This is a genomic window from Ideonella lacteola (assembly GCF_038066555.1).
GTDB classification, from domain to species: Bacteria; Pseudomonadota; Gammaproteobacteria; order Burkholderiales; family Burkholderiaceae_C; genus Ideonella; species Ideonella lacteola.
In genome coordinates this window covers 112,598-169,981 of sequence record NZ_JBBUTG010000007.1, presented here as the reverse complement: position 1 = coordinate 169,981, position 57,384 = coordinate 112,598, and the positions used below count along the sequence as shown (strand labels likewise).

The 57,384-nt window shown below is 66.8% G+C and carries 49 protein-coding genes and 1 tRNA gene (1 of these 50 running past the window's edge); 20 read left to right on the top strand and 30 right to left on the bottom strand.

Annotated features, from left to right (window positions below):
- Positions 1-495: the 5' portion of a glutamyl-tRNA reductase gene (gene hemA, locus AACH06_RS14130; protein WP_341426365.1), read on the bottom strand. It extends 822 nt beyond the left edge of the window; the window shows 495 of its 1,317 coding nt (coding positions 1-495); the start codon lies at positions 493-495; the stop codon falls past the left edge of the window.
- 132 nt (positions 496-627) lie between these two features.
- On the opposite strand from hemA, the gene AACH06_RS14125 reads away from it, so the two are divergent.
- The gene (locus AACH06_RS14125; RefSeq protein ID WP_341426363.1) at positions 628-900 is read left to right on the top strand and encodes a hypothetical protein; all 273 of its coding nucleotides are present in this window, start codon (positions 628-630) and stop codon (positions 898-900) included.
- A gap of 23 nt (positions 901-923) precedes the next feature.
- Here AACH06_RS14125 and miaB read toward each other — a convergent pair whose 3' ends face one another.
- From miaB to AACH06_RS14110, 3 genes are all read right to left on the bottom strand, one after another.
- Positions 924-2,288, bottom strand: a complete 1,365-nt coding sequence (gene miaB, locus AACH06_RS14120; RefSeq protein WP_341426417.1) for a tRNA (N6-isopentenyl adenosine(37)-C2)-methylthiotransferase MiaB — start codon at positions 2,286-2,288, stop codon at positions 924-926.
- Between the two features lie 62 nt (positions 2,289-2,350).
- Positions 2,351-2,779, bottom strand: coding sequence for a hypothetical protein (locus AACH06_RS14115; protein ID WP_341426360.1), 429 nt, complete (start codon positions 2,777-2,779; stop codon positions 2,351-2,353).
- 115 nt (positions 2,780-2,894) lie between these two features.
- Complete coding sequence (locus AACH06_RS14110) at positions 2,895-3,338, bottom strand: MarR family winged helix-turn-helix transcriptional regulator (protein ID WP_341426358.1); 444 nt, start codon at positions 3,336-3,338, stop codon at positions 2,895-2,897.
- A 77-nt stretch (positions 3,339-3,415) separates the two neighbouring features.
- Between AACH06_RS14110 and AACH06_RS14105 the strand changes: the two genes are divergently transcribed.
- Positions 3,416-4,150, top strand: coding sequence for a siderophore-interacting protein (locus AACH06_RS14105; protein ID WP_341426356.1), 735 nt, complete (start codon positions 3,416-3,418; stop codon positions 4,148-4,150).
- Between the two features lie 33 nt (positions 4,151-4,183).
- Here AACH06_RS14105 and AACH06_RS14100 read toward each other — a convergent pair whose 3' ends face one another.
- From AACH06_RS14100 to AACH06_RS14070, 7 genes are all read right to left on the bottom strand, one after another.
- The gene (locus AACH06_RS14100) at positions 4,184-4,720 is read right to left on the bottom strand and encodes a hypothetical protein (RefSeq protein ID WP_341426354.1); all 537 of its coding nucleotides are present in this window, start codon (positions 4,718-4,720) and stop codon (positions 4,184-4,186) included.
- A gap of 16 nt (positions 4,721-4,736) precedes the next feature.
- The gene (locus AACH06_RS14095; RefSeq protein ID WP_341426353.1) at positions 4,737-5,765 is read right to left on the bottom strand and encodes a M35 family metalloendopeptidase; all 1,029 of its coding nucleotides are present in this window, start codon (positions 5,763-5,765) and stop codon (positions 4,737-4,739) included.
- Positions 5,766-6,013: 248 nt separating this feature from the next.
- Entirely contained in the window at positions 6,014-7,045 is a 1,032-nt protein-coding gene (locus AACH06_RS14090) for a M35 family metalloendopeptidase (RefSeq protein ID WP_341426352.1), read from the bottom strand.
- Positions 7,046-7,263: 218 nt separating this feature from the next.
- On the bottom strand, positions 7,264-8,301 hold the full coding sequence (locus AACH06_RS14085) for a M35 family metalloendopeptidase (protein WP_341426351.1): 1,038 nt from the start codon (positions 8,299-8,301) through the stop codon (positions 7,264-7,266).
- Positions 8,302-8,473: 172 nt separating this feature from the next.
- Complete coding sequence (locus AACH06_RS14080; protein WP_341426350.1) at positions 8,474-9,250, bottom strand: ferredoxin--NADP reductase; 777 nt, start codon at positions 9,248-9,250, stop codon at positions 8,474-8,476.
- A 54-nt stretch (positions 9,251-9,304) separates the two neighbouring features.
- A complete protein-coding gene (locus AACH06_RS14075; RefSeq protein WP_341426349.1) occupies positions 9,305-10,387 on the bottom strand; it encodes a tartrate dehydrogenase in 1,083 nt (360 codons plus the stop codon).
- A gap of 303 nt (positions 10,388-10,690) precedes the next feature.
- A tRNA-Met gene (locus AACH06_RS14070) sits at positions 10,691-10,767 on the bottom strand.
- Between the two features lie 76 nt (positions 10,768-10,843).
- Between AACH06_RS14070 and ftsY the strand changes: the two genes are divergently transcribed.
- Positions 10,844-12,178 (top strand): signal recognition particle-docking protein FtsY, encoded by a 1,335-nt coding sequence (gene ftsY / locus AACH06_RS14065; RefSeq protein ID WP_341426348.1) that lies wholly within the window; start codon positions 10,844-10,846, stop codon positions 12,176-12,178.
- Between the two features lie 210 nt (positions 12,179-12,388).
- On the opposite strand, the gene AACH06_RS14060 is transcribed toward ftsY, so the two are convergent.
- The gene (locus AACH06_RS14060; RefSeq protein WP_341426347.1) at positions 12,389-13,075 is read right to left on the bottom strand and encodes a DUF2726 domain-containing protein; all 687 of its coding nucleotides are present in this window, start codon (positions 13,073-13,075) and stop codon (positions 12,389-12,391) included.
- A gap of 33 nt (positions 13,076-13,108) precedes the next feature.
- Positions 13,109-14,503, bottom strand: a complete 1,395-nt coding sequence (ffh, locus tag AACH06_RS14055; protein WP_341426346.1) for a signal recognition particle protein — start codon at positions 14,501-14,503, stop codon at positions 13,109-13,111.
- Positions 14,504-14,573: 70 nt separating this feature from the next.
- Here ffh and AACH06_RS14050 point away from each other — a divergent pair, with 70 nt between their 5' ends.
- From AACH06_RS14050 to AACH06_RS14010, 9 genes are all read left to right on the top strand, one after another.
- Positions 14,574-15,389, top strand: a complete 816-nt coding sequence (locus tag AACH06_RS14050; protein ID WP_341426345.1) for a cytochrome C assembly family protein — start codon at positions 14,574-14,576, stop codon at positions 15,387-15,389.
- Positions 15,386-15,631 carry a PP0621 family protein gene (locus tag AACH06_RS14045; protein WP_423222030.1) on the top strand — a complete coding sequence of 82 codons (246 nt, stop codon included), beginning with the start codon at positions 15,386-15,388 and terminating at the stop codon, positions 15,629-15,631. Before AACH06_RS14050 ends, AACH06_RS14045 begins: the two co-directional genes overlap by 4 nt.
- Positions 15,632-15,641: 10 nt before the next feature.
- Complete coding sequence (locus AACH06_RS14040) at positions 15,642-17,522, top strand: sensor histidine kinase (RefSeq protein WP_341426344.1); 1,881 nt, start codon at positions 15,642-15,644, stop codon at positions 17,520-17,522.
- Positions 17,519-18,991: a sigma-54-dependent transcriptional regulator gene (locus AACH06_RS14035; protein WP_341426343.1), complete on the top strand. Its 1,473-nt coding sequence runs from the start codon at positions 17,519-17,521 to the stop codon at positions 18,989-18,991. The genes AACH06_RS14040 and AACH06_RS14035 overlap by 4 nt, the downstream gene beginning before the upstream one ends.
- A gap of 34 nt (positions 18,992-19,025) precedes the next feature.
- A complete protein-coding gene (ampD, locus tag AACH06_RS14030) occupies positions 19,026-19,595 on the top strand; it encodes a 1,6-anhydro-N-acetylmuramyl-L-alanine amidase AmpD (protein ID WP_341426342.1) in 570 nt (189 codons plus the stop codon).
- 537 nt (positions 19,596-20,132) lie between these two features.
- On the top strand, positions 20,133-23,063 hold the full coding sequence (locus AACH06_RS14025; RefSeq protein WP_341426341.1) for a ribonucleoside-diphosphate reductase subunit alpha: 2,931 nt from the start codon (positions 20,133-20,135) through the stop codon (positions 23,061-23,063).
- 232 nt (positions 23,064-23,295) lie between these two features.
- Positions 23,296-24,510, top strand: coding sequence for a ribonucleotide-diphosphate reductase subunit beta (locus AACH06_RS14020; RefSeq protein ID WP_341426340.1), 1,215 nt, complete (start codon positions 23,296-23,298; stop codon positions 24,508-24,510).
- A gap of 315 nt (positions 24,511-24,825) precedes the next feature.
- Positions 24,826-25,323: a histone H1-like DNA-binding protein gene (locus AACH06_RS14015; protein WP_341426339.1), complete on the top strand. Its 498-nt coding sequence runs from the start codon at positions 24,826-24,828 to the stop codon at positions 25,321-25,323.
- A gap of 146 nt (positions 25,324-25,469) precedes the next feature.
- Complete coding sequence (locus AACH06_RS14010; RefSeq protein WP_341426338.1) at positions 25,470-25,811, top strand: DUF167 domain-containing protein; 342 nt, start codon at positions 25,470-25,472, stop codon at positions 25,809-25,811.
- Positions 25,812-25,847: 36 nt separating this feature from the next.
- On the opposite strand, the gene AACH06_RS14005 is transcribed toward AACH06_RS14010, so the two are convergent.
- The 16 genes from AACH06_RS14005 to thiD all read right to left on the bottom strand — a co-directional run bounded on the left by AACH06_RS14005 (position 25,848) and on the right by thiD (position 42,902).
- Complete coding sequence (locus AACH06_RS14005; protein ID WP_341426337.1) at positions 25,848-26,756, bottom strand: carbohydrate kinase family protein; 909 nt, start codon at positions 26,754-26,756, stop codon at positions 25,848-25,850.
- 67 nt (positions 26,757-26,823) lie between these two features.
- On the bottom strand, positions 26,824-28,395 hold the full coding sequence (locus tag AACH06_RS14000) for a zinc-ribbon and DUF3426 domain-containing protein (protein WP_341426336.1): 1,572 nt from the start codon (positions 28,393-28,395) through the stop codon (positions 26,824-26,826).
- 87 nt (positions 28,396-28,482) lie between these two features.
- Positions 28,483-29,382 (bottom strand): 50S ribosomal protein L11 methyltransferase, encoded by a 900-nt coding sequence (prmA, locus tag AACH06_RS13995; RefSeq protein ID WP_341426415.1) that lies wholly within the window; start codon positions 29,380-29,382, stop codon positions 28,483-28,485.
- Positions 29,383-29,486: 104 nt separating this feature from the next.
- On the bottom strand, positions 29,487-30,836 hold the full coding sequence (gene accC / locus AACH06_RS13990) for an acetyl-CoA carboxylase biotin carboxylase subunit (RefSeq protein WP_341426335.1): 1,350 nt from the start codon (positions 30,834-30,836) through the stop codon (positions 29,487-29,489).
- A gap of 203 nt (positions 30,837-31,039) precedes the next feature.
- On the bottom strand, positions 31,040-31,501 hold the full coding sequence (gene accB / locus AACH06_RS13985) for an acetyl-CoA carboxylase biotin carboxyl carrier protein (protein WP_341426334.1): 462 nt from the start codon (positions 31,499-31,501) through the stop codon (positions 31,040-31,042).
- Between the two features lie 384 nt (positions 31,502-31,885).
- Positions 31,886-32,410: a TlpA disulfide reductase family protein gene (locus tag AACH06_RS13980; protein ID WP_341426333.1), complete on the bottom strand. Its 525-nt coding sequence runs from the start codon at positions 32,408-32,410 to the stop codon at positions 31,886-31,888.
- Complete coding sequence (locus AACH06_RS13975) at positions 32,407-33,024, bottom strand: hypothetical protein (protein WP_341426332.1); 618 nt, start codon at positions 33,022-33,024, stop codon at positions 32,407-32,409. The genes AACH06_RS13980 and AACH06_RS13975 overlap by 4 nt, the downstream gene beginning before the upstream one ends.
- A gap of 13 nt (positions 33,025-33,037) precedes the next feature.
- Positions 33,038-33,826, bottom strand: a complete 789-nt coding sequence (locus AACH06_RS13970) for a transglycosylase domain-containing protein (RefSeq protein WP_341426331.1) — start codon at positions 33,824-33,826, stop codon at positions 33,038-33,040.
- Entirely contained in the window at positions 33,826-34,716 is an 891-nt protein-coding gene (gene aroE / locus AACH06_RS13965) for a shikimate dehydrogenase (protein ID WP_341426330.1), read from the bottom strand. Before aroE ends, AACH06_RS13970 begins: the two co-directional genes overlap by 1 nt.
- Positions 34,717-34,754: 38 nt before the next feature.
- Positions 34,755-35,636: an energy transducer TonB family protein gene (locus tag AACH06_RS13960; RefSeq protein WP_341426329.1), complete on the bottom strand. Its 882-nt coding sequence runs from the start codon at positions 35,634-35,636 to the stop codon at positions 34,755-34,757.
- A 2-nt stretch (positions 35,637-35,638) separates the two neighbouring features.
- The gene (locus AACH06_RS13955) at positions 35,639-37,696 is read right to left on the bottom strand and encodes a ribonuclease catalytic domain-containing protein (RefSeq protein ID WP_341426327.1); all 2,058 of its coding nucleotides are present in this window, start codon (positions 37,694-37,696) and stop codon (positions 35,639-35,641) included.
- 158 nt (positions 37,697-37,854) lie between these two features.
- Positions 37,855-38,595 carry a 3-oxoacyl-ACP reductase FabG gene (gene fabG / locus AACH06_RS13950; protein ID WP_341426326.1) on the bottom strand — a complete coding sequence of 247 codons (741 nt, stop codon included), beginning with the start codon at positions 38,593-38,595 and terminating at the stop codon, positions 37,855-37,857.
- On the bottom strand, positions 38,592-39,185 hold the full coding sequence (locus AACH06_RS13945; RefSeq protein WP_341426325.1) for a YqiA/YcfP family alpha/beta fold hydrolase: 594 nt from the start codon (positions 39,183-39,185) through the stop codon (positions 38,592-38,594). The genes fabG and AACH06_RS13945 overlap by 4 nt, the downstream gene beginning before the upstream one ends.
- Positions 39,186-39,195: 10 nt before the next feature.
- Positions 39,196-40,569, bottom strand: a complete 1,374-nt coding sequence (gene mpl / locus AACH06_RS13940) for a UDP-N-acetylmuramate:L-alanyl-gamma-D-glutamyl-meso-diaminopimelate ligase (RefSeq protein ID WP_341426324.1) — start codon at positions 40,567-40,569, stop codon at positions 39,196-39,198.
- A 58-nt stretch (positions 40,570-40,627) separates the two neighbouring features.
- Positions 40,628-41,932, bottom strand: a complete 1,305-nt coding sequence (gene hemL, locus AACH06_RS13935; RefSeq protein ID WP_341426323.1) for a glutamate-1-semialdehyde 2,1-aminomutase — start codon at positions 41,930-41,932, stop codon at positions 40,628-40,630.
- Positions 41,922-42,902, bottom strand: a complete 981-nt coding sequence (gene thiD / locus AACH06_RS13930) for a bifunctional hydroxymethylpyrimidine kinase/phosphomethylpyrimidine kinase (protein ID WP_423222029.1) — start codon at positions 42,900-42,902, stop codon at positions 41,922-41,924. The genes hemL and thiD overlap by 11 nt, the downstream gene beginning before the upstream one ends.
- Positions 42,903-43,091: 189 nt before the next feature.
- Here thiD and AACH06_RS13925 point away from each other — a divergent pair, with 189 nt between their 5' ends.
- The 8 genes from AACH06_RS13925 (at position 43,092) to AACH06_RS13890 (ending at position 55,863) form a co-directional block, all read left to right on the top strand.
- The gene (locus AACH06_RS13925) at positions 43,092-43,244 is read left to right on the top strand and encodes a rubredoxin (protein ID WP_341426413.1); all 153 of its coding nucleotides are present in this window, start codon (positions 43,092-43,094) and stop codon (positions 43,242-43,244) included.
- Positions 43,245-43,323: 79 nt separating this feature from the next.
- The gene (locus AACH06_RS13920; RefSeq protein ID WP_341426322.1) at positions 43,324-43,728 is read left to right on the top strand and encodes a response regulator; all 405 of its coding nucleotides are present in this window, start codon (positions 43,324-43,326) and stop codon (positions 43,726-43,728) included.
- A 62-nt stretch (positions 43,729-43,790) separates the two neighbouring features.
- Positions 43,791-44,156 carry a response regulator gene (locus tag AACH06_RS13915; protein ID WP_341426321.1) on the top strand — a complete coding sequence of 122 codons (366 nt, stop codon included), beginning with the start codon at positions 43,791-43,793 and terminating at the stop codon, positions 44,154-44,156.
- Between the two features lie 33 nt (positions 44,157-44,189).
- Positions 44,190-44,717 carry a chemotaxis protein CheW gene (locus AACH06_RS13910; RefSeq protein WP_341426320.1) on the top strand — a complete coding sequence of 176 codons (528 nt, stop codon included), beginning with the start codon at positions 44,190-44,192 and terminating at the stop codon, positions 44,715-44,717.
- 62 nt (positions 44,718-44,779) lie between these two features.
- Positions 44,780-47,146, top strand: a complete 2,367-nt coding sequence (locus tag AACH06_RS13905; RefSeq protein ID WP_341426319.1) for a methyl-accepting chemotaxis protein — start codon at positions 44,780-44,782, stop codon at positions 47,144-47,146.
- A gap of 116 nt (positions 47,147-47,262) precedes the next feature.
- On the top strand, positions 47,263-53,745 hold the full coding sequence (locus AACH06_RS13900) for a hybrid sensor histidine kinase/response regulator (RefSeq protein WP_341426318.1): 6,483 nt from the start codon (positions 47,263-47,265) through the stop codon (positions 53,743-53,745).
- Between the two features lie 32 nt (positions 53,746-53,777).
- Positions 53,778-54,806, top strand: a complete 1,029-nt coding sequence (locus AACH06_RS13895; protein ID WP_341426317.1) for a GGDEF domain-containing protein — start codon at positions 53,778-53,780, stop codon at positions 54,804-54,806.
- 25 nt (positions 54,807-54,831) lie between these two features.
- Positions 54,832-55,863, top strand: a complete 1,032-nt coding sequence (locus tag AACH06_RS13890) for an alpha/beta hydrolase (protein WP_341426315.1) — start codon at positions 54,832-54,834, stop codon at positions 55,861-55,863.
- A gap of 22 nt (positions 55,864-55,885) precedes the next feature.
- Here the strand turns inward: AACH06_RS13890 and AACH06_RS13885 are convergent, their stop codons facing one another.
- Positions 55,886-57,376 (bottom strand): cryptochrome/photolyase family protein, encoded by a 1,491-nt coding sequence (locus tag AACH06_RS13885; RefSeq protein WP_341426314.1) that lies wholly within the window; start codon positions 57,374-57,376, stop codon positions 55,886-55,888.
- Between the last annotated feature and the right edge of the window lie 8 nt (positions 57,377-57,384).

Genomic DNA, 57,384 nt, shown 5'->3' with positions numbered 1-57,384 from the left:
GTGCGCGCCGATCTCGGTGGAACTGCGCACTTCCTTGGCCACCGAGAACGAGCGCTGGAACAGCTGATGCAACGTGGTGCCGAGCGTGCCGGCTTCGTCCGCACCTCGAACCGCCTGCTTCATCTGCCCCAGGATCTGCGGCTCACCCAGCACCATCGAATCCAGACCCGAGGCCACGCGGAAGGCGTGGCGGGCCGCCTCGCGCCCTTCGAGCACGTAGGTGTGGGCCTGCAACTTGTGGCCATCGACGCCACCTTGGGCGGCCAGCCAGTCGATCGCGGGCCGGATCAGCTCACGGCCGCGGTCGACGCCGCCGGCCACGTACAGCTCGGTGCGATTGCAGGTGGAGAGAATCGCTGCCTCCGGCTGCAGCCGCTGCCATTGCTCACGCAGGGCCCGCAGCGTCGGTGGAACCTGCTCCGGCGTGAACGCGAACCGGCCACGCAGGTCCAGCGGCGCGGTGGTGTGGTTCAAGCCGAGCGCGATGACACTCATTCCCAGATTATAAAATTTGACGATGCAATGGCGCCGTGGGGCCTCCCATCGTCCGTTGAACAGCGTCGTGCGGTTTGACGCAGCGCAAGTCGCCTTGCCCCCCGCATCCCACCAATATCACGAACCCGCACGATGGGCCTGCTGAACGCCTTCTGGCACCTTGCCAACTTCTTCGGCCCCGCCATCGGGGTGGGGCTGATCGCCGCCGGCTTGTGCAAGCTGGTGTGGTGGAAGTCGATGCGCTCGGTCGGGTTCATGTCGCTGGCCGCCTGGGCCATGGCCGCCGGGGCGGTGGCCCTGATCGGGGGCATCGTCTTGTTCGAGCGAGACGGCAAGATGGCCACGTACTTCCTGTTGACGGCGATGACCGCGCTGGCGCTGTGGTGGCGCGGCCACCTGAAGTAGCGCGCGCAGGCGTGTCGCCCGGGTCAGGCAGCGGCGGGTTCGCGCACCACCACCGCGCCGCGCAACGAGTGCGGCAGGGCCTCGGTGATCGTCACGTCCACCATCTGCCCGACCAGCCGGGCCGGGCCAGCGAAGTTCACGATGCGGTTGCACTCGGTGCGCCCCATCAACTCGGCCGCGTTCTTGCGTGACGGGCCCTCGACCAGGATGCGTTGCACCGTGCCTACGCGCTGTGCGCTGTAGCGCCGCACGTTGTCTTCCAGCTTGGCCTGCAGCGCCTGCAGGCGCGCCAGTTTCACGTCGTGCGGCGTGTCGTCTTGCAGGGCCGCTGCCGGCGTGCCCGGACGCGGGCTGTAGATGAAGCTGAACGAGGCGTCGTAGCCGATGTCGTCGATGAGCTTCATCGTCTTGGCGTGGTCTTCCTCGGTCTCGCCAGGGAAGCCGACGATGAAGTCCGAGCTCATGGCGATATCGGGCCGCACCGCGCGCAGCTTACGGATGGTGCTCTTGTATTCGAGCGCGGTGTAGCCCCGCTTCATCGCCATGAGGATGCGGTCTGAGCCGTGTTGCACCGGCAAATGAAGATGGTTCACCAGTTTCGGGATGCGGCCGTAGGCGTCGATCAGCCGCTGGGTGAACTCGTTCGGGTGGCTGGTCGTGTAGCGGATGCGCTCGATGCCAGGGATCTCGGCCACGTATTCCAGCAGCAGGGCGAAGTCGGCGATCTCGGCGGTGCCGCCCATCGTGCCGCGGTAAGCGTTCACGTTCTGGCCGAGCAGCGTCACTTCCTTCACGCCTTGGTCGGCCAGGCCGGCCACTTCGGTCAGCACATCCTCGAAGGGGCGCGAGACCTCTTCGCCGCGGGTGTACGGCACGACACAGTACGTGCAGTACTTCGAGCAGCCTTCCATGATGGAGACGAAGGCGCTGGCGCCCTCGACCTTGGCCGGCGGCAGGTTGTCGAACTTCTCGATTTCCGGGAAGCTGATGTCGACCTGAGGCCGGTGTTGCGCATGGCGCTGCTGGATCAGCTGTGGCAGGCGGTGCAGTGTCTGGGGGCCGAACACGATGTCGACATACGGCGCACGCTCGATGATCGCGGCGCCCTCCTGGCTGGCCACACAGCCGCCCACGCCGATCAGCACACCCTTCTTCTTCAGGTGCTTGATGCGGCCCAGGTCTGAGAAGACTTTCTCTGCGGCCTTCTCACGCACCGAGCAGGTGTTGTACAGCACGAGGTCGGCCTGCTCCACGTCCTGTGTGGGCTCGTACCCTTCGGCGGCGCGCAGCACGTCGGCCATCTTGTCCGAGTCGTACTCGTTCATCTGGCAGCCGAAGGTGCGGATGTAGACCTTCTTGGTGGCCTTGTCGTTGGCCAAGGGATCCATGGCTTGATCGATCTTCTCGGTGGGGGTGGCGCTCATCGTGGCATCTCCTTCGCCGGGCCGGCTCACGGGCGAGTCCAGGTTTGTGCGCCTTCGTCGAAGGCCCAGGTCTGGGCCTCAACGACCGTGCGCGGCCACGGCACCACGCGGATCTCTTCCGGGCGCAGAATCCAGACCTGCATCACCAGGCCCATGGGATCGACCGTGAAGTTGACGATGCACTTCTGATTCAGCAACGCGCCGGGCATGGCCACCGAGTTGTTCTGATCGCTGACGCGCGAGCCGGGCGCCAGGCGGGCCGGCTTGCCGTTGAGCAGGATCTCGGGGAACGCGCCGAAGACGATTTCGCCGCGCAGCGCCGTGCGAGGGAAGCGGCGACCCGGCATTTGAGACTGTGCCGGCAGCGCGCTGGCCAAGCAGGCCGCGGCCAGGGTGTGGAGGGCAAAACGACGAGTCGCGCCGGGGGAAGTGGCGCGCACGGCACAGCGGTGCATGGTGTAGACCCAGTGGCTGTGGAAGACATGGCCCGATCAACGGTTGGATTGACCTGGCCGGCGAAGGGGCGAATTTTAGCCGGCGGGCGCCAGATTGGGGGTGGTGCCAGCCCGCTCAGATCGGGCCGCTGAGGTTGTCGCGCAGGCGTTGCAGCAACGCGAGCAACTGTTCACGCTCATCGCGGCTCAGCCCGGCGACGGCTTGGGCGTGGACATGGCGGGTCTGTCGCTGCAGCGCCTTTAGCAAAGACAAACCATCGGCCGTCGGGGCGAGCCGCAGTTGGCGTCGATCGGCTTCATCGGGCACGGCACCGAGCAGGCCGCGCTCGCGCAGGCCCTTGATCAGCCGCGCCAACTGGGCTTTGTCTCGCCCGCTGTGCAGCGCCAGGTCGCTTTGAGTGGCGCCAGGCTGCCGTCCAAAGAACCCCAGCACCTTGCTCTCCATGTGCGTCAGGCTCAAGGGGCCATCGCGCAGGGCCTGGTACTGGAGTGAGCGCAACTGGTGCATCACGGTGTGCACCAACTCCACCACGTCGTCCCCTGGGGCGACTGGGGGCATTGCGGCGGGTTGGTTGACTTTGTCAATTGGTTTCACCATGATGGATGACATTGTCAATCATTGATCTTCGAGTTGCCATGAGCAGTGTCCTCGGCCGTGTCCAGCGTGTACGGCATGAACTGAAATTCCGAGAGCTGACGGTGGTGCGGGTGCGCGACGTGACGCCGCACCTGCGCGCCGTCACCTTCACCAGCGAGTCGCTCGCAGATTTCGCGAGCCCGTCGTTCGATGACCACGTCAAGCTCTTCATTGACACCGGTGCCGAAGAGCCGGCGCGGCGCGACTACACACCGCGCCATTTCGATCCGGCACGCCGCGAGCTGACCTTGGAGTTCGTTCTGCATGGGGATGGCCCGGCAGCGGGCTGGGCGGCGCAAGCCGCGCCGGGCCAACGGGTGCGAATCGGCGGGCCCCGAGGCTCGTTTCTCATCCCGATGGACTACGCCTGGCACCTTCTGGTGGGAGACGAGACGGCGCTCCCCGCCATCGCCCGCCGACTGGAGGAGCTGCCAGCCCAAACTCCGGTGACGGTGGTGCTGCAGATCGCCGAGGATGCGGATCGCCCGGCGCTGGCCAGCCAGGCCGCGGTGCAATGGCACTGGACGCGCGACAGCGCGCAGACCCTGTCACTGCTGCGCCAGTGGGCGCTGCCTGCTGGGGAGGGCTACGTGTGGGCGGCCGGCGAGGCCGCCGACATGGCCGAGCTGCGGCGCATCCTGGTCGACGAGAAGGGCCACGACAAGCGGGCCATTCGCGCGGCGGCGTACTGGAAGCGCGGGGCCTCTGCGCACCACGAAACTCTCGAGGGTTGATGACCCGTGTTCGGCGGGGCCGCGACGCCTCCGTCAGCGAGCGGTCAACTCGATCTCGACGGACGGGCAGGGCAGGTCAGAGCCGTGGTGCTCCGCGCGAGGCGGCGCGGTGGCGTGTCCTGAATCGACACGCACATCGAACAGCCTCAGCCGAGGCTCGATGCGGTAGTGCCCGGGGGCGGACAAGTCGAAGGGCAATGCCAGGTCCACCTCGGCCGTGATCGTCTGGCCGGGGGCGAATGCCACGTAGTCTTCGGCACGCGGTTCGGCCCGTTTGATCATCGGGCCCTGGAACGGAAGCTTGCGACCATCGCGCCGTACCTCGACGAACGGTGCGAACCAGGCGCCCTCCAGCGGGGTGTTCCAGCGCAGCACGCGCAGTGCGGCCGCGCCCTCGTTGCTGAACGAAAAGCGCAACATCACGGCCTGGCCTGCCACCGCCCGGGCTGGCGCTTCCAGCGTGCAGCGCAGGGCGGCGGCGGGCGTCGGGGCGGGGGGCCCCGACGCGGCGATCGACGATGAAGCGGCCATGGCGCCAATGAATGTGATCGCAGCCTGCTTCATCGTCATCTTCACCGGCCTTCGATCAGGGCAGGTACGGGGTGTTTTCGGAGAAGTACTCGTGGCTGTCGGCGTTGTCCACGGCCTTGGTCGGGTTGGACTTCGCGAGATTCGCCGCGGCCGTCTGTCCGTAAGCCCAGTCGTCCGTGCCTGCCACCACGGTGAAGTGCGACATCTCGTGCACCAGCGTGCCGCCCTTTGAATCGGTGCCGGTCATCGGGGCGCTCCAGAAGGCACCGCACAGGTAAATCTTGTACGGCTGATTCGGGTAGACGTAGGCGTAGGTGCCGCTGTCGTTGCACGAGCAGTCCAAGGTCAGCGGCTTGGTCTTGAAGGCGCTCTCGATGTTGGTGTAGTGGGAGTTCACCGTGTTCCAACGGCTCGTGGCGAACGTGCCGAACCACTTCACGTAGCGCTGCGTGGAGACAGGCGTGTTGAGGTAGCTGTTCGACGACGTGGCGTAGTTGGTGGCCGCGGTGACGGCCGAGGCCAGCGTGCTCTGCTCGGACGAGGTGCAGCCGCCGGTGTAGGTGATGCTGGCGGCCACGGCTTCGGCAGACTCGGTGACCGGCTTCGGCGCACTGCGGCCCGACGTCCACAAGCGAAGCGGCGACGACGAGGCGAGCTCGGCTTCCTGGCCGTGCCGGCCGCGGGCGATGTACTCGACGGTGTGCTGCCCGTTGCCCAACTCGTAGGCCCCGGTGAGCTCGACGCGGTACTTCAGCGTCGCGCCGGCTTCGATGCGCACGTAGTCTTCGGGGCGAGGTTTCACTCGCTTGGCCAGCGGGCCGACATAGGCGGCCGGCGTGCCGTCTTCCTTGATGATCCTGAACAAGGGGCTTTGCAGGCGCTCGCTGGGCAGTTGCCACTTGAGCACCTTGACGGCGCGACCGCTGGTGTTGGTCACGGCCACGTCGACAGCCACATCCACGTCTCCCTGCACCACCGGTTGGGCCGTGCTCAGCTGGACGTCGAGCTGGGCCGGGGCGGCAAATGCGCTGCTGCCAGCCAGGAGGACCAATGCGGGGGCTGTCCTTCTTGCAAATCGAATCATGGATTCTCCAGAAGAGGTTTGATCGTTGGACTCACTCACTGCCTTGGCCTTGTAAGCCGCGGCGGACGCAGTCTCGGAGTCCTCATCGATGACGGTGCATCGGGTGGACCCCTGCTCTTGATGAATCTTGATCTTGTTCTTCCAGAGAAAATGGCAAGCATGCTGCCATTCGGTGCCTTGCGCGCACCCCGACAAGGCAGCGGTGCCCCGCTGGCGTGCACACCACGCGGGCGGGGCGGCCGGCCCGCTCAGGGCAGGCTGGGGTTGTTTTCGGCGAAGTACTCGTGGCTGTCGGCGTTGTCGACCGCCTTGTCCGGATTGCTCTTGGCCAGGTTGGCCGCCGCCGCCTGCCCGTAGGCCCAGTCGCCGGTACCGGCCACCACGGTGAAGTGGGACATCTCGTGCACCAGCGTGCCGCCCTTCGAATCGGTGCCCTTCATCGGAGCGCTCCAGAACGCACCGCACAAGTAGATCTTGTAGGGCTGGTTGGCGTAGACGTAGGCGTAGACGCCTTTGTCGTTGCACGAGCAGTCGAGCGTCAGCGGCTTGGTCTTGAACGCGTTCTCTTCATTGGTGAAGTGCGTGTGGACCGTGTTCCAGCGGCTGGCGCTGAAAGCGCCGAACCACTTGACATAGCGCTGGGTGCCAGACGGCGTGCCGGCCAGGTAGGCGTTGGATTCGGTGGCGTAGTTGGTGGCGACGTTGACGGCCTTCACCAGCTTCTTCTTCTCGGTGGAGGTGCAGCCGCCGGTGTAGGTGATGTCCGCCGCTTCGGGTTGGGCGAGCGCGACGGTTTCTGCCGGCATGCTGCGGCCCGAAGTCCACAGTGCCAGTGGTGCTGACGACGTGAGCGTGGCCTCGTCGGCGTGGCGGTTGCGCGCCAGGTATTCGACTGTGTAGCGGCCGTTGCCCAGCTCGTAGTGGCGCGTCAGGTCGACGTGGTAGGTGAGTGCCGCGCCCGCTTCCAGGCGCACATAGTCTTCGGCTCGAGGCGCGGCGCGCTTGACCAGGGGGCCGATGTAAGGGGCCGGCGAGCCGTCTTCCTTGATGACCCGAAACAAAGGCCCCTGCAGATGCTGCGACGGCAACTGCGACTTCAGGATCTTGACGGCGCGGTCGGAGGTGTTCGTGACGGTCACCTCCACGCCGACGCTGACATCGCCCTGCAGCACCGGTTGGGCGGCGCTCAGCCGCACGTCGACGGGTTGGGGCGCCGCCAGGGCGCTGGTGGCGGCGTACAAGGCAAGCCAGGGGGCTGCCAACTTGGCGTGTCGAATCATGGTGTCTCCTCAATGCGGGGATGGCAAGGCTCGGCCCGCCGCGGCGCCCCGTCGCTGCGGCTGGATCGACGCGAAGGCACGCGTCATTCGTGCGGGAAGTGGGGGGCGAGGTGCGCGCGGCGCGTGGGCAGCGGCGCACGCGCCGGGGAGGGGCCGCAGGCCCGGCGCGCCCCAGCCTGAGGCCGATCGGCGCGGCAGGTGCCGCGCCGTCGGAAGCGTCAGGGCAGCTGCGGGTTGTTCTCGGCGAAGTACTCGTGGCTGTCCGCGTTCTCGGTGGCCGCCTTCGGGTTGTTGTCTGCCAATTGACGGCAGGCGGATTGGCCGTAGGCGTTGTCGTCAGTGCCTGCCACCACGGTGAAGTGCGACATTTCGTGGATCAGCGTGCCGCCCTTCGAATCGGTGCCCTTCATCGGGGCCGACCAGAAGGCGTTGCAGAGGTAGATCTTGTACGGCTGGTCCGGGTAGACGTAGGCGTAGGCCGAGCTGGTGCAAGAGCAGTCGAGCGTGAGCGGCTTGGTCTTGAACGCGGCGTCGATCTTGTTGAAATGCTTCTCGACCTTGTCCCAGCGTTTTTGCGTGAACTTGCCGAACCACTCGACATAGCGCTGCGTGCCCGAGGCCGTGCCGTTCAGGTAGCCCTTCGATGCGGTGGAGTACTCGATGGCGGCGTCCACGGCGCTGGTCAGCGTCGATTCTTCCGAGGCGGTGCAGCCCCCGGTGAAGCTGATGTTGGCCGCGGTGCCTTCGCTCGCGAACGCCGGCGCGGCGGCCCGCTCGCTGCGGCCCGACATCCACAGCGTGAGGGCGGACGAATCGGCGTAGGTGGCCTCCTCGTGACCGCTGCCTTGGCGGCCTACGAAGCGAACCTCGTGGCGACCGTTGCCCAACGCGTAGCGCTCCGACAGGTCGACCCGGTAGGTGTGCGTGGCACCGGCAGGCAGGCGAACGTAGTCGGCTTCAGTGGGCGTGCCCCACTTGGCCAGCGGGCCCACATAGCGAGCGGCGCTGCCGTCTTCCTTGGTGATCTTGAACAGCGGCGAGTGCAGCGCCTCGTCGGGCAGGTGGCGCTTGAGCACCTTCACCGCATGGCCGGACACGTTGGTGATCGTCACGTCGACCGCCACGCTGACATCGCCTTGCAGCACCGGGCTGGCGGCACTCAGCCGAACGTCAAGCCGGTCGAGCGGGCCGGCGGATGCGGCAGCGCAGACCAGCGCGGCCAAGGCGGGAACGGTCCACTTGAATGCTGGTGTCATGAGTCCTCCGAAAAGACAATGTCGTTGATGGATGCCGCACGGCAGAGCACGGTGCGGCATCGGCAATCTAAGAGCGGCGCGTGGTGGCCCTCAGCGGGTTCACCCTCGCAATGACGCTTTTTGACCGTTGTATTTGGAAGAGATTGAAAGGCCCCGTTACCAGGCGTGCGTGTCACCGCTCTACGAAGGCGCGTTCGAACACATAGTCGCCGGGCTCACCCAGCCGCGGTGAGACTTGCAGCCCGTACTCGTCGAGCAAGGCGCAGGTGTCCTTCAGCATGCTCGGGCTGCCGCAGATCATGGCGCGATCGGCCTCGCGGCTGAGCGGGGGCAAGTCGATGTCGTCGAACAGCTTGTTGCTGTGCATGAGGTCCGTCAAACGGCCCTGGTTGCGAAACGGCTCGCGGGTCACGGTCGGGTAGTAGATGAGCTTTTGCCGCACGTCTTCGCCGAAGAATTCATGGCCCGGCAGCTCTTCCTCGATCATCTGGGCGTACGCCAGTTCGCTCTTCGTGCGCACGCCGTGGATGAGCACGACCTTTTCGAAGCGCTCGTACACGAGCGGATCCTTGATCACGCTGAGGAAAGGGGCCAGCCCGGTGCCGGTGCCAAAGAGGTAGAGGTGCCGGCCCGGCAGCAGATCGTGCAGCAGCAAGGTGCCGTGGGCCTTTCGGCCGACCAGCACCGAGTCACCCTTGCGCAGGTGTTGCAGCCGGGAGGTGAGCGGGCCGTTGGGGACCTTGATGCTGAAGAACTCGAGGTGTTCTTCGTAGTGCGCGCTGGCCACGCTGTAAGCCCGCATCAGCGGCTTGTCGTCGACCATCAGGCCGATCATCACGAATTGACCGCTGTCGAAACGCAAGGCCGGATCGCGCGTGCACTGGAAGGTGAACAGCGACTCGTTCCAGTGGTGGACGTGGGTGACCTTCTCAGTGCTGTAGGCGCTCATGGCGTTTCGCCCGTCACGGGCGCGATGAAGAAATGAGGGGGTGGGGTCGCACGCTCACGCCACCAGGCGGGCGATGGCTTCGCCCATCTCGGTGGTGCTGGCCGTACCGCCAAGGTCGGGTGTGTGCGGCCCGGAAGCGAGCACCTGTTCGATGGCTTGCACGATGGCGTCGTGCGCCGCGCGCTGGCCGAGAAAGTCCAGCATCAACGCGCCTGACCAGATCATCGCCACGGGGTTGGCGATGTTGCGCCCATGGATGTCGGGTGCCGATCCGTGCACCGGTTCGAACAGCGACGGGAAGCGGCGCTCGGGATTCAGGTTGGCCGATGGCGCCAGGCCGATGGTGCCGGTGCAGGCAGGGCCCAGATCCGAGAGGATGTCACCAAAGAGGTTGCTGGCCACCACCACATCGAAGCGGTTGGGTTGCAGCACAAAGCGCGCCGTGAGGATGTCGATGTGCTGCTTGTCGAGGGAGACCTCGGGAAACTGGGCCTGCATCGCGTCGGCGCGAGCATCCCACCAGGGCATGCTGATGGCGATGCCGTTGCTCTTGGTGGCCAGCGTCACATGGCGGCGAGCGCGCCGTTGTGCCAACTCGAAGGCGTAGCGCAGCACCCGATCGGTGCCCAGCCGGGTGAAGACCGACTCCTGGATCACCAGCTCGCGGTCGGTGCCTTCGAACAGGATGCCTCCCAGCTTGGTGTACTCACCCTCGGTGTTCTCTCTGACCACGAGAAAGTCGATGTCTCCGGGCTGGCGTGGCTGGCCCCGTTGATCGACCAGAGGGCAGGGCACGCCCTTGAACAGGCGCACGGGGCGGAGGTTGATGTACTGGTCGAACTCGCGGCGGAACTTCAGCAGCGAGCCCCACAGCGAGATGTGGTCGGGCACGGTGGCGGGCCACCCCACGGCGCCGAAATACAGCGCGTCGAGGTCCGCCAGCTGCGTCTTCCAATCGGCCGGCATCATCGTGCCGTGCTGAAGGTAGTAGTCGCAGCTGGCCCATTCGATGGGCGTGATCTGGAGCTGGAACCCGAACCGGCGCGACGCCGCGTCGAGCACCCGCAAGCCCTCGGGCATCACCTCGCGGCCGATGCCGTCTCCGGGAATGGATGCAATTCTGAGGACGCCGCTCATCAGGTGGGGCCCTCCCCGACCCGGCTGTGGCCCAGCAGCGCGAGAAGAGGCGACGCCGCAGCTTCGTGCAGCCAGACGAGCCGCGCCTCAAGGCGAGCTTCTAGAGCGGGCGAGTGGTGGGGCATGAACGTTCCAGTGAGGGAGCTGCGGCATCAACCGGGACGGGCGGGGCCTCTGGCCATGCCGCGCAGCCCACGGTTGACCGGCCCGGGCGCCCGAAAAGGGCGTCGGCGCGGGTGCACACGCTACCAGCTGGAACGAAAAACCCCTTGCAAACCAGAGATCTGCAAGGGGTAGAAGATTTGGTGGCGCTTCAGGGATTCGAACCCCGGACCTGCGGATTATGATTCCGTCGCTCTAACCGACTGAGCTAAAGCGCCTCAAGCCCTCGATTATATACAGCGAATGCGATGCGGGCCAAGTACCCTCGTCGAAGTTGCTTCGCATTGCCCACGAATGTTCAGTTTCTTCAAGAAAAAAGCCGCACCGCCTCCGCCCGCACCGGGCGCCCCGGCGCCGGTGGACCTGCGCGATTTCTCCGCACCCACCCCGGTGGCCGCCCCTCCTGAGCCGGCGGTCGCCCCCACGCCGCCGGCGATCGAAGCGCCGGCGCCAACGGTGCTGGCACCGCCCAGCCCACCGGTGACCGCCGCGCCGGCTGCGGGCCCGGCCACTGTTGCTTCCGCGCCAGTGCCTGTCCCAACAGCCCCGGCAACCCCGGCTGCGCCTGCAGCGCCGCCGGCGGCTAGCGCAGTCGGTGCGCCCGTGCCCATCGCGGCGGCGCCGGCGCCCGCGGTGTCAGCGCCTGCCGCGGCGCCGGTTCGGACGCCCGCCCCGGCGCCGCTGGCGGCTCAGGCGGCCCCCGCGGCACCTGCACCAGCACCCGCGCCTGAGCGCGCAGGTTGGCTCAGCCGTTTGCGCCAGGGGCTGGCCAAGACCGGGTCGAGCATCGCCCAGGTCTTCACCGGCACGCGCATTGATGAGGCGTTGTACGAAGAGCTCGAAGCGGCCTTGTTGATGGCCGATGCGGGCGTGAAGGCCACCGAGCAGTTGCTCGCTGACCTGAAGCGTCGGGTCAAAGAGCGCAAGGCCGAGAACCCGGCCGATGTGCGCGCGTTGCTGGCCGACGCCCTGACCGACCTCCTCGCGCCCTTGCAGCGTTCATTGGTGGTGGGTGAGCACCAGCCCACGGTGATGATGGTGGTGGGCGTCAACGGCGCGGGCAAAACGACCAGCATCGGCAAGCTGACGCGGCATCTCGCGGATTCCGAACAGAAGGTGTTGTTGGCGGCGGCCGACACGTTCCGAGCCGCCGCCCGAGAGCAGTTGGCCATCTGGGCCGATCGAAACCAGGTGCAGATCATCAGCCAGGAAGGCGGTGATCCGGCCGCCGTGACCTTCGATGCGGTCGTTGCCGGCAAATCGCGTGGCGCCGATGTGGTCATCGCCGATACAGCAGGCCGGCTGCCGACCCAGTTGCACCTGATGGAAGAGCTGAAGAAGATCCGACGCACCATCAACAAGGCTGAAGGGACGGCACCGCACGAGGTGTTGCTGGTCGTGGACGGCAACACCGGACAGAACGCCCTGGCGCAGGTCAAGGCGTTCGACGATGCGCTGCAACTGACGGGCCTCATCGTCACCAAGCTCGATGGCACAGCCAAGGGCGGCGTGCTGGCGGCGATCGCACGGGAACGGCCGATCCCGGTCTACTTCATCGGGGTGGGCGAGAAGCTGGAAGACCTGCAGACCTTCAATGCGCGCGAATTCGCGCAGGCGCTGCTGGGCTGAAACAACAAGCGAGCCGCTGCCGCGTCATGGCAGCACGCGGCTTGCCGCCAGTGCAGTGTTTGATGCTAGGCGGAACTGAATAAAACCGATGGGTTTGGCCGGGTGGCGAGGCGCAAACCACAGTGATGCCCGGTGGCATCGCGAGGATTTGCAACGACGCCAGGCGGCCAAAGGCACGGTTTGATGTTCCGCATAGCGTCGAACACTGCACTAGCCTTCCCGTGCCGGGGCGCGGTTGGGGCCTTCCAGGTCGTTGAACCAGGTGGTGGGCGGCGGCTCACGCGGCTCGTCCAGCTCTTGCACTTCCGCCACAGGAATCGGCTCGGCGGCGGAGCGATCGGCCCGCGCGACCATGGCGGCCCGATCCTCGCGGGCTTTCTGCGCCTCGTGGGGAAACAGGGCGTGGCGCGCTGCGGTCGGCGTGGGGATGGCGTTGTCGGGCCAGACCAGCACCTGGATGCCCGCCGCCTTCAGCACACGCACCATGCGGTTGTGCCGTTGCACGCTGCGAGGGCTTTCTTCAGCACCGCGGATCTCGATGACGGCCAGCACCTGGGTCGAGGCGTCGCACACGAGCAGGTCGGCGCTGAGCTGGCCGACGCGGCTCAGCCACTCGCCATACGAGTAGCGCGTGGGCACGCGCATGAAGCGCGACAGTGGCACCTGGGCCAGGATGAGGTTGTCCGGCAGGGCCTTCAACAAGCTCTCGTAGGCCTTGCGTTCGGGCACGCTCATGATGCGCGTGGCCGTGGGTGGCCAGTCGGCCACCGTGTCGCGGGCCTCGACGGTGCGTTGCTTGGCCACCTTGGCCTGGGCTTCACGCTGCTTTTGCCACAGCAGGAACGCGGCGCCGCCCACCGTCAACACGGCCAGCAGGATTCCGATCAACAAGTACATCTGAGCCTACCTCGTGTTGTGTGGGGTGAGGCGTCAGCGCGGCCCGCCGAGACCACCCAGGCCGCCCATGCCTTTCATGCCGCCCATGCGCTTCATCATCTTCATGAGGCCGCCGCCCTTCATCTTCTTCATCATCGTCTGCATCTGCTCGAATTGGTTGAGCAGACGATTGACGTCCTGGATTTGCACGCCCGCACCCTGAGCGATGCGACGTTTGCGACTGGCCTTGCTCTTGCCGTCCAGCAGCAGCGATGGTTGCCTGCGCTCCTTCGCGGTCATCGCGTTGAGCACGCCTTCCATGCGCTTCATGTCGCGCTCTGCGCGGTCCATGTCCGCCTGGCCGGCCTTGGCTGCGAGCTGCGTGGGCAGCTTGTCCATCAGGCTGCCCAGGCCACCCATCTTCTTCATCTGGCTGATCTGCGACAGGAAGTCGTTGAGATCGAAGCCGTCGCCCGACTTGACCTTGTCGGCCAGCTTCTTGGCGGCCTCGAGGTCGACACCCTTCTGAACCTCTTCGACCAGCGCGACGATGTCGCCCATGCCCAGCACGCGACCGGCATGGCGGTCGGCGTCGAACACTTCAAGGCCGTCGATCTTCTCGGAAACGCCGGCGAACTTGATGGGGGCACCGGTGATCTGTCGCACCGACATGGCGGCGCCGCCACGCGAGTCGCCATCGAGCTTGGTGAGCACGATGCCGGTCAGGGGCAGCGCGTCCTTGAAGGCTTTGGCGGTGTTGATCGCATCCTGGCCCTGCATCGCATCCACCACGAACAGGGTCTCGACCGGCTTGATCGCCGCGTGCAGGTCGCGGATCTCGGCCATCAGGGCTTCGTCGATCGCCAGGCGGCCCGCAGTGTCGACCAGCAGCACGTCGAAGTAGTGACGCTTGGCATGGTCGAGCGCCGCCAGTGCGATGTCGCGCGGCTTCTGGTCGGGCGTCGATGCGAACCACTCGCCACCGGCTTGCCGCGTCACCGTCTTCAATTGTTCGATTGCCGCAGGGCGGTACACGTCGGCCGAAACCGTCAGCACCTTCTTCTTGCGTTTCTCGATCAGGTGCTTGGCGAGCTTGGCGGTGGTCGTCGTCTTGCCGGCGCCCTGCAGGCCCGCCATCAGGATCACCGCCGGGGGCTGTGTGGCCAGGTTCAGATCAGCCACGCCCTCGCCCATCGTGGCCGCGAGTTCCTTGTGGACGATCGAGACCAGCACCTGCCCGGGGTTCAGCGAGCCGATCACCTCCTGGCCCAGCGCCTTGTCCTTCACGCGATTGATGAAGTCGCGCACGACAGGCAATGCCACGTCGGCTTCGAGCAGGGCCATGCGCACCTCGCGCAGCATGTCCTGCACGTTGGACTCGGTGATGCGGGCCTGGCCGCGCATGGTCTTGACCAGGCGCGACAGTCGGTCGGTGAGGGTGGATGCCATTGGAGTGGGGCGTCGTTGAAAGGGCCGTTTGGGAAGCGGCGGGCCCACGACGCGCCGGTAAACTGTGGCCATGATTTTATCCGCTGACCCTGCAGTGCTCCTCGCTGTGGCGGCCATGCTGTGCTACATGGGGGCGTTGCTGCCTGGCGCGTCGGACCGTCGCTGGCCGGTTCACCTGCTGTTCGCCGCCTGGGTGATGCATGCGATCGTGCTGCTGAGCGGCGCTGGTGTGTGGGCTGGCGACGGTGAAGGCTTGCGCCTGGGGTTTGCCCCGGTGTTGTCGTTCACGGTGTGGCTGGTGTTGGCCGTGCACGGGGTCGAGAGCCGCTTTCTTCCTGTGGCGATGGCGCGGCGCGCGTTGGCTGTGGCGGGCGCCATGGCCGTGTTGCTGGCCTGGGTATTCCCGGGTGAGGTGCGCGCGATCGCGCACTCGCGTTGGGCGCCGTTGCATTGGGTATTGGGCATCACCTCGTATGGCTTGTTCGGTGCGGCGGTGCTGCACGCCGTGCTGCTCGACACCGCCGACAAGCGCCTGCGGCATCGCGGATCTCCCGGGGGCTCGGGCACGATCGGCGCGGGTGCTGGATTGCCCCTGCTCACGCTCGAGCGCCTCACCTTTCGTTTTGTGGAGGCGGGCTTCGTGGTGCTGACCTTGGCCTTGTGGCTCGGCCTGCAGTCCGAATCGCAATGGCGATGGGATCGCAAGAGCGTGCTGTCGGTGTTGGGCTGGGCGACCTTTGCTGCCTTGATCGCGGGCCGATGGGGCCGCGGATGGCGCGGGCGCCAGGCCACGCGCTGGCTTTACGCCGGCTCGCTTTTGTTGCTGCTTGCTTACGCGGGCACGCGGTTTGTCTACGAGGTCGTGCTTCAGCGGCCGCCAGCATGATCAAGTGGCTGTTGACGCTGGGCATCGTCGTCCTGGCGCTGATGTGGTGGTTCGGCAAGGGCCGAGGCGGCGGCGCGGCGCGCGATGGCCGACCGGCGGGCAAGCCGCGGCCCAAGCAAGCGCAGCCGATGGTGGCCTGCGCCCACTGCGGCCTGCATCTGCCGGCCGCGGACGCCATCGAGGGTGAAGGCGGACGGTCTTTCTGCAGCGCCGAGCACCGCCGGCTGGGCCCCACCTCTTGAAAGGCCGCTGATGGCGCAGAAAGAACGCGCCCGCCGCCGCCCCCCTGACGCCACCACCACCGGTGCCAGTGAATCGTGGCTGGAGGTGCTGGGCTTCGGTGAATCGTCGGCGTTGGAGGACAGCTCGACCATCGATCCTCGATTGGCCGAGCAATCCGACGGCCGCACCGATGACAGCAGCTTCCTCTCTCGGCAGGCCCGCCGGCTGATCCATGCCGACGACAGCGCACACCAGCGTGTCTATCGCACCTACCTGACGGCGCGGGCTTCACTGGGGTTGGCGTTGGCGCTGGCCCAGCTGGCGATCGACCTGTTCAGCGGCGGTGGGCCGAGCCTGCTCTTGGGGCTGTGCGGTGCCTACGCGCTGCAGTCGATGGTCTTGCGGCTGTGGACGGCCGGCGACACCCGCTCGCTCGGAATCGGCCGCCGGCGCATTCGCTGGTGGATGACGGTGGGGGTGGACCTGCTGGCCTTCAGCGCCATGCACTGGGTGGCCCCCACCGCCACGCTGAACCACGCGGCACTGCTGGTCCTGCCGGTGCTGATGGCCGGCGTGCTCAGTGCCCGGGTACCGGCATTGGCCACCGCCGCCGCGGCGAGCCTGTTGCTGATGGCGGCGGCGTGGCATCGCGCAATGGATGGCGGCAACCTCACGGTGCTGTTGTCCCAGGCCGGCTTGGCCGGCATGGGCTTGTTCGTCATCGTGCTGGTCGCGGGCCAGATGGCCGCGCGGCTGGCTCGCGAAGAGCGCACCGCGCGAGGCAGCCTCGAACTGGCCAGGCAGCAGGCCGAGCTGAATCGGCTCGTCATTGATGAGATGAGCGACGGCGTGCTGGTGGTGGATCGACGCGGTCGGGTGCGTGCGGCCAATCCGGCGGCACGGGCCCTGCTGTCCGAGCGTGGTGCGTGCCCGCCCGCCCCGTTCTCGCTCGCCAGCCAGCCCGGCTGGGGGCGGCTGCAGGAGGCGGTGGCTGGCGCCTACCAGACGAACCAGTGGCCGGCGGCTGGCATGGACCTGACGGTGGCCTATGCCGATGAGTCGCCTCGCTCGCTGCGCGTTCGTGCACGCTTCACCCGCGGAGCGCGCCTGGGCCATGGCGCCGCGCCCACCGGTGGGCAACGCAGCGATGAAATGCTGGTGCTGTTCATGGAAGAGCTGCGCACCGTGCTGGCCCGGCAGCGGGAAGAGCGCCTGGTGGCCATGGGGCGCATCTCGGCGGGCATCGCGCACGAGATTCGCAATCCGCTGGCGGCGGTGTCGCAGGCCAATGCCCTGTTGCAAGAAGATGTCCTGCGGCCCGATCAACAGCGCCTGGTCCGGATCGTCGCTGACAACGTCGAGCGACTTCGGCGCATCGTCGATGACGTGATGGAGGCCGCCCCGGGGGGCCATTCGCCGTCGAGGACGATCGACGTCACAGCGGAGGTCGCCGCCATTTGCGCCGAATGGGCGCGTACCGAGAATCTGGCGCTGGGCAGCGACAGCCGTCTTCGCGTGCTGTTGCCCAAAGAGCCCTTGGGCGCCATCTTCGATCCGGACCACCTGCGCCGTGTCCTGGTGAACCTGCTCGAGAACGGGCTGCGTCACTCCTCCGATCGACCCGGCTCGGTGCTGGTCATCCTCGAGCCGCTCGATGGTCCGTTCGTCCGCCTGGCGGTGGCGAGCGATGGCGAGCCCATCCGCCCTGAGGTAGAACCGCACCTTTTCGAGCCTTTCCATTCGACGCGCAGCCGCGGAACGGGCCTGGGCCTCTACATTTGTCGTGAGCTGTGCGGGCGGCACGGCGCCAGCATCGATTACCTGCGCCGGCCGGATGAGCGCCATTCCAATCTGTTCCAGGTGGTGATGCAGCGCGATGCGGTGACCGCCGAAGGAAGACTTCACCTATGACCGAATCGTTTGCTGCAGGCGGTGTGCTGGTCGTTGACGACGAGCCCGACCTGCTCACGCTGTATGAGTTGACGCTGCTGCGCGAAGGCCATGAGGTCGAGACGGCCGCGACGGTCGCAGAGGCCTGGGCCCGCTTGCAGGACCGGGTGTTTCGCCTCGTGATCAGCGACATGCGTCTGCCAGACGGCTCGGGCCTCGAACTGATGCACCGTCTGGATCAGGCGAAGCGGACCGAGAAGGTGATCGTGATCACCGCCTATGGTTCGGCAGAGAACGCCGTCGAGGCGTTGAAGGCTGGGGCGTTCGACTACCTGACCAAGCCCGTCGACTTGCGGCAGTTCAGGGCCGTGGTTGCGAGTGCCATGGGGCGTACCGCCCCGGTGGCGGCGCCGCGGCCCGGCATGCCGGCGCCTGCGGCACCGCTGGCGCGCCTGGTGGGCACATCGGAAGCGATGCGCCACGTGCGCGAGCTGATCGAGAAGGTCGCGCGCAGCATGGCGCCTGCACTGGTGCAAGGGGAGTCCGGCACCGGCAAGGAGCTGGTCGCGCGTGCCATCCATGAAGTCAGCGCTCGCGCGGGGCAGCCCTTCGTGGCCGTCAACTGCGGCGCGATCCCCGAGAACCTGCTCGAAGCCGAATTCTTCGGCTACCGGAAGGGGGCGTTCACGGGCGCCACCGAAGACCGCGCTGGCTTCTTCCAGGCGGCGCATGGCGGCACCTTGTTCCTTGACGAGATCGGCGACCTGCCCCTGGCGATGCAGAGCAAGCTGCTGCGGGTCATCCAGGAGCGGGCGGTCCGGCCGGTGGGCGCCGTCAACGAGGTGCCACTCAACGTGCGCATCGTGAGCGCGACGCACAAAGACCTGGTGTCGGAAGTCGCTGCAGGGCGTTTCCGGCAAGACCTGTTCTATCGCCTCAACGTGATCCGCATCGGGGTGCCGCCCTTGCGTGAACGCCGCGACGACGTGCCTTCGATCAGCCAGGCGCTACTGGAGCGCATCGCCCGCGATGCGGGCGTGACCCCGGCCCCGCGCCTGACGGCGGCGGCACAAGAGCGCCTGTCCCACTACCCCTTCCCCGGCAATGTGCGCGAGCTGGAGAACCTGCTGCACCGCGCCGTGGCGCTATCGCCGGGTGATGTGATTGACGCGCAGGATCTCGGCTTGCCCGAGGCGGTGCTGCAGGATGCGGGCGGCGACACCGAGGCCGGCGGCTTGAATGCGGAATCCTATTCGCCGCCGGCCGCGGTCGAAACCCCGATCGACGGAGGCCCGCCATTGCCCACCGATCTGGCGAGCCATCTCGACGAAGTGGAGCGCGCGATCCTGGTGAAGGCGCTGGAGCAACATGGCTTCAACCGCACGGCGGCGGGCGCGAGGCTCGGACTGTCGCTGCGGCAGATGCGCTATCGCATGGCCCGGCTGGGTATCACCGAGGGCGGCGACAGCCCCGGCGGCGAGGCGGCGTGATCCGGCCGCCTTCGGCCCATTGCTGGAGCCGGGTGTGAGCACCTGGCGTGACGGATGGTGGCGCGGCGCCCGGGCCATGGCCTCGCCGAACTTCGGGCCGCGCCCTGCGGGGGCCGAGGTCTCGCTCGTGGTGTTGCACTCGATCAGCCTGCCGCCGGGCGAATACGGGGGTGATGCGGTGGCGCGCCTGTTCACCAACACGCTGGATCCCGATGCCCATCCCGCGTTCGCCGACTTGCGCGGGCTGCAGGTGTCGGCCCACTTCTTCCTCCGGCGCGATGGGGCGCTCTGGCAATTCGTCTCGTGCGACGAACGCGCGTGGCATGCCGGCGTGTCGAGCTGGCGCGGCCGTGCGCAGTGCAACGACTACTCGATCGGCATCGAGCTCGAAGGCTTGGAGGGCGATCGGTTCGAGACGGTCCAATACGACCGCTTGGCGACGCTGCTTCGTGTCCTGCAAAAAAGGTACGGTCGCGTGGATGTGGCGGGACACGAACACGTGGCCCCCGGTCGCAAACGTGATCCGGGCCCTGGCTTCGATTGGCACGACCTGCGCAAGCGCTTGCGCTGGAGTGCGGAGCGATTTCCGGCCCTGCCGGGGTGAGCCTGCGACGCCAGATTTGGCGCGGGTTGCACGGCGATTTCGCGGCGCGAGCCGCATGAACAGGGGCTCGCCGAAAGGCGACCGCGAAACCACGCGGGCTGCTGCTGTCATCAGTTTGAAATGCCCGAGGTATAGGCCCGCGAAGATCATCAACGGGGTCGATCGTCAAGAGGGTTAGTCATTCCACGCCACGCTATAGGTAGCGCTTGTGACCCTCTGGGCCACTAGCTATAGTGTGCTTTCGTGCTAACCTCTCGGCACTCCCAAAAGCCCATGTCTGTCTCGTTCGGCTTGTCGAACACCCGCTCTGGCGAGCGAGTGGCACAACCGTCACAGATGCCGGCCCATCTCTGCACCCCGCCTGTTCGGGGTCGCAAGCTCCGACGACGATGAACCTCGTGTCGCGCAGCCGCCCAGCCTGAACAGGCTGAATCGGCGCAGACATGAGACGTTTCCGTCGCCGGCTTGGCAGGGGTTTGGCCGGCACGGGTTTAAGGTCCGCATATTCACCGCCACACATTCCAACAAGGGGATCCCATGCAAGCCGTTGCTCCGACCAGCACCGACGCAGCCGTCCTGGCGCGTCCGACCACCGCACCCGCTGCCGCGGGCGGTCAGCCGAATGCCTACGCGGGCTACCAGACGATCCGTCGCAACGGCGCGGTCGTTGCCTTTGAGCCGAACAAGATCGCTGTCGCGCTGATGAAGGCGTTCCTCGCCGTGCACGGCACGCAGGGTGCCGCGTCTGCCAGCGTGCGCGAGACCGTCGACGCGTTGACCGAGGCTGTGGTGCGGGCGCTGCTGCGGTCGCGTCCGGGTGGCGGCACATTCCACATCGAGGATGTGCAGGATCAGGTCGAGCTGGGCCTGATGCGTGGCGGTCACCATGAGGTGGCCCGTGCCTACGTGCTATACCGCGAGCGTCGTGCGCAAGAGCGCGCCAAGCAGGCACCGTCGGCGGCCGTGGCGGCACCGGCGCATGTCCTGTACGTGCTCGACGGCGGGCAGCGCGTTCCCTTGGATGATGCCAACCTGAAGGCATTGATCGAGTCGGCCTGCGCGGGCCTGGGCGAAGACGTCCGTCCCGAACCGATCCTCAACGAAACCCGTCGCAATCTGTACGACGGCGTGCCGATCGATGAGGTCTACAAGGCGGCCATCCTGGCTGCCCGCACGTTGATCGAGCAGGAGCCTGCCTACACCCGTGCCACGGCGCGACTGCTGCTGCACACGATCCGCCGCGAGATCATCGGCCGGGAGACCACCCAAGCCGAGATGCATGAGCGCTACGCGGAGTACTTCCCCAAGTTCATCAAGAAGGGCGTCGAGGCCGAGCTGCTGGATGAAAAGCTGCTGCAGTTCGATCTGGCCAAGCTCGGCGCTGCACTGAACGCCGACCGTGACCTGCAGTTCGACTACCTCGGGCTGCAGACGCTCTACGACCGCTACTTCCTGCACATCAACGACACCCGCATCGAAATGCCCCAGGCGTTCTTCATGCGTGTGGCGATGGGCCTGGCGCTGAACGAGATCGACCGCGAAACCCGCGCGATCGAGTTCTACAACGTGCTGTCGACGTTCGACTTCATGTCGTCCACGCCGACACTGTTCAACGCGGGCACCCGCCGTTCGCAGCTGTCGAGCTGCTACCTGACGACGGTCGCAGACGATCTGGACGGCATCTATGAAGCGCTGAAGGAAAACGCGCTGCTGTCGAAGTTCGCGGGCGGCCTGGGCAACGACTGGACAAACGTCCGGGCGCTCGGCTCGTACATCAAGGGCACCAATGGCAAGAGCCAGGGGGTCGTGCCGTTCCTGAAGGTCGTCAACGACACGGCCGTTGCCGTGAACCAGGGCGGCAAGCGCAAGGGGGCGGTCTGCGCGTACCTGGAGACCTGGCACCTGGACATCGAGGAGTTTCTCGAGCTGCGCAAGAACACCGGCGACGACCGGCGCCGCACGCACGACATGAACACCGCGAACTGGATTCCGGATCTGTTCATGCGGCGCGTGATGGAGGGCGGCGAATGGACGCTGTTCTCGCCCTCCACCTGCCCCGATCTGCACGACAAGATCGGCGCCGAGTTCGAGAAGGCCTACACCGCTTACGAAGCCAAGGTCGACCGGGGCGAGATCAAGCTGTTCAAGCGCATGCCGGCGAAAGACCTGTGGCGCAAGATGCTCTCGATGCTGTTCGAGACCGGGCACCCCTGGATCACCTTCAAGGACGCCTGCAACGTGCGCTCGCCGCAGCAGCACGTGGGCGTGGTGCATTCGTCGAACCTGTGCACCGAGATCACGCTGAACACCGGCCCGGACGAGATCGCGGTGTGCAACCTCGGCTCGGTCAACCTGGCCCAGCACCTGACCGACGGCCCGGACGGCAAGCAGATCGACCACGCCAAGCTGAAGAAGACCGTGTCGACGGCGATGCGCATGCTCGACAACGTGATCGACATCAACTACTACGCGGTCAAGAAGGCGCGCGATTCGAACCTGCGTCACCGCCCGGTCGGCCTGGGGGTGATGGGCTTCCAGGACGCGCTTTATCAACTGCGCACGCCCTATGCCAGCCCCGAGGCGGTTGAGTTTGCCGATCGGTCGATGGAGGCGCTGTGCTACTACGCCTACTGGGCGTCGACCGACCTGGCCGCCGAGCGTGGCCGCTACTCGACCTACCGCGGCTCGCTGTGGGACCGCGGCATCCTGCCGATCGACTCGCTGAACCTGCTGGCCGAACAGCGCGGCGGCTACGTCGAGGTCGACCGCAGCGTGACGATGGATTGGGACGCGCTGCGTCAGCGCATCGCCGCCCATGGCATGCGCAACAGCAACTGCGTGGCGATCGCGCCGACCGCCACGATCTCCAACATCATTGGCGTCGATGCCTCGATCGAGCCGTGCTTCGGCAACCTGTCGGTCAAGTCCAACCTGTCGGGCGAGTTCACGGTCGTCAACGAGTACCTCGTGCGTGACCTGAAGAAGCTGGGCCTTTGGGACAGCGTCATGGTGATGGACCTCAAGCACTACGACGGTTCGCTGCGCCGCATCGACCGTGTGCCGGAGGAACTCAAGGCCCTGTACGCGACCGCGTTCGAGGTCGAGGCGCAGTGGCTGGTCGAGGCCGCCGCGCGTCGCCAGAAGTGGATCGACCAGGCCCAGTCGCTCAACATCTACATCGCCGGCGCCTCGGGCAAAAAGCTCGACGACACCTACAAGCTGGCCTGGGTGCGTGGGCTGAAGACCACCTACTACCTGCGCACCGTGGGTGCCACGCACGCAGAGAAGTCCACCGTCACGGCGGGGCAGCTGAACTCGGTGCCGAGCAGCGGCGGGATGACCGGCGGTGCCAGCATGTCGGCACTCGATGCGGTGGCCGCGCAGGCGCAGTCGATGCTCGCTGCGCAGCCTGCCACCGACATCAAGTTCTGCGGTGTCGACGACCCGACCTGCGAGGCTTGTCAGTGAGTTGAAGTGAAGGCCGATGGAGACTCATCGGCCACATCAATCGCACACACGTCGACATGATCGTGACGACGTGTGTGGCGTGCGAGAGCGAGTGCGGTGTGATGCCTCTTCGACCTCGCCGATGTGCCGCGCAGCGATGCACAGCTGCAACAACGACGCGGCTTCAATGTCAAGAAGTGCTTGGTGTTTGAACACAACACTCCGATAATCGCGACCCATAGGAAACACGCACATGCTGGTCTGGGAAGACGACCTTCGCGCCCCGCAGACTCCTGCCAATCGCTTCACGCCCGAGCCCACACCTCGCGACGTGCAGGCCGTGACCCCGTCACCTCTTCAAGTTGCGCCCGTCGCACCGGCAGTGGTGGCTTCTGCATCCACCGCTTCGATCGCGCCGAACGCGAATGCTTCTGTCGTCGCGCGCAGCGACCGCCGCGTCAACGTCGCCGACAAGCGCATCATCAACGGCCAGACGGACGTCAACCAACTGGTGCCGTTCAAGTACAAGTGGGCGTGGGAGAAGTACCTCGCCACTTGCGCGAACCACTGGATGCCGCAAGAGGTCAACATGTCGCGTGACATCGCGACCTGGAAAGACCCGAATGGTCTGACCGAAGACGAGCGCCGCATCATCAAGCGCAACCTCGGCTTCTTCGTGACGGCCGATTCGCTCGCGGCCAACAACATCACGCTCGGCACCTACCGCCACATCACCGCGCCAGAGTGCCGCCAGTTCCTGCTGCGTCAGGCCTTCGAAGAAGCGATCCACACGCACGCCTACCAGTACATCGTGGAGTCGCTCGGGCTGGACGAGTCCGAGATCTTCAACGCGTACCACGAGGTCTCTTCCATCCGCGACAAGGACGAGTTCCTGATCCCGTTCATCGACGCGATCATGGACCCGCACTTCAAGACCGGCACGCTCGAGAACGACCAGACGCTGCTCAAGAGTCTGATCGTCTTCGCCTGCTTGATGGAAGGGCTGTTCTTCTACGTTGGCTTCACGCAGATCCTGGCGCTGGGCCGCCAGAACAAGATGACCGGTGCCGCCGAGCAGTACCAGTACATCCTGCGCGACGAGTCGATGCACTGCAATTTCGGCATCGACCTGATCAACCAGATCAAGCTGGAGAACCCCCACCTCTGGACGTCTGAATTCAAGGCCGAGATCAAGGGCCTGTTCCAGAAGGCGGTCGAACTCGAATACCGCTACGCTGAAGACACCATGCCGCGTGGCGTGCTGGGTCTGAACGCGTCGATGTTCAAGGGCTACCTGCGCTACATCGCCAACCGGCGCGCCACGCAGATCGGCCTTGACGCACTCTTCCCGAACGAGGAGAACCCGTTCCCGTGGATGAGCGAGATGATCGACCTGAAGAAGGAGCGCAACTTTTTTGAAACCCGCGTCATCGAGTACCAATCCGGTGGCGCATTGAGCTGGGACTGAACGTGAACACCGGGCGGTGCAACCCATGCCGCCCGGCGCCGCATTCAGGCCTGCGTGCAGGCAAGCATGTGGGCTTGAGACTGAACGGCCGGTGACATGGCCGCAGCCTCATTCTCAGCAGTGTGAGAGATCAAGATCCTCGGTACGCCAGCTTCGCCACCATGAAGCGAGGCGGCGCACCGAAACCCCATTCATCGGATGGGGGCAGCCTGAAACGGCCTGTAGACCGAGACAGGAGTGGCCCGCAGCGGTGGATCGCCGAGCTGTATCTCGAGCAGCTGGGTGTTTTGTAGCAACTTGATCAAGGAGATTGAAATGGCAACTGCGAAGAAGGCCGTGGCGAAGAAGGCCCCGGCGAAGAAGGCTGCAGCGAAGAAGGCCGCACCGGCCAAGAAGGCGGTAGCGAAGAAGGCTGCACCCGCCAAGAAGGCGGCACCGGCCAAGAAGGCTGCTGCAAAGAAGGCGGCGCCGGCCAAGAAGGCGGCACCGGCCAAGAAGGCGGCAGCGAAGAAGGCAGCACCGGCCAAGAAGGCGGCGCCGGCCAAGAAGGCCGCGGCGGCGAAGAAGCCCGTCGCGAAGAAGGCCGCACCGGCGAAGAAGCCGGTCGCGAAGAAGGCCGCTGCCAAGAAGGCCGCGCCGGCGAAAAAGGCTGCTGCAGCGAAGAAGCCTGCGGCCAAGAAGCCGGCTGCCAAGAAGGCTGCGGCCAAGAAGGCTGCCGCACCCGCTGCCCCTGCTGCCCCTGCTGCCCCTGCGGCAAAGACAGCACTGAGCCCGGCGGCCGCTTGGCCCTTCCCGACGGGCAACAAGCCCTGAGCAAGTCGGGCGCGTTGCGCGCCCGCTGGCTGAACAAGCCCGGCTTCGGCCGGGCTTTTTCTTGAGCCTTGTCGCCTTCCCTGGCGCGGCGTCGTGAGGCCAAAGGCTTCGCGCCAACAAGCCCCATCATCTCCACTGCTGATTCGATGACCGAGGATTCGTCCCCTCGATGGCCGTGTGTGCGCGCGGCTGGCAGCGACGCCTGCATCCTGACCGTGTCGGTGCAGCCCAATGCGCGGCACACCGAATTGGTCGGCCTTCAAGAGGGCGCGTTGCGGTTGAAGCTCGCCGCACCGCCGATCGACGGCCAGGCGAATGTGGCGCTCGCCGCCTGGTTGGCGAAGGAACTCGGCCTGCCCAAGCGTAGCGTGCAGTTGCGTCGTGGCGCGGCGGCGCGCCACAAGCAACTCGACATCGACACGGCGGCTTCGGCGGTGTGTGCTTGGCTGGATCAGCGCCTCGGTGCGCCACCTTCGCCCAGCCGCTGAGCACGCCGGCGGGCGGGCCGCCGGATGGTCAGGGCCTCAGGCCAAGCCGAGGGCGGCGCGATCCACTTGGTGGTTCTGGCCACCGCGCTGGGCGATCTTGAGTGCGCCCATCTTGTTGCCGAGGGCCACGCAGTCGACCAGCGGCCAGTCGCGCTCCAGCCCGTAGAGCAGTGCACCGCGGAAAGCGTCTCCGCAACCGGTGGGGTCCAGCACTTCGGCGGCGGCCACACCGGGCACGCGCTGGCACTGGCCCTGGACCCACACGTCGCAACCTTCGGCGCCCAGTGTGACGATCACGCCCTTCAAGTGCGAGCGCGACAGGCTCTCCAGCGTCTCGCCGGTGCGCTCGCACAGCATCCGGCCCTCGTAGTCGTTCACGGCGACCCAGGTGGCCTGTTGGATGAAGTCTTTCAGCGCGGCGCCGTCGAACATCGGCAGGCCCTGGCCCGGATCGAAGATGAACGGGATCTTCGCCGCGGCCAGATCCTTGGCGCGGCGCAGCATGGCATCGCGACCGTCCGGCCCGATGATCGCGATGCGGATGTCGTCCCGCGGTGGCAGGCCAATCTGGTGTGCCTGCTGCATCGCCCCGGGGTGGAAGGCGGTGATCTGGTTGTTGTCGGCGTCGGTGATGATCATCGCCTGCGCGGTGTAGGTGTCCTGCACCCTCAGCACCTGTTGCGTATCGATCCCCAGGCTCTTCAAGCGCTCGACATAGCCATCGCCATCGTTGCCCACGGCCGCCACGACCACGGCTTCACCGCCCAGGGCCGCCAACGTGTAGGCGATGTTGCCGGCGCAGCCGCCGAACTCGCGGCGCAGCGTGGGCACCAGGAACGACACGTTCAAGATGTGGACCTGCTCCGGCATGATCTGCTCGGCAAACCGGCCCGGGAAGTTGGTGATGGTGTCGAAGGCAAGTGAGCCGCTGACGAGACAGGCCATGGTGGTGAGGTGTGTGGTGAAGGGGTGAGTGATGCCCGAGCCGCCGAAGCGTGCCGGGCAGGAAGCATCACGGATAAAAGACTTCGACGGTGTAGCCTGCCACCTGCAGATCACCCACCGCCAGCCTCGCGTCGATGCGCCACTGCGCGTCCGGCGCGATCGCTTCATGGGGCGCGCCAAGATCCTTGGGTAGCAGCACCTTGCGCGAGACCACCCGCCCGAGTGGGTCGGTGAAGCTGACGTCGAGCGCCGGCGTGCGAACCGCGAACTGGGCCGTGTTGTGCAGATCTGCGGTGAAGCGCAGCACTTGATCCTGCTCGGTGCGCGTCAGGTCGCTGGCGTCAAGCCGGATCCGTTCAATGGCGCGCGGAGCGCCGATCTGGCACTGCAGCCACTCGCAGCCCACCAGCAGCACCGGCGTCAGGCTCGGCACTTGTGCAGCCAGCGGCTCGCGGTAGTGGTAGCCGACCTGGCCGGCCAGCAGCGCGGCGAGTGCCAACGAGGCGGTGGCCAGCACCGCGCGGACCATCGGGCGGCGCCATAGCGCCGCCCGCTCGGCCTGCCGGACGAACTCAGGCTTGCGTCGTTTGCGCCGGGCGTGCCGAGCCTGGTGTTCCTGCGCCAACGCACTGTCGGGTGGCAGTTTCGATTTGCTGCGCTTGCTTGAGCGCTTGTTGCTCGTGGGCGTTCGGGCCCAATCGGGCATCGGGCCGATGAACCGCGACGCCGTCGGGGCTTTCTCGTCGGCATCGTCGTCGGCCATGTCCCGCGCTGCGGCCTCAAACTCCTCGGCCGTGACCGTGTCCACCGCATCTGCGAACAGCGCCTCAGGCGCGGGCGCCGGGGCCGCGCGTTCTGGCGGTGCAGGTGATATCGGCGCGGCGAACGAGGCGGCCAGTTCGGAAGGCGTGGGGGGCGACTGGCGCGCGGGCGGGGCGGGCGATGTCGGCGCGTCTGCCGCAGGGGGCGGCGACAAACGCATATCCCGGAAGTCGTGCTCCGGCAGCCCTGAACCGGCAGTCGCAGGCCCGATCGGACGGGGCGGAGCGGTCGACGGAGCGGGGGCTGGGGAGGGTGTCGGGAAGGACGCGGGGGCATGCCAGTCGTCCGCAGCGACCGGGCCGTCGGGATCCAGGAACTCTTCAGCATCGATCACCGTGAAGGTGTCGATGTCGTCGAACGGGTCTCGCCTCGTCTGCGGTGCGGTCGGCGCGAAATCGGTGATCGGCTCGCTCGGGGTGTCCGGCCCGGCATCCGACGGTCCCGACGAGGGCGGGGCGACTGCACGCGGGGCCGCTGAAGCTGCCGAAGCTGCCGAAGCTGCGGAGCGGGCGCGCGGCTGTGTCGGCATTCGCGGCTGAGCCGCTGCCGGGGCCACCACGGGTGCAGGGGCTGCCACCATCGCTGCGGGCGGTGGCGCGTAGGGCGCCGGTGCCTCTGGCGGTGGCGCAAAGACCGCGGGTGGTGGATTGGCAGGCGCACCGGCCTCGGCGGGGGCACTGAGATCGAAAAGGGTCTCCAGTGCGTTGAAGACCTCTTGGCACTGGCCGCAGCGCACCCAGCCTTCGGACACGCGCAACTGATCCTGCAGGACGCGGAAGACGGTGTGACAAGCGGGACAGCGGGTGGCCAGGCTCATGGCAGGAATGATGCCATGGGCACCACATGCCACTGCATCACGCGGTACCCGGGAACGGCGTGATGGCGCGATCGGATGGTACGCACGTCAGGCTGGGCGGCCCGCCCCGCCCATCAGGATCCAGCCGTCTTCTCGATCCAGCACGCGGATGTCGCACCACGGTGCGTAGGCCCCGATCAACTCATCCGCCTGACGCTCCAGGATACCGGCGAGCACCAGATGGCCGCCGGGCTTCAGGTGTCCGCACAGCAGGGGGGCCAGCAACTTCAGGGGGGTCGCCAGGATGTTGGCGAGCACGATGTCGTACTGACCCTGGGCCAGATCCGCCAGGCCTGCGTTCACCTGTACCGCATTGGCTTGGGCGTTGTACCGAGTCGACTCGACGGCTGCCGGGTCGATGTCGACGCCATCCACCGAGGTGGCACCGAACAGCGCGGCGCCAATGGCGAGGATGCCCGAGCCGCATCCGTAGTCCAGCACCCGAGCGCCAGCGGCGTTCGCCGCGTGGGCGGAAATCCAGCGCAAGCACATGCGGGTGGTCGGGTGCGTGCCCGTGCCAAAGGCGAGCCCGGGATCGAGCCGGATCACCTGGCGTGCCGCCTCGGGAGGCTGGTGCCAGCTGGGAACGATCCAGAAGGTGGGCGTGATCTCGACGGGCGTGAACTGGGACTGGGTCAGGCGCACCCAGTCCTGCTCTTCAACCTGCTGCAGCCCCTTTACTGCCAGCCCGTCGGTCCAGTCCTGCGCCAGCAACAGTGTCATCGCGTCGGTGGCGGCGGCTTCGGTGTCGAACAGCGCCTTCAAGGTCGAGCGCTCCCAGCCGGCCTGCGGCGCGGGCATGCCCGGCTCACCGAACAAGGCCTTCTCCGCGTCGGTGTCGGCATCGGCGTCTTCGACGGACACGGACAAGCTGCCCAGCTCGTCCATCAAGGCATCGGAGACAGGTTCCACCAGCGCCTGGGGGGCGCTGATCGTCAGTTCAAACATGGCCACGTGGGGATCCTCCTGCGTCGGCTCGTGCCGTGCGCGGCGTGGGCAGGCCGTGGCCGCTGCCGCCGTGGCATGCGCCCATGCGCACGGCGCTGCCGGTGTCAGCGGCGGTGCTCGGCCAGCCAGCCTTCAAGGTAGTGAATGCTGGTGCCGCCGGCGATGAAGTTGGCATCGACCATCAGCTCGCGGTGCAGCGGGATGTTCGTCTGGATGCCTTCGACCACGGTCTCCAGCAGTGCCGTGCGCATGCGGGCCAAGGCTTGTTCCCGGGTGTCGCCGTGCACGATGATCTTGCCGATCATCGAGTCGTAATTCGGCGGCACGAAGTAGTTCGTGTAGGCGTGCGAATCCACCCGCACACCGGGCCCGCCGGGTGCATGCCACATGGTGATGCGCCCGGGCGACGGGAAGAACTTGTAGGGGTCTTCGGCGTTGATCCGGCACTCGATGGCATGCCCGCGCATTTCGATCTGCCGCTGAGTGAACGGCAGCTTTTCGCCCGCGGCGACGCGAATCTGCATCTGGACAATGTCGATGCCCGTCACCAGCTCGGTCACCGGGTGTTCGACCTGCACGCGCGTGTTCATCTCGATGAAGTAGAACTCGCCGTTCTCGTACAGGAACTCAAAGGTGCCGGCGCCGCGGTAGCCAATCTTCTTGCACGCTGCGGCGCAACGCTCGCCCACCTTCTCGATGATGCGACGGGGAATGCCAGGCGCCGGCGCCTCTTCGATGATCTTTTGGTGGCGCCGCTGCATCGAACAGTCGCGCTCACCCAGCCAGACGGCGTTCTTGTGCTCGTCGGCCAGGATCTGGATCTCCACGTGGCGTGGGTTCTCCAGGAACTTCTCCATGTAGACCGCCGAGTTGTTGAATGCGGCGCCCGCTTCGGCGCGGGTGGTCTGCACGGCGTGGATCAGGGCGGCTTCGGTGTGAACGACCCGCATGCCGCGGCCGCCGCCGCCGCCAGCCGCCTTGATGATCACGGGGTAGCCAATCGAGCGGGCGATCTTGGTGATCTCCTTCGGATCATCCGGCAGGGCACCCTCGGAGCCGGGCACGCAAGGCACGCCGGACTTGATCATGGCCTGCTTGGCGGACACCTTGTCGCCCATCATCCGGATCGAATCCGGGGTGGGGCCGATGAAAGTGAACCCGCTTTGCTCGACGCGTTCGGCGAAATCGGCGTTCTCGGACAGGAACCCGTAGCCGGGATGGATCGCCTCGGCATCGGTCACCTCGGCGGTCGAGATGATGGCCGGCATATTGAGATAGCTCTGGCCCGACGGCGCCGGCCCGATGCACACCGCCTCTTCGGCCAGCCGAACGTACTTCGCGTCGCGGTCAGCCTCCGAATAGACGATGACGGACTTGATGCCCATCTCGCGGCAGGCGCGCTGGATGCGCAAGGCGATCTCGCCTCGGTTCGCAATGAGAATTTTCTTGAACATGGTGCCTCGGCTCAATCACCCTGGCGGACAGCTGCCGCCGGGCAATTTGCTGATCGCGCCAAGTGCTGGCCAAAGGCCGGCACGGCGTGGCGCTGCGCGAGAGCGCAGGCCGGCGCGATCAGAATCAGCTTGAACATGGTGTCTGGCCAGGCGGCGCATCGACGGAGCGCCGGCCGGAAGGGATCGATGGCGTGGGCCGCGGCTTACTCGACCACGAACAGCGGCTGGCCGAACTCGACCGCCTGACCGTTCTGGACAAGCACCTGGGTGACCGTGCCGGCCTTGTCGGCCTCGATCTCGTTCATGATCTTCATGGCTTCGATGATGCAGACGGCGTCGCCTTCCTTGACGACGGTGCCCACTTCGGCCATCGGCTTGCCGCCCGGCGTGGACGACACATAGAACGTGCCCACCATCGGCGACTTGATGACGTGACCCGTCGGCGCTGCCGCGACGGCGGGCTCGGGGTTGCTGGCCGCGGCCGCCAAGGGCGCGGCGGCGGCCAAGGCCGGGGCCGCCGCGACCGGCATGGGCGCCGGCGCTGCCATGACGGCTCCTCCGGACTTGACAATCCTTACCTTGCCGTCGGCCTCGGTGATTTCCAACTCGGCGATGTTCGAGTCGGAGACCAGGTCGATGAGGGTCTTGAGCTTGCGAAGGTCCATGGGGGATCAGTCTCCAGCAGAGGTTGCAGCGCGGGCGCGCCATGAGGGCAGGCTCGGCCGGGGGCTGGCCCCCGATTCCAGAGGGCATTCGGCGATCAGGCGCTCTATGGCGTCGATCGTCGTCGAACAACCTCGGATCTTGCCCTGAAACTGCAGGGCACCCAACGCAGGTTGATTCGGCACTCGAAGGTCAAGAACAGGCATTCCTGGCTTGCTGCGCGGCTCGGTAAAGCCACTGGCCGTTTTTCAAAGACGCGAACTTTACGCCTTTTGGCCTCACTTAAAGGCAGCTAGGGGCAAAATAAAGTGGCGTCAACCTATTGACAGCCGCCAGGGCCGGTGGCATCGCATTGTTACTGGCTGAAACGGCTTCGCGGCCCTGAATCAGGACGTTCCGGCCCATTGGGCCAGCTGGTCCATGGTCGTGGGCCCGATGTGCTGGCGTACCGGCAGGCCCTCGGCGTCGAATTGGACGGTGAAGGGGAGCCCGCCACCCGCGTTGCCCAGCTTTTGCACCCAGCCCAGACCCTCGTTGCCTGCCAGCACGATCGGGAAGCCCACCGGCGTCCGTTGAAGAAAGGTCTGCACCGCCGCCGGCTGATCGATGGCCACGCCCAGCACCTGCCAACCCCGCCCCCCGAATTCGCGGGCAAAGCGATCGAGCTCCGGCATCTCCTTGACGCACGGTGGGCACCAGGTCGCCCAGAAGTTGACCATCACAGGCCTGCCGCGCAGCGAGCGCAGCGGCAGCAAGGCGCCGCTGGGCGTGGGCAATTCCTGCGACCAGAAATCGTCCGCCGGGGCGGGCGAGCCGGTGCCTTCGCGCCAGAGACGCCAGCCAGCGCCCGCGCCCAGCGCGGCCACACCGGCCACACCGAACAGCCAACGACGGCGCGTGGTCGTGGTCATGCGCCGTCCCGTTCTGCCGCGTCGGCAGCCATCCGCTGGCGCAGGGCCGCCGCATCGCCGCGCCAAGTTTGCCCGCGCGGATCCGCCTTCAAGGCGCCGCGCAGGTCGTCATGGTCATGAACAATAAAGTGAATACTCACAGTTTCTCCCAGCTCTGGGCAGCGGGCCTCGACGGACAGCACCGTCTCCTCGTCATGGCCTGGCTCGCTGCGGCTGTCGAAGTCGATGCCCAAGTTCAGGAAGCCGATCTCGGCGGACTTGGGATCGTCGCAGTACAAGTCGATCAGCACGGCCGAGAGCCGCGTGGCGGTGCCGCGCCATACCGCCCCACCAAGATGCGGGCGGAATTCGGCCAGCCGCTCCATCCAGCGCAGGGCCAGGGCACGCAAGGCCGCCAGCTCGGCGGGCTGGGTGTCCGCATGGAACAGATCGATGTGCTCACGAATGGCGTCTTCCAGTTGTTCGTTGGAAGGCAGTTCCGCGCCGCGACCGGCCTGGGGACCGATGTCGCGCAGCGCTCGGCGCTTGGCGCCGGTGTAATCCATGCCTTCTTCGACCACCAAGCGGGCGGCACGGGCGCAGATCTCAGCGGTCAATTCTTCGGTGGGGCTCATGGCGCGGTGGCGTTCAGGGCAGCTCGACGTCGCCCATCCGGGCAGCGATGGTGCCAGCTCGGTTGTTCACATAGGCCGATCCGGGGTTTTTCTCGAACCGTTTCGGGGCCGGCAGCATCACGGCCAGCCGCGCCGCGGGGTAGCTGGTCAACTGCGCAGCGTCCACCCGAAAGTAGTGGCGCGCCGCGGCCTGGGCGCCAAAGATACCCTCGCCCCATTCGACACTGTTGAGATAGATCTCGAGAATGCGGCGCTTGTCCAGCAGCGTCTCGAGCATGTAGGCGATCACGATCTCCTGGGCTTTCCGGGCGGCGGTTCGCTCGCCTGACAGGAACAGGTTCTTGGACAACTGCTGGGTGATGGTGGAGCCGCCCACCACCTTGGGTACCGCGCGCGGCGCGGGCTTGGTGACCGGCTTGCCGGATTGGGCGCGTTGGGCCTCGCGCTTTTCGAGTTGCGCGTTGATGCGCTCGGCGCGCGCCTCGGCCTTTTCATTCTTTTCCATCGCCGCACGGATCGCCTCCCACTCGACCCCCCCGTGCTCGATGAACCCGGCGTCTTCGCTGGCAATCACCGCGCGTTTGAGGTGGTTCGAGATCCGGGCATCGTCCACCCAGGTCTGGCTCCACAGCACTTCGTGTTTCTCGACAGCCAGCCGCCAGATTTCGCTGCGCTGGAAGGCCGTGGATTCTGGCCCGATGACCGACATCAGCGCGATGCGGGCGGCGAAGTAGAGCTGCAGTGCGACCACGCACAGCACCAGCACGCCGAGCAGCCGACCGAGAGCGCGAAGGGTGGCCATCAACGCAGGGGCCGGTCTGAAGGGCCAGAGGACAAAGCCCCCTGCCGCAACTGTGCCCGCAGCATGTCCAGCACCGGGGCCGTGGCCGGGCGGATGCCGCGCCAGAGTTCGAAGGCCGCCGCCGCCTGCTCCACGAGCATGCCCAGGCCGTCGCGTGCCCGTGCGCCGTGCGCCTGGGCCCAAGTCAGGAAGCCATCGGCGGCAGGCCCGTACATCAGGTCGACCACCAGCGTGCCGGCGCGCAAGGTGCGGCTCGACACGGGCGGAGCGCCCCCGCCGAGGCTGCTGGCACTCGCATTGAGCACCAGATCAAAACCGGTTCCGGCGTCGCTGAGGCCGGTGGCTTCCAGAGCCACCCCCAGCGCGTCGGCCAGTGCATGATGACGTTCGCACAGCGCGACGGCCTTGCTGGCGGTGCGGTTGGCCACCACCACCCGTGCCGGCCGGGCGTGCAGCAGGGGCCCCAGCACCCCGGCCGAGGCGCCGCCGGCGCCGATCATCAGCACCTGTTGGCCGGCGATCGAATGGCCGGCGTTTTGCTCGATGTCGGTGATGAGGCCAATGCCGTCGGTGTTGTCGGCCCACCAGCCGTCGGCATCGAAGCGGATGACGTTGGCCGCCTCGGCGAGCGTCGCGCGTTCGCTTCGGCCGGCGCACAGCCGGAAGGCATCAAACTTGAACGGCACCGTCACGTTGCAGCCGCGCCCGCCTGCTGCGGCGAAGTGGCGCACTGTGGCCTCGAAGCCGTCCATGGGCGCCAGCACCCTCTCGTAGACCAGGTGCTGCCCCGTCGCGGCGGCAAAGGCCGCGTGGATCGTGGGCGACCGGCTGTGGGCGACCGGGTTGCCGATCACCGCGTAACGGTCTGCGGGGGTGTCACGGTCTTGCATGGGCGTGGGGCCACCAGGCCGTTCGCGGTGAGGGCCGCTCAGCGAGGCGTGGCGGTGCTGAGCGTGGTTTCCAGGCCCTCGTTGCGGGTGAAGCGGAAACGCGAGGTGACGACGATCTGATCGGCCTGGCGTTTCATCTCAGGGGTGAACGGGCCAAAGGGGCCCGCCGCGTGAACGATCGCGACCGCCCGCCGATTCAATTCGGCCGACTTGGCCGCGCGCACGACCTCGGCCTCGATCACCTGTCCGCGTGAGTCGATCGTCAGGTTCATCGTCAGCTCACCGTAGAGCTTCTGGCCCTTGTATTCAGGGAAGTTGCGCGTGCCGCGTTCTTCGATCTTGCGGCGCAGGCTGTCGTAGTAGAGCGCGTAGACCTCTTCGCGGGTGGCCGGGCTGATGTAGCGCTTCTTGGGCCGCGCGTTTTCTTCGTTGATGCGCTTTTCGATCTCGGCCAGCATCCGCAGCAACTGGCGACGACGCTCTTCGCGTTCCGCTTCTTCCTTGCTTTGCACCAGGCGAGAGGGGTCGGGCGGTGGCAGCAAGGCGATTTCGCGGCGGATCTGCGCCAGCAACTGCTGCTGCTCGGCTTGCATCTGCTCGATCTGCTTTTGCGCGTCGTTCTCGGCATCGCCGGCCACCGTGATGGCCGACGGGGGCAGCGGCGATGTGGCCCGGCCCTGCTCGGCCTCGCCTCCGCCCGCGAGGCTGGCTTGGGCGATGGCCTGCGCCTTGGTGGGCGTTTCATTGCTGCGCGCATTGACCAGCACCACCTCGAGCGGGGTGTCCTCGAACACCCGGTTGAACGACTCTGGCGCCACGAACCGCACGGCCAGCAGTGCGCCGTGAACGCCCACCGAAAACAGCAGCGCCCACTGCAGTGTGGTCAGCGGCAGCGCCTTGAGGGAGTCGAGCCAGCGCATGGTCAGGCGGCCGCGGGCACGGGGCCGGGCGTGTCGTCGTTGCTGTCGGCGCCATCGGCCAAATCGATGGCCAGCGTCAACGCGCCACCGGCGGCCTGTTCGGCATCGTCGTCGCCCTCGGCTTCCTCGCTCGCCGCGGCTTCGTCGGCCCCGTCGTCCAGGCGGGCCATCAGGCTCGCGTGCAGATCGAGTGTGAGCAGGTCCACCCCGGTGACTCGCACTCGCACATGGGTGCCGCGGGGCATTCCTTCGGTTCCGAGTGCGCGGAAGACCAGGGGCAGGGCATCGCAGCGGACGAGTCCGTCCTTCATCACCGACGCCTCCAGCTCGGACAGAGACTGCTGTTCGACATGGCGCAGCGTCCAGTACCGCTCGATGGCATTCTGGAAACCGTTGTAGGCCGCGTAAGCGCCGTCAAAGCTCGAGATGATCGAGAAGAGCGTGGCGTCTTTCGGCTTGAAAGGGGCCGCCAGCGCCGCGGTGCGACCGTGGCGCGCACAGGCGATGATCTGCCATTGGTTGACCAGGTCGACATAGCGCCGCAGGGGCGAAGTGGCCCACGTGTACTGCGCCACGCCCATGCCCGCATGCGGTGCCGGCTTCACACCCATGCGCACCTTCACGCCCGGCGCCAGGCTGGCCTGGCTGCGGTAGATGCCGGGGACGCCGAGCTCGGCCAGCCACCCGCCCCACCGGCTGTTGGCGAGGATCATCGCCTCGGACACGATCAAGTCGAGCGGCGCGCCGCGGCGGCGTTCGGTGATGCGCACCGTCTCGCTGCCATCCGGCTCGCGACCGTCGTTGCCTTCGAGCCTGAAGTTGTAGTCAGGCCGATTGAAGTTTTCGGGCTTGCCGCGCACCACTTCGCGGGCCGCCTTGAGCGATTGGGCCAGTCGGTAGCAGAAGGCCAGCTCGGTCGCGAAGGGGTAGTCGGCCGGGGCTTCGCCACGCAGTGAGGCTTCGGTGACGAAAGCGTCCAGCTGGTCGTGCCGCAGGTTGGCGGCGATGGGCACGCGCTCGAGCCGGGTTTCGCTGGATTTCACCTCCAACGAGGCCTCATCGATCGTGACGTACAGGCTCACCGCGGGGCAGTCGCGACCCTCGATCAGCGTGTAGGCCTGCACCACGGCGTCGGGCAGCATCGTGATCTTGAAGCCCGGCATGTAGACGGTCGACAGACGGTCGCGCGCGACTTTGTCCAGCGTCGATTCGGGCGTGATGGCCAGGGCGGGCGCCGCGATGTGGATGCCGAAGGTGATGGTGCCGCTGCCCAGGCCCTGGACCGAAAGCGCGTCGTCGATCTCGGTGGTTTGCGAGTCGTCGATCGAAAACGCACGCACATCGGCGAGGGGCAATTCTTCTCGGATCGCCGGCGCTTCGAGTGACGGAAAACCGTAGCCCTTGGGGAAGGTGTCGAAGAGAAAGCGCCGCCAGTGGAACTGGTAGGGGCTGCTGATTGCGCCTGCGGCCGTGAGCAGATCGAGAGGTGCACGTTGGCTGCGTCGTGCGGCTTCGACGACCGCCTTGTACTCCGGCGCATTCTTGTCGGGCCGGAAGAGGATCTTGTAGAGCTGCTCTTTGACCGGTGCCGGGCATTGGCCCGCCACCAACTCGGCGGCCCAGGCCTCGATCTGCGCGGCGATCTGCTTCTTGCGCTCGATTCCCAGCAAGGCGGCCTTGACGATGTCTTCAGGCGCCTTCTTGAACACCCCCTTGCCCGCACGCCGGAAGTAGTGCGGGGCTTCGAACAGCCGGAACAGGGCGGCTGCCTGCAGCTCGGGCCCGGCCTTGGCGTCGAAATAGTCTCGCGCCAGTTCGGCGAACCCAAACTCACCCTCTGGGGCGAATTCCCAGGCGAGGTCGAGGTCGATCTCGGCAGCGCGCGCCTGGGCCGCCGCCATCAGCTCAGCTGGCTGCGGTTTCTCGAAGCGCAGCAGCACGTTGGCGGCTTTGACCTTGACGCGCTTGCCCGAATCCAGCTCGACCTGCATCGAGCTGTCGGCCTCGGACATCACGCGGCCGGCGAGGAACTTGCCGGCGTCATCGAACAGGGCATACATACGGCGGCGATTGTCGCCGAGCGCGGGGTGCTTCCCGTGTCAATCAGTTGCAGTGCACTTGCCCAAGGCGAGGAGACCCCGCTGCCATCTGGCGGGGCGCACGGATTCAGTGGGCGTTCGCCGCCCACCCCGTTCACCAGCGCGGGCGCCGCGGCCCCCTATACCGTCATGCCGCCAGAGACTTCGAGCACTGCCCCGTTCACATAGCTGGCTTCATCACTGGCCAGGAAGGCGTAGACGCTGGCGATCTCTTCGGGCCGGCCCAGGCGCTTGAGCGGCACCTGGTCGCGCATGTGGTCCAGCACCTTGTCGGGGATGGTGGCGAGGATCGGCGTTTCGATGAAGCCCGGTGCGACGGCGTTGACCCGAACACCCTTGGGGCCGAGTTCCCGGCTCCAGGTCTTGGTGAAGCCGATGACGCCGAACTTCGCCGCGGCGTAGTTGGTCTGCCCGAAGTTGCCGTAGATGCCCACGACCGACGAGGCGTTGAGGATCACCCCCGCACCCTGCGCCACCATCGTGTCGGCCACAGCCTGCGCACAATGGAAGACGCCGCGCAGGTTCACGTCGATGACCTGGTCGAACTGCGCCTCGGTCATTTTCTGCAGGCGGGCGTCACGGGTGATGCCGGCGTTGTTCACCAGCACGTCGATGCGGCCGTGCCGGGCCTTTACCGCCGCGACCATGGCGTCGACCTGTGACCGATCCGTCACATCCACGACGTGGGCCTCGGCGTGCCCGCCGGCCTGCTCGCACTGCGCGACCGCGGCGTCGAGCGCTTGGCGGTTCACGTCGCATACGACCACGGTCGCCTGTTCTTGGGCGAACTTGATGGCGGTGGCCAGACCGATGCCTTGGGCGGCCCCGGTGATGATGCAGATCTTTCCGTTCAATCTCATGGCAACAGGCTCAGAAAGCGCAGGACAAAGGGAAGCTGTTGGTCGAACTCGCTGAGCGCGTGGTCGCTGCCTTCGAGCAGCAGCTGGTGCGCGCCTGCGTAGTGGGCAGTCATCTCATGCCAGTCGAGCAACTCGTCGCCCTTGGCGATGACCGCGGCATAGCGGTCGGGGCGGGTCAGTGCGGCGGGCGCCAGGTCGCGCAGTTCGTCGACATACTCCGGGCGGAAGTAGAAGTGCTCTTCCGGCTTCTGCCAGGTCGTCTGTTCGCCGATGTGGCGCGCCAAGTCTCGGGCCGGATCGATGGCGGGGTTCAAGACCACCGCTCGGCAGCCAGTGCGCTCGGCCACCACGCTGGCGTAGAACCCGCCCAGCGAGCTGCCGATGACGGCCATCGACGCGGTCGGCCAATTGGCCAGGCCTTCAAACACCAGCCGCATCGCATCGCGCGGGGCAGGCGGCAACGGTGGGCACCAGACATGCACTTCGGGGTGGTGTTCCGCCAGCCAGCGCCCGACCATCTGTGCCTTGGTCGACAGAGGCGACGATCGAAACCCGTGCAGATAGAGCAAGTGCGTGGGCGCGCTCACCATCGCGTACCGCTCAGCCCCGGGCGGCGAGCGCGCTGAGCAGCTTGGTGTGGATGCCCCCGAAGCCGCCGTTGCTCATGCACAGCACATGGTCGCCCGGCCGCGCTGCCTTCACGACCGCGGCCACCAGGCTGTCGATCGTGTCGCTCACCTGGGCTTGCGGCCCCATCGGTGCCAGTGCCTCGCGGGCATCCCACCCCAGTTGGCCCTGGTGGCAGAAGCTCAGGTCGGCCTCTTCCAGTGCCCACGGCAACTGGGCTTTCATCGTGCCCAGTTTCATCGTGTTGGAGCGAGGCTCGAACACCGCCAGAATGCGCTCGGCCCCCACCTTGCGCCGCAGCCCGTTGACGGTGGTCCGGATGGCGGTCGGGTGGTGGGCAAAGTCGTCGTACACCCGAACGCCACCGGCCTCGCCGCGCAGCTCCAGCCGGCGTTTGACGCTCACGAAATGGGCCAGCGCGGCGGCCGCTTGGTCGGGTGCCACCCCCACATGCTCGGCCGCGGCGATGGCGGCCAGCGCATTGAGCTGGTTGTGTTCGCCCAGCAGCGGCCACTCGACCCGCGCCACCTTCATCGCGCCGCGCAGCAGATCGAAGGCCTGCGGCTCGCCGCGGGCGCGCCAGGCGCCGGGCTCTTCCTTGCGTGCACCGAAGCGCTGCACTTCGCTCCAGCAACCGCGCTCGAGCACCCGTTGCAGGGCCTCATCGCGGCCGTTGACCACCAGGCGGCCGGTGGCCGGCACGGTGCGCACGAGGTGGTGGAACTGCGTCTCGATGGCCGCCAGGTCGGCAAAGATGTCGGCGTGGTCGTACTCGAGATTGTTCAGGATCGCCGTGCGCGGCCGGTAGTGGACAAACTTGCTGCGCTTGTCGAAGAAGGCCGTGTCGTACTCGTCCGCCTCGATGACAAACGGCGTCAATGCCCCCGCTGTCACCTGCCCCAGCCGGGCGGAAACGCCGAAGTTCATCGGCACGCCGCCGACCAGGAAGCCGGGTTCCAGGCCCGCCTGATCGAGGATCCACGCCAGCATGGCGGTGGTGGTGGTCTTGCCGTGCGTGCCGGCCACGGCCAGCACATGGCGACCTTGCAGCACATGCTCGGCGAGCCATTGCGGGCCGCTGGTGTAGGCGGCGCCGGCATCGAGCACGGCTTCCATCAGCGGGTTGCCGCGTGTCACCACGTTGCCGACGACGAAAACGTCGGGGTTGAGGGCGATCTGGTCTGCGCCGTAGCCTTCGATCAGCTCGATGCCCAGGGCCCGCAGCTGGTCGCTCATCGGCGGGTAGACATTGGCGTCGCAGCCGGTCACACGGTGCCCGGCCTCGCGCGCGAGCGCCGCCAGGCCGCCCATGAAGGTGCCACAGATGCCCAGGATGTGGATATGCATGGAAGCAGAGGTCTGCGAGCGCCGGCCGCGGTGTCGGCGGCGCACGGTGAAAACGGGATCAGGCGGCGCGCAGGGCCTCGCGGGCGGCCTGCACGGTGGCCGCGATGTCTTGCGCCGTGTGGGCGCTGCTGACGAAGCCGGCCTCATACAGCGCGGGTGCCAGGTACACCCCGCGATCCAGCATCGCGTGGAAGAAGCGGTTGAACCGCTCCTTGTCGGTGGCCATCACCTCGTCGTAGTTCTGCGGCAGCCGCGGGCCGAAGAAGAACCCGAACATGCCGCCTTCACAATCTGACGCGAATGGCACACCCGCCTCGTCGGCCGCCTGCTGCAGACCCTGCACCAAGCTGCGGGTCGAAGCCCCCAGCGCTTCGTAGAAGCCCGGTTTGGCGATCTCGCGCAAGGTGGCGAGGCCGCACGCGGTGGCCACGGGGTTGCCGGACAGCGTGCCGGCTTGGTACACCGGGCCGAGCGGGGCCAGGTTCTGCATGATCTTGCGGGTGGTGCCAAAGGCCGCCAGCGGCATGCCGCCGCCAATGACCTTGCCGAACACGCTCAGGTCAGGCTGGAAGCCTGGCAGGGCGCGGGCGTACACGCTTTGCGCGCTGCCCAGCGCCACGCGGAAGCCCGTCATCACCTCATCGAACACCAGCAGGGCGCCGTGCTGATCGCACAGTTCGCGCAGGCGCTTCACGAACGGCACGCTGGCGCGCACGAAGTTCATGTTGCCTGCAATGGGCTCGATCATCACGCAGGCCAGATCGGCGCCGTGCGTGGCGAAGGCGGCTTCAAGCTGCTCGATGTCGTTGTACCGCAGGACCAGCGTGTGTTGCACCACTTCCGGCGGGACGCCGGCGGACGTAGGGTGTCCGAACGTGGCCAGGCCGGAGCCGGCCTTCACGAGCAGGGCATCGGCGTGGCCGTGGTAACAACCCTCGAATTTGATCAACTTTGAACGACCGGTCGCCCCACGGGCCAGGCGGATCGCGCTCATCGCCGCTTCGGTGCCCGAGCTGACCAGCCGCACCTGCTCGATGCTGGGCACATGGCGGATGATCTCTTCGGCCAACTCCACCTCCCGCTCGGTCGGTGCGCCGAAGCTGAAGCCGTCGCGGGCCGCCCGCAATACCGCTTCGAGCACGGCGGGATGGCCGTGGCCCAGGATCATGGGCCCCCAGGAGCCGATGTAGTCGATGTACTGGCGACCCTCGGCATCCCACATGTACGCGCCATCGGCGCGGGCGATGAAGCGGGGCGTGCCACCCACGGCACGGAAAGCCCGCACCGGCGAATTCACGCCGCCGGGAATGCTGGCCTGCGCCCGTTCAAACAATTGGGCGTTGCGGCTGAAATCAGTGGACACGGCGGGAACCTCCGGGGGGCGTGGTGGGCTCGTTGGGGTGCTGGTCGTCGTCGGTCGGCTCGCCAAGTCCGCCTTCCTCCGGCGTTTCGGCGTCTTCGGGCGGCATGGCCCAGAAGAACCGGTCCGGCACCACATTGCCCATGCCCGGGCGGAAGCCTGCGTCCAGGCTTTGATCCAGGAACTGAAGCGACTCGCCAACGGCGGCCTGCAACTCGCCTCCGACCGCGAGCAGCGACGCCAGGGCCGCCGACAAGGTATCGCCCGCGCCCACGAAGCTGACTTCAAACAACTCGAACTTCTCGCCGGTCAGCGCACCTTGGGCTGACGCCAGCACGTTGTCGATGAACTGGCTGGTGGTGCCCTTGCTCGGCAGCATCACGCCGGTCACCAGCACGTAGCGGGCGCCGTGCTCGGCGGCTGCGACGGCCAGCTCACGCGGGGAGGCCGGGCGGTCGGAGTCCCAGTCAGGCAGCAGGAAATCGGTCAGCGTCTTGTGGTTGCCCACCAGCACTTCGGTCGCCGGCAGGATCAGTTCGCGAAACGCGTCGAGATAGCTTTGCGCTTCGTCGTCGGAAAGCCAGCTGAGGCCCGGAAGGTACGACACGAGCGGCGCTTCAGCGTAGTCGGACAGTATTTCGGCAACGGCTGATACGTTTTCAGCCGAGCCGAGAAATCCGACCTTGAAGCCTGCCAGGGTCACGTCTTCCAATACGTACCGGGCCTGTTCGACGATGGCGTCTCCGTCAATCAGGTGCTGATCAAAGATTTCGGCGGTGTCGCGCATCAGGATGCTGGTCACCACCGGCAGGGCGTGCGCGCCCATCGCGGCGATGGTGGCAATGTCGCCGCTCAGTCCGGCTGCACCGCTGGGGTCGCTGGCATTGAAGCTCATCACGCACGCGGGCGCGGCGGCTTCCTGTTCGGGCTCGACGGGCAGGTGGCCCGGAGCGCTTTGGGGTGTGGTGGTCATCGGTCAGGAGCCTGCTCGCCGCGTTATTGCGCCACATGTTGTGCGCACTTGGGACGAGAAGTTCAGAAAAGGGTGAGCTTTGTGGCGTATGTGCCGATAAACCCTTGGCTTTTGCCGAGAGCCCGTGGCTACAATCAAAAGCGATTGTAGTGATCTGGCAACGACAAAGTGAGTGAATACCGAACCTGGATGTGCCTCATCTGCGGATGGATTTACGACGAGGCCGCTGGGGACGCCGAGCATGGCATTGCTGCGGGAACCCGTTGGGAAGATGTTCCAATGAATTGGACATGCCCAGAATGCGGTGCACGCAAGGAAGATTTCGAAATGGTTCAGATCTGACACTCGCCGTCATCGCAGCCTTGAATTTCCCGCCGCCTTTTTCGGGGCGTACACAACAATCTTCGTTTGGGGGCGAATGGTGACCGATAAATCGACGGAACACCCCGCTTCGGCGACCAGGGTTCTGGTCATCGACGACAGCAACACGATCCGCCGCAGCGCGGAGATCTTCCTGCGCCAAGGAGGGTACGAGGTCGTGTTGGCCGAAGACGGCTTCGACGCGCTCGCCAAGGTCAATGACCATGAGCCGACGTTGATCTTCTGCGACATCCTGATGCCACGCTTGGATGGCTACCAGACCTGCGCGATCATCAAGCGCAACCCCAGATTTGCCAACGTGCCGGTTGTCATGTTGTCATCCAAGGATGGCGTGTTCGACAAGGCGCGGGGGCGCATGGTGGGTTCGGATGACTACCTCACCAAACCCTTCACCAAGGAACAACTCTTGCGCGTGGTCGCGCATTTTCGCTCGGTTTCCGCCTGACGCGGGCTGGGCATTGCACCACCCGGGCGCGATGATCCCGGGGCTCGACGGAGTTCACCACCATGCCAATCCAGAATATTCTCCTCGTTGACGACTCCAAGACCGAGCTGCACCTGCTGTCCGACATCCTGACGCAGAAGGGCTACACGGTGCGCACGGCCGAGAACGGCGAAGAAGCCATGCGTCGCCTGGCCGAGGCCAAACCCGACTTGATCCTGATGGACGTTGTGATGCCAGGCACCAACGGCTTCCAGCTGACCCGCGCCATCACCCGTGATCCGCGCTTCGCGGGTGTGCCGGTGATCATGTGCACCAGCAAGAATCAGGAAACCGACCGTGTCTGGGGGCTGCGTCAGGGCGCTCGCGACTACGTCACCAAGCCGGTCGACGCCAACGACCTGCTCGCCAAGATCCAAGCGCTGGGCTGAGCCCGGCCGACGCCACCACCTACCCATCACAAGATGCCCAGCAAGGACGCTCTCAGGGAACTTCAATTGCGGCTGGCCAACCGGCTCCAGGCCGCCCGTGAACGCCCCCGCGAGGCTGGCTGGCTGGCTGTGGAGTGCGCCCAGCTCGGCCTGTTGCTGCCGCTGGCGCAGGCCGGTGAAATCCACGCCGCGCGTCAAGTGGCGCCGGTTCCGCATGCCAAGCCCTGGATGGTGGGGGTGGCCAACCTGCGCGGGCAGTTGAACGCTGTGGTCGATCTCAGCCAGTTCCTGCACCTGCGCGATATGGCGACCCAGGCGGCGCCCCGTTCGGGGGCCCAGCTGGTGATGCTGAACCCGTCGTTGCGCGTGAATGCCGCGATCCTGGTGGATCGCCTCGCGGGCCTGCGCGACTCCGAACAGCTGGAACGCCTGCCCGCCTCCGATGAACCGCGCCCCGGCTTTGCCGGCCCGTCCTGGCGTGATCCGCAGGGTCGCGTCTGGCAAGAGCTGGACCTGGCAGCCTTGGCGCAAGACCCCCAGTTTCTGGACGTGGCGGCGTGATCGCGCCACGGTGTGCCTGAAAGTCGACGCCGCGTGTCGTTCGCGGTCTGTGAGAGGAAACAATGAGTCAGCATGACCCCCTGAAGAGCTCCGCCGGCACGCTCGCCGATTCGCATGGCGCCGCCCCGTCAGGCGACCATGAAGTTGATTTGCTGCTCAACGAGATCGACCAGCGACTGGCCAAGGGCGGTGGACGGAGCCAGGACGGCGCCGTGACCCGCAGCGGCGAGGCCGGCCCCTCCACTCACGCTCACGCCGACGGCGGGCACGATTCCGACCTGCGCGACCCCGATGGCGCGCACCAGACGGCGCTCGGCGAAGCCCTCGCCGCGGTGGCGCCCGCTGGTGCGGCCGCTGCGGCCGCGGCAGAGGCGGCCTCGGCCGCCGAGGAGCCTTCTGCGCTGCCGATCATCGGCAAGCAATCGCCGGCGCAACAGCAGCGCCTGCTGCTCGGCTTGATCGTCGGAGGTGCCATCGCCTTCGTGGCCACCGGTGGTCTGGCGCTGAATGCGGCGACCAAGCAAGCCGCTCAGCTGGCCGCAACCGGTCAGGCACTGATGCAGTCGCAGCGATTGGCCAAATCCGTGTCTCAGGCGCTGATCGGCAGCCCGGCGGCGTTCCCTGAAATGAAGGAGTCGGGTGAGGTACTGGCCCGCAGCTTGCGCGGCTTGAACACCGGCAATGAGCAGGTGGCGGCCGCCCCGACGGCGGTGCAGGAAACCCTGGCCCCGTTGATGCCGCTGCTCGACCGCGCCGAGAAAAACGGTGCGGTGGTGCTGGCCCAGCAGAAGACGCTGACGCAGGTGGGGCAGGCGCTCCGCCTGATCAACCGACAGTCGTCCGATCTGCTCGAAATCGCGGAGACGGTGAACTCGCTGAAGCTGCAGAGCGGCGCCTCGGCCTCCGAGCTGTCTGCAGTGGGCCAGTTGGTGATGCTGACCCAGCGTATCGGTAAGAGCGCGAACGAATTCCTGACGCTGGAGGGCGTGAGCCCCGAGGCGGTGTTCTTGCTTGGCAAGGACTTGAACTCCTTCCGTGAAATCGCCGATGGGCTGCTCAAGGGCAACCCGGAGCTGCGTTTGCCCGGCACGAAGGACCCGCAAACGAAGGAACGCCTCGAACAGCTGATCAACCAGTACGAGCAGACCCGCACACAGGCCAGCGCGATTCTGGGCAACCTGCAGGGCCTGGTGTCGGCGCGTGAAGCGCAGGCCGCGATCGTGGGTGACTCCGAGCCGCTGCGAAAGGGCCTCGAAGCCGTGCAGGCCGGCCTGGAAAGCCAGAGCGGCCTGAGCGCATTGCACATCACCGTGCTGCTCCTGTCGGGCATCGCGGTGGCGCTGGGGGGCTTGGGCTTGCTGCGCTTGTATGTGCGCAACCAGGCGATGCGGGCCCTGCAGGCCGAAGAGCACGAACGAGAAGCCAAGCGCGTCAACGACGCCAACCAGGCGGCCATTTTGCGGTTGATGAACGAACTGCAGACGGTGGCTGAAGGTGACTTGACGCAGCAAGCGACGGTGACGGAAGACATCACGGGCGCGATCGCCGACTCGGTGAACTACACCGTGGAAGAGCTGCGAAACCTCGTGGCGCAGGTGCAGGGCACGGCGGCGCGGGTGACGCATACGACACAGCAGGTCGAGTCCACCTCGACCGAGCTGCTGGCCGCTTCGACCGAACAGCTGCGCGAGATTCGCGAAACCGGTGAGTCGGTGCTGAAGATGGCGACCCGAATCAACCAGGTGTCCGCACAAGCCCAGCAATCGGCCGAGGTTGCGAAGCAGTCGCTGACGGTGGCGTCGAACGGCCGTCAGGCGGTGCAGGACTCCATCGGTGGCATGAACTCCATCCGCGAACAGATTCAGGAGACCTCCAAGCGGATCAAGCGGCTGGGCGAATCGTCGCAGGAGATCGGCGAAATCACCGAGCTGATTTCAGACATTACCGAGCAGACGAACGTTCTGGCTCTGAACGCCGCCATCCAGGCCGCGTCGGCCGGTGAAGCCGGTCGGGGCTTCTCGGTGGTGGCGGAAGAAGTGCAGCGGCTGGCCGAACGCTCGGCCGACGCGACGCGTCAGATTGCGGCGCTGGTGAAGACCATTCAGACCGACACGCAAGATGCCGTGGCCGCTATGGAACAGTCGACGCAAGGTGTGGTGCAGGGGGCCCGACTCTCTGACGCCGCCGGTACGGCGCTGGTTGACATCGACCGCGTGACGCGGGAACTGTCCTCCCTGATTGAGGCCATTTCGGACGAAGCCCGACGCGAAGCCGAATCGGCCAACCTGGTGGCCGCCAACATCCAGCACATCTTCGCGGTGACGGAACAAGCCGGTGACGGTACCCGCTCGACGGCGCACATGGTTCACGAACTGTCGCGTACTGCCGATGAACTGCGTCAATCGGTGGAACGGTTCAAGATCGCCTGACGTGCTCCCGACCATCACCTCGCTGCGCACTTTGTCCCGCGGGGGAGAAGCTGGCCGCCCTTGGGCGGCCTTGCGGCATTTGACGCCGCCTGCCGAACATCCTTTCAGCGAACGCCATGCCCTCTGATCGCGATCAACACTTGCCTGGCGACCTGAGCGCCCTGGCGTGGGTGCAGGAAGAACTGCGCCGCACGTTGGACCAGGCCCACAAATCGCTGCGCCGGCACTTGCGAGACCTCGAGCAACGCGGCGGCGCCGAAGCCGAGGGCGATGCCCCGCCGACAGCCTTGTTGCAAGCCCGCACCATGCTCCACCAGGGCGTGGGCGCGCTCGAGATGATCGGTCTGCCGGCGGCTGCACGGTTCCTCAATGCCAGCGAACAGTTGGTCAGCCGGTTGGTCGATCGCAGTGTGGTGCTCGACGTGCCGGCCATTGAATCTCTGGAGCATGCCTCGTTTGCGCTGCTCGATTTCCTGCGCCGCGAGCTGGCGGGGCAACCGCTCTCGCCGCTGACGCTGTTTCCACAGTACAAGGCAGTCTTGGCGATCGCCAAGGTCGACCGGATTCACCCGGCCGACCTGTGGGAGGCCGAAGATCGCAGCGAACCGGTGCCGAGCTGGGATTCCGGGTTCGCTCCGCTGGAACCAGACCAGGAAGTCCACGCCGCGATCGAGTCGGCGATGCTCAAGGCGCTGCGCAGCGGCGACAACGCTTCGCTGCATCGCATGAGCGATCTGTTCGCCGGGCTGTCGTCGAACGCTCAGGGTCGCACTGCCACGCTGTGGCAACTGGCGTCCGCGTTCTATGAGGCGCAGGCCGTTGGCGCGCTGAAGTCCGATCTGTACACCAAGCGTCTGGTGTCGCGCCTGCTGGCCCAACTGCGGGCCGTCGAACGTGGTGCCACCGAGGGCCCGGGCCGCCTCTTGCGCGACTTGCGCTTTTTCTGCGCGCAGGCGCGGCCTGTCAACTCGAACGTGGCGCCGCGCCTGGCTCAGGTGCGCAAGTCGATGTCGCTGGGCAGCCGTGAGCCGGTCAACTACGACGTCAGCCCCCTGGGTCGATTCGATCCCGCCATCATCCCGCTGGCCCGCAAGCGAGTCGGCGCGCTGAAGGAGACCTGGTCCGCCCTCGTGTCCGGAGACACGGCTCTCGGCGCTGCGGTGCCTGAGCAGGCGACTCTGGTGGCCGAATCGGTGCGCCAGATCTACCCGCGGGGCGAAGAACTCGCTCAAGCGCTGATCCAGGCGACACAACGCGGCCACACGCCGTCTCCCGCGCTGGCGATGGAAGTGGCCACCGCGCTGCTGTGTGTCGATGCGTCGCTCGACGATGTCGACCTCGACCGGCCGGAAATGCAGCAGCGGGTTCAACGCCTTGCGCAGCGGCTGGTGACTGTCACCGCAGGTGGTGAGCAGCCCCCCGTCGAAGCGTGGATGGAGGCCCTCTACCGGGAAGTCTCGGACCGCCAGACGATGGGCAGCGTCGTCGCCGAGCTGCGCGCATCGCTGGCCGAGATCGAGCAACAACTCGACCGCTTCAGCCGCCAGCCCGACGACAAGGAAGCACTCAAGAGCGTGCCGGGCGAGTTGGCGGCCATGCGCGGTGTGCTCTCGGTGCTGGGCCTGGACCAGGCCTCGCACGCGGTGCAGCGCATGCGCGACGATGTCGATGCCGTCATGCTTTCAGGTGACCGTGCCGACGATATGGCCGGCCGCCTGGCCGACAACGTCGGCGGCCTGTCGTTCATGATCGACATGCTGGGCGTGCAGCCGCAACTGGCCAAGAGCCTGTTCCGCTTCGACCCGGAGACGGGCCGTTTCGCGGCCGTCATGGGCCAGGCTCGCGTCGACCAGCAGGCCGGCCCGGTGGCCGAAGCAGGCCTCATCGAGCAAGCCCAGTCGGTCGTCGAGTCGGCAAGTGCTCCGGCGGTGTCCGACGACGACCTGTCGCGCACGCTCGACACCTTGTCGAACCAGGCCGTGGCCGCCGACGCCCCACAACTTGCTGTGCGCGCCGCGCAAGCGCGCGACGCCTTGGCGAGCGCCTCCAACGAAGCCGAGCGCGACGCCGCCCGCGCCGACATCGCCCAGACCATGGGCGAGTTCGTGGCCAAGCAGGACCTGCCGCCGCCGCCCGAGTCGCCGCGCAGCCGCCCGATGCCGTTGGACGAAGAGCCCGACGACATGCGCGAAATCTTCTTCGAAGAGGCGCGCGAAGTGGTCGAGGGAGGCCAGGCCGCATTGGCCCAACTGACCGAGCAGCCTCAGGATCTCGAAGCCATCACGGTGCTGCGCCGGGCGTTCCACACGCTCAAGGGCAGTTCCCGGATGGTGGGCCTGAAAGACTACGGCGAAGCCGCGTGGGCCTGCGAACAGCTGTTCAATGCACGTTTGGCCGAAGCCGTCGTCGAAGCCGATGCGGCGTTGCGCGACTTCAGTACCCGTGCGCTGACCACGCTGTCTCAGTGGGTCGACGTGCTGTCCAGCCGCCAGGGGCAAATCCCTGACGGGCGCGCCCTCGCCAAAGAGGCCGAGGCCCTGCGCCTGCGCCAGGATGTGGCGCCGCCTGCGCTCGAATCCGCCGCGGTCGCTGCACCGATGCCTGCGCCGTCTCCGGCGCCGGCGGTGGCCGCCCCCGCCGAACCCGCGCTCGAACTGCCGGCCCTGGAAGCCGAAGAGCTCGACGCGCCGATGGCCTCGCCGTTCATCACGGCCGACAGCTCGCCGAAGCTGCCCGATCTTCCGTCGTTGGACCTGCCGGACCTGCCCGCGCTGCCGCAGGGCATCGAAGGCGACTTGCTGCTGCCCGACCTCGAAGCGCCCGCGCCGGTGTTTGCGCCCACCCCGGCTCCCGCTCCCGCGCCGACGCCCGTCGAGCACGAGCACAGCACCTTGCGTTTGCCGCCCGAGATGGCGCCCGCTCCAGCGCCCCGCCCGGCCCCACCCCGAGTGGCAGCGCCCGCTCCCGGTGCCGAGTGGGCCTCGACCGCCGAAATGCCCTTGGGCGATCTGCTGGGCGACGCGCTCACCGAGCCCGCCCCGGTGGACGAAGCAAGTGGCGAATCGGTGGACCTGGAACTCGACTTCGAGCTGCCGTTGGACGAGCCGGCTGTACCGGCGATGGAATCGGCCGAGACCATCGAAGTGCCCGAGGTGGTCGAGCCGGCGCCCGCTCTCCCCGAGCTGGAGGAGCCCGTCCTCTCATTGCCGGATGTCGACCTTTCTGTGCCGGAGGCTGTCGAGCCCCTGGCGGTCGAGGCGGTCGAGGCGGCCGCCGAGGACGACTCCGAGCGCTACAAGGTCGTTGGGCCGCTGCGGATCCAGATTGCGCTGTTCAACATCTTCCTCAACGAGGCGGATGAGCAATCACGCCGCTTGGGCGTCGAAATCGCTGAATGGCAACTGGAGCTCGATCGCCCTGTCAGCGAGGCCGCGATTGCCCTCGCGCACTCGCTGGCAGGCAACTCGGCCGCCGTGGGCTACAGCGACTTGTCTAACCTGGCTCGCCGACTGGAACACGGCCTGGAACGTTCTGCATCGCGCGGCAGTGGCCACGCGGAAGAGGCGCAGCTGTTTGCCGATGTGGGCGAAGAGATCCGCCGTTTACTGCATCAGTTCGCAGCGGGGTTCCTGAAACCGGTGGCGCCCGAGCTGCTGGCGCGCTTGGATGCGCACGAAGCCCGCGAAGCGCAAGAAGCGCTGGCGGCCGGCCGTTCGAGTCTGGCGCCGCTCGACGGCCCGATGTCGGCGGTGATGAATTTCCACGAGCCTGAACCCGAGCCCGCGCCGTCCGAACCGGCGCCGCTCGAGGTGCCGACACTCACGCGCTTCGAGCCGCCGGTGCTTGAGCCTGTTTCCGCCCCGATGTCGGTGGAGCCGCCGCCTGCACCGGCGCTGGCGACCGAAGACGACGAGGACGAAGACGAAGCCGGTCCCGTCACGATGCAGGCCCCGCTGGGTGCGGTGCGCTTCACATCGCTGAGCGACGAGCTGTCCCCGGCGGAATCCGACGAGCCCGTGCTGCCGGCTTCGGCTCACGATGGTCGCTGGAACGACTTCACTGAAGACCTGGATACCGAAGACGCGATCGACGACGATCTGATCGCCATCTTCATCGACGAAGGCCGCGAATTGCTGCCGGCGTTGGCCCAGGCCGTGCGCGACTGGGAAGACAACCCGGCCGATTCCGAGGGCGCCACCGCCGCGATGCGCGTGCTGCACACCCTCAAGGGCAGTGCACGCCTGGCTGGCGCCATGCGGCTGGGTGAAATCGCGCACCGCCTGGAAACGGCCATTGGCCAAGTGACGGTGCGTGGCAACGCCGATGCCGGCGTGCTGGCGCATCTGCACACCGGCGTCGATGCGTTGGACGAAGAGTTCCAGCGCGTTGTCAGTGGGGGCGCGGTTCCGGACAAGAAACCTGCCGCGCCAGCGCCTGCACCAGCGATGTCGCCGGTGTCGCCGGTGTCGACCACGCCGGTGGCTCCAGCGGCGCCTGTTGTGCCGACGGCCGTGCCGCTGCCGACGGTGGACGTGACCGCCGTGCCGGCCCGCGCAGTCGAGCCCGCGGCGAAGCCGGCGCCTGCCCCCGCGCCGAGCAGTGCCGTTCCCGTCACCGCCACGTCGATCGACTGGAGCCGGTTCGCTCGGCACGAGACGGCGGCGGCGGCGGCGCAGTCTGCCGGCGAGATCGGCGGCGGCGTCGTGCGCGTCCGTGCGCCTCTGTTGGAACGTTTGGTCAGCCACGCCGGCGAGGTGGGTATCACTCGCGCGCGGATCGAATCCGACATGGGGCAGCTGCAAGGCGCCCTGAAGGAACTGACCGACAACTTGGATCGTTTGCGCCGCCAACTGCGCGACCTGGAGATCCAGGCCGAAACCCAAATGGCGTCGCGGATCGAGGCTGCGCGCCAGTCGCAGCAGGGCTTCGATCCGCTCGAAATGGACCGTTTCACCCGCGTGCAGGAATTGACCCGCATGCTGGCCGAGTCGGTGAGCGACGTGGGCACGGTGCAGCGCGGCATCCAACAGACGCTGCAGAGCACCGAAGACCAGTTGGCGTTCCAGGCGCGACTCACGCGCGATTTGCAAGACGATCTGCTGCGTGCTCGTATGGTGGAGTTCGACACGCTGTCGGATCGCCTCTACCGCGTCGTTCGGCAGGCGGCGAAGGAGTCGGCCAAGCAGGTGCGGCTGAACCTCGTCGGCGGTGCGATCGAACTCGATCGCAGCGTGCTGGACCGCATGGCGCCCGCCTTCGAACACCTGCTGCGCAATGCGGTCGCCCACGGCATCGAAACCCCGGCGGTGCGCGAGGCCACTGGCAAGGATCCGCACGGCAACATCGAAGTGTCGCTGCACCAGGCCGGCAATGAAGTTCGCATCGAGGTGCGCGACGACGGCGCGGGCCTCAACCTGTCGCGCATCGCAGACCGCGCCCGCCGCCTCGGCCTGTTGGCCGCTGATGCCAAGCCGACCGAAGGCGAATTGGCCGGCCTGATCTTCACGCCGGGCTTCTCGACGGCGGATCAGGTCACCGAGCTGGCCGGCCGCGGCATCGGCATGGATGTGGTGCGCGCCGAGGTCACCTCGCTGGGCGGCCGGATCGAGACCGCCAGCGCGACCGGGCGCGGTACGGCCTTCCAGTTGGTGCTGCCGTTGACCACCGCCGTCACGCAGGTTGTGGCGCTGGCGTGCGGCGAGTTGCATGTCGCCGTGCCCGCAACGCTGGTCGAAACCGTGCGCCGCGTGCCGGTGGCCGAGGTGGAGGCGGCCTACGAAAGTGGCTTCCTGCGCCATGGCGACCAGGAATTGCCTTTCTTCTGGCTGGGCAGCCTGTTGCAGCATGGCCTGCGCGGCGCCACCGAAGGCAAGACCACCAGCGTGGTGATCGCCCGAAGCGCGTCGCAACGCGTGGCGCTGCACATCAGCCAGGTGCTGGGCAACCAGGAAGTCGTGGTCAAGAACCTGGGGCCGCAGCTGGGTCGTTTGCCAGGCTTGGCGGGCATGTCGCTGCTGGCCAACGGCGAGACGGTGCTGATCTACAACCCGGTCGCGCTCGCCACCATCTACGGCGACGACGCGCGCCAGCGGCTGGTGAACTGGATGCGGTCGGAGCCGGCGGCGCCGCTGATCGAGGAACTGATCGAGCCCTCGCTCGAGGAAACCCTGGCGGTGGTCTCGCCGGCGACCGAAGGGGCGATCCCGCGCAACGAGAACCGCGCGCCTCTGGTGATGGTGGTCGACGATTCGCTGACCGTCCGCCGTGTGACCCAGCGTCTGCTGTTGCGCGAAGGCTACCGTGTCGTGCTCGCCCGCGATGGCCTGGATGCGCTGGAGCAGCTGGCCGACGAGCGGCCCGCCGTGATGCTCAGCGACATCGAAATGCCTCGCATGGACGGCTTCGACCTGGTACGCAACGTCCGCAACGACGCCCGGCTCCACGATTTACCCGTGATCATGATCACTTCACGCATTGCGCAGAAGCATCGTGAACACGCGCAGGAACTGGGGGTCGACCATTACCTGGGCAAGCCGTACGATGAGGATGCGTTGCTGGCCCTGGTACGCTCTTACGCGCAACCCGTGGTACCCGCTTGAAAAGGCTGCAGCGGCCTTGTTGAACAGGATGCATGTCGCAAATCGTTGACCAACTCGCCGACCTGACCGGCCTACGTGATCGCGACACGCTGGACGTCAGTCTGGTCACGTCCATTCGCGACCTGGTGCACCCGCGCAGCGTCGCGGTGCACCGGGTGGTTGGTGACACTGGCGACGAGCGTTGGCTCACCCGCGCCTACCTGGGCGCCGGCGATGTGGCGGCGCGTGCTGATTCATCCTGGGCCGATCCGCGCGCCTTGCCCTTGCTGGCCGAGCGGCCTGAACGTCTCCAGTGCCTCCAGGCGGCCACCGAAATCGAGATGCCCGCCGACCAAGGGGCGACGCTGTACCTCCCGCTCGCGTCCGATTCCGGCGTGGTCGGCGTGGTGGAAATCGTCACCGCCCACTCGCTCAACGATGACTTCAAGCGTTTGGTGGTGGGTGTGTTGCGCATCTACCGCAATGTGCAGGGCCTGCTGGACTACAGCGAACGGGACACCCTGACCGGTCTGCTCAACCGCAAGAGTTTCGACGAAACCTTCTACAAGGTCTCCGCGGTGCCCCGCCAGGCGGCGGCGGACCAGCCCGGCGACCGGCGCCACGGCAGTGCCGGCAGCTACTGGCTGGGTGTGGTCGACATCGACCACTTCAAGCAGGTCAACGACCGCTTCGGCCATCTGATCGGCGACGAAGTGCTTCTGCTGCTGTCGCGGGTGATGCGTAGCTGCTTCCGCTTCTACGACCAGCTCTACCGCTTCGGTGGCGAAGAGTTCGTCGTGTTGTTGCGCTGCTCGGGTGAAGACGATGCCCTGGCCGCGCTCGAGCGCTTCCGCGAGGCGGTGCGGGGCTACGTCTTCCCGCAGGTCGAGCGCATCACGGTCAGCGTCGGCTTCACCGACGTGCGCAACGGCGATTCGCCCAACGCGGCGGTCGAGCGGGCGGACCGCGCCGTGTACTTTGCCAAGAACCATGGCCGCGATCAGGTACGCTGTCATGCCGCGCTGGTGCGCGAAGGCCTGCTCGACGACGACAAGAAGGCCGGCGACATCGACCTGTTCTGAGCCTGGTGCTGGCCGGGCCCCTCTTATGAAGCGAATTCCCTCCGTTCCGCCGCGGCGTCGTGGCGGCTGGCAAAGCTGGCTGGCCGCCCTGCTGGGCGGCGCTGGTGCCGCAGCCCCCAGCACGGCGGCCGAGGGGCCGCCCGTCGCTCCCGCACCGTCTCCGGGCGCACGCCCGGCCTCCGCCCCGAGTGATACCGCCGTGGCGACACCGGCCGCGGCACCGGCGGTGGCCCCGTCCGCGCTCAGCCGTGCAGGCATGGTGGTCTACAAGACCGCGGATGGCTCGAAGCTGAAGATGCATTTCGCTCGGCCGGACCCTCAGAAATTTCCTGGCCCGCGGCCTTGCGTGGTCTTCTTCCATGGTGGCGCCTGGCGCAGTGGTGACCCCAAGCAGTTCATGGCCTATGCCGAGAAACTGGCGGAGGTCGGCGTCATCGGCGTCAGCGCCCAGTACCGGCTGCTGCAGGACGGGGACGTGCTGCCCATGAATGCGGTGCGCGATGCGCGCTCGGCGCTGCGCTACCTCCGTTCCAAGGGGGCACAGCTCGGCTGCGATGTGCAGCGCATTGGCGCCGGTGGCGGCTCAAGCGGCGGCCACCTGGCGGCCATGGCCGCGGTGTCGATCTCGCCGCCTGCGGTGGCGGGCAAGCCCGCGGCGCCGAACGCGCTGGACGACCCGAGTGACGACCCGAGCGTCTCACCCAGACCGCAGGCGCTGTTCCTGATGAATCCGCCGCTCAACCTGGAGCGGTTCGAGCGGCCCGTGCCGGCTGAGCAGCGGCGCCAGCTGTCGCCCACGCTGCTGATGGACGCATCGCTGCCGCCGACCTGGATCTTCCACGGAACGGCCGACAAGGTGGTGCCGTTTTCGCAGGTCACCGAATTCCGCGACCGGGCCCGGTCGCTGGGCGCCGGCGAAGTCACCGTCCAGGCCTTCCCGGGGCGAGGACACGGTTTCTTCAACGCCAAGCGTGGCGACGGTGGCGACTTCGACGCCACGGTCACTGGCATCTACAACGGGCTGAAGAAGCTCGGCTGGATCGACGCCAAGCCCTGACCTGGGCCGGATGGGCCGGTGTTCAGCGCGTCGAGCGCGCCACGGCAAACCTCTCGAGCGTCGCCTGACGAGCGATGTCGTGCTCGACCACCGGCCGCGGATAGTCCCGGCCCAATGCGAGGCCCGCGGCCTGCAATTCCAGCGGCTTGGCCTTCCACGGGGCGTGAATCGCCGGGGCAGGCAAGGCGGCGAGCGCCGGCAGGTAGCGCTTGATGAAGCGCCCATCGGGGTCGAACTTTTCGCTCTGCGACACGGGGTTGAAGATGCGGAAGTAGGGCTGCGCATCGCACCCGGTGGAAGCCGCCCACTGCCAGCCGCCGTTGTTTGCGGCCAGGTCGAAATCGTTCAACCAGCGGGCAAACCAGGCCTCGCCACGGCGCCAGTCCAGCCCCAGATCCTTGACCAGGAAACTGGCGGTCACCATCCGCAGCCGGTTGTGCATGTAGCCGCTTTGCCGCAGCTGAAGCATGGCGGCGTCCACGAGCGGGTAACCGGTGCGGCCATCGCACCAGGCCTCGAAGAGCTCGTCCGCCTCGGCGCCTTCATGCCACCGGATCGCGTCGTATTCGGGCTTGAAGGCCCGGTGGACCACACGAGGGTGGTGATGCAGCACCTGATGATAGAAGTCGCGCCAGATCAGCTCGGAGAGCCAGACTTCTGCTCCCTGAGAGCCCGCCTGCATGCGCTGCCAAGCCTCGCGCGCCAGACGGCGGATCGACACCGTGCCGAATCGCAAGTGGGTGCTCAGATAGCTGGGGCCCTTGACGGCCGGGAAGTCGCGGGTGCGACCATAGTCGTCGATGCGCTCCAAAAAGTCGTGCAACAGCTCATCGGCGCCCGCAGTGCCCACGGGCAACCGCAGCGTCGCCAGATCGGTGGGCTCGAAGCCGATGTCGGCCAGGGTCGGGATGCCTGGCTGACCGATCCCTTGCGGCCACGGCGCCAGCCTCGCTGCATGTCGGGTGACTGGATAGCTGCGCAGGTAGAAGTCGTTGACCTTCTTCAGCCAGGCGTTCTTGTAGGGCGTGAAGACACCGTAGGGTGTGCCGCTGCCCGTCATGATCTCGCGGCGCTCGAACACGACATGGTCCTTGACCGTGTGCATGTGACAGCCGAACGCCTGGAGGCTTTGCTGGACGGCCAAGTCACGCGACAGCGCGTTGGGCTCGTCGTCGTGCGCGGCGAAGACCGCCTGCGCCTTCAGTTGGGCCGCCAGGCGAGGCACCTCGTCGACGGCACGGCCGTGGCGAACGATCAGCCGCACATCGGTGTGGCCGTGACGCTGCCCCATCTCAGCCAGTCGGGCATCCAGGTCCACGAGGCTCTCGCGAATGAACTCCACCCGGCGATCGGCGCGGGGCAGGGGGGCGAGGATGTCGTTGTCGAAAACGAAGACGGCGTAGACCTGGGCGGCCTGGCGACAGGCGGTGTACAGGGCGGCGTGGTCGTCGGCGCGCAGGTCGCGTCGGAACCAGACCAGGGCGCGGTCCGCGGTGGATGGCGTCGAAGTCATCCGTCGAG

Coding starts and splice junctions, on each gene's coding strand:
- AACH06_RS14125 (WP_341426363.1), top strand. CDS start 628: ATGGGCCTGCTGAACGCCTTCTGGCACCTTGCCAACTTCTTCGGCCCC.
- miaB (WP_341426417.1), bottom strand. CDS start 2,288: ATGGATCCCTTGGCCAACGACAAGGCCACCAAGAAGGTCTACATCCGC.
- AACH06_RS14115 (WP_341426360.1), bottom strand. CDS start 2,779: ATGCACCGCTGTGCCGTGCGCGCCACTTCCCCCGGCGCGACTCGTCGT.
- AACH06_RS14110 (WP_341426358.1), bottom strand. CDS start 3,338: ATGCCCCCAGTCGCCCCAGGGGACGACGTGGTGGAGTTGGTGCACACC.
- AACH06_RS14105 (WP_341426356.1), top strand. CDS start 3,416: ATGAGCAGTGTCCTCGGCCGTGTCCAGCGTGTACGGCATGAACTGAAA.
- AACH06_RS14100 (WP_341426354.1), bottom strand. CDS start 4,720: ATGACGATGAAGCAGGCTGCGATCACATTCATTGGCGCCATGGCCGCT.
- AACH06_RS14095 (WP_341426353.1), bottom strand. CDS start 5,765: ATGATTCGATTTGCAAGAAGGACAGCCCCCGCATTGGTCCTCCTGGCT.
- AACH06_RS14090 (WP_341426352.1), bottom strand. CDS start 7,045: ATGATTCGACACGCCAAGTTGGCAGCCCCCTGGCTTGCCTTGTACGCC.
- AACH06_RS14085 (WP_341426351.1), bottom strand. CDS start 8,301: ATGACACCAGCATTCAAGTGGACCGTTCCCGCCTTGGCCGCGCTGGTC.
- AACH06_RS14080 (WP_341426350.1), bottom strand. CDS start 9,250: ATGAGCGCCTACAGCACTGAGAAGGTCACCCACGTCCACCACTGGAAC.
- AACH06_RS14075 (WP_341426349.1), bottom strand. CDS start 10,387: ATGAGCGGCGTCCTCAGAATTGCATCCATTCCCGGAGACGGCATCGGC.
- ftsY (WP_341426348.1), top strand. CDS start 10,844: ATGTTCAGTTTCTTCAAGAAAAAAGCCGCACCGCCTCCGCCCGCACCG.
- AACH06_RS14060 (WP_341426347.1), bottom strand. CDS start 13,075: ATGTACTTGTTGATCGGAATCCTGCTGGCCGTGTTGACGGTGGGCGGC.
- ffh (WP_341426346.1), bottom strand. CDS start 14,503: ATGGCATCCACCCTCACCGACCGACTGTCGCGCCTGGTCAAGACCATG.
- AACH06_RS14050 (WP_341426345.1), top strand. CDS start 14,574: ATGATTTTATCCGCTGACCCTGCAGTGCTCCTCGCTGTGGCGGCCATG.
- AACH06_RS14045 (WP_423222030.1), top strand. CDS start 15,386: ATGATCAAGTGGCTGTTGACGCTGGGCATCGTCGTCCTGGCGCTGATG.
- AACH06_RS14040 (WP_341426344.1), top strand. CDS start 15,642: ATGGCGCAGAAAGAACGCGCCCGCCGCCGCCCCCCTGACGCCACCACC.
- AACH06_RS14035 (WP_341426343.1), top strand. CDS start 17,519: ATGACCGAATCGTTTGCTGCAGGCGGTGTGCTGGTCGTTGACGACGAG.
- AACH06_RS14025 (WP_341426341.1), top strand. CDS start 20,133: ATGCAAGCCGTTGCTCCGACCAGCACCGACGCAGCCGTCCTGGCGCGT.
- AACH06_RS14020 (WP_341426340.1), top strand. CDS start 23,296: ATGCTGGTCTGGGAAGACGACCTTCGCGCCCCGCAGACTCCTGCCAAT.
- AACH06_RS14015 (WP_341426339.1), top strand. CDS start 24,826: ATGGCAACTGCGAAGAAGGCCGTGGCGAAGAAGGCCCCGGCGAAGAAG.
- AACH06_RS14010 (WP_341426338.1), top strand. CDS start 25,470: ATGACCGAGGATTCGTCCCCTCGATGGCCGTGTGTGCGCGCGGCTGGC.
- AACH06_RS14005 (WP_341426337.1), bottom strand. CDS start 26,756: ATGGCCTGTCTCGTCAGCGGCTCACTTGCCTTCGACACCATCACCAAC.
- AACH06_RS14000 (WP_341426336.1), bottom strand. CDS start 28,395: ATGAGCCTGGCCACCCGCTGTCCCGCTTGTCACACCGTCTTCCGCGTC.
- prmA (WP_341426415.1), bottom strand. CDS start 29,382: ATGTTTGAACTGACGATCAGCGCCCCCCAGGCGCTGGTGGAACCTGTC.
- accC (WP_341426335.1), bottom strand. CDS start 30,836: ATGTTCAAGAAAATTCTCATTGCGAACCGAGGCGAGATCGCCTTGCGC.
- accB (WP_341426334.1), bottom strand. CDS start 31,501: ATGGACCTTCGCAAGCTCAAGACCCTCATCGACCTGGTCTCCGACTCG.
- AACH06_RS13980 (WP_341426333.1), bottom strand. CDS start 32,410: ATGACCACGACCACGCGCCGTCGTTGGCTGTTCGGTGTGGCCGGTGTG.
- AACH06_RS13975 (WP_341426332.1), bottom strand. CDS start 33,024: ATGAGCCCCACCGAAGAATTGACCGCTGAGATCTGCGCCCGTGCCGCC.
- AACH06_RS13970 (WP_341426331.1), bottom strand. CDS start 33,826: ATGGCCACCCTTCGCGCTCTCGGTCGGCTGCTCGGCGTGCTGGTGCTG.
- aroE (WP_341426330.1), bottom strand. CDS start 34,716: ATGCAAGACCGTGACACCCCCGCAGACCGTTACGCGGTGATCGGCAAC.
- AACH06_RS13960 (WP_341426329.1), bottom strand. CDS start 35,636: ATGCGCTGGCTCGACTCCCTCAAGGCGCTGCCGCTGACCACACTGCAG.
- AACH06_RS13955 (WP_341426327.1), bottom strand. CDS start 37,696: ATGTATGCCCTGTTCGATGACGCCGGCAAGTTCCTCGCCGGCCGCGTG.
- fabG (WP_341426326.1), bottom strand. CDS start 38,595: ATGAGATTGAACGGAAAGATCTGCATCATCACCGGGGCCGCCCAAGGC.
- AACH06_RS13945 (WP_341426325.1), bottom strand. CDS start 39,185: ATGGTGAGCGCGCCCACGCACTTGCTCTATCTGCACGGGTTTCGATCG.
- mpl (WP_341426324.1), bottom strand. CDS start 40,569: ATGCATATCCACATCCTGGGCATCTGTGGCACCTTCATGGGCGGCCTG.
- thiD (WP_423222029.1), bottom strand. CDS start 42,902: ATGACCACCACACCCCAAAGCGCTCCGGGCCACCTGCCCGTCGAGCCC.
- AACH06_RS13925 (WP_341426413.1), top strand. CDS start 43,092: ATGTGCCTCATCTGCGGATGGATTTACGACGAGGCCGCTGGGGACGCC.
- AACH06_RS13915 (WP_341426321.1), top strand. CDS start 43,791: ATGCCAATCCAGAATATTCTCCTCGTTGACGACTCCAAGACCGAGCTG.
- AACH06_RS13910 (WP_341426320.1), top strand. CDS start 44,190: ATGCCCAGCAAGGACGCTCTCAGGGAACTTCAATTGCGGCTGGCCAAC.
- AACH06_RS13905 (WP_341426319.1), top strand. CDS start 44,780: ATGAGTCAGCATGACCCCCTGAAGAGCTCCGCCGGCACGCTCGCCGAT.
- AACH06_RS13900 (WP_341426318.1), top strand. CDS start 47,263: ATGCCCTCTGATCGCGATCAACACTTGCCTGGCGACCTGAGCGCCCTG.
- AACH06_RS13895 (WP_341426317.1), top strand. CDS start 53,778: ATGTCGCAAATCGTTGACCAACTCGCCGACCTGACCGGCCTACGTGAT.
- AACH06_RS13890 (WP_341426315.1), top strand. CDS start 54,832: ATGAAGCGAATTCCCTCCGTTCCGCCGCGGCGTCGTGGCGGCTGGCAA.
- AACH06_RS13885 (WP_341426314.1), bottom strand. CDS start 57,376: ATGACTTCGACGCCATCCACCGCGGACCGCGCCCTGGTCTGGTTCCGA.